The 57,671-nt window shown below is 63.4% G+C and carries 51 protein-coding genes and 2 pseudogenes (2 of these 53 only partly in view); 22 read left to right on the top strand and 31 right to left on the bottom strand.

What is annotated here, in order from left to right:
• From ASE96_RS14490 to ASE96_RS14480, 3 genes are all read right to left on the bottom strand, one after another.
• Positions 1-20, bottom strand: partial view of an SHOCT domain-containing protein gene (locus tag ASE96_RS14490; RefSeq protein WP_056431817.1) — the start only. Its footprint begins 367 nt before the window's first position; the window shows 20 of its 387 coding nt (coding positions 1-20); its start codon is at positions 18-20; its stop codon lies beyond the left edge, outside the window.
• A gap of 95 nt (positions 21-115) precedes the next feature.
• Positions 116-562, bottom strand: a complete 447-nt coding sequence (locus ASE96_RS14485) for a hypothetical protein (protein ID WP_082492761.1) — start codon at positions 560-562, stop codon at positions 116-118.
• A gap of 633 nt (positions 563-1,195) precedes the next feature.
• Positions 1,196-2,161 (bottom strand): response regulator, encoded by a 966-nt coding sequence (locus ASE96_RS14480; RefSeq protein ID WP_235500285.1) that lies wholly within the window; start codon positions 2,159-2,161, stop codon positions 1,196-1,198.
• Positions 2,162-2,461: 300 nt separating this feature from the next.
• On the opposite strand from ASE96_RS14480, the gene ASE96_RS14475 reads away from it, so the two are divergent.
• Positions 2,462-2,788: a hypothetical protein gene (locus tag ASE96_RS14475; protein ID WP_056431810.1), complete on the top strand. Its 327-nt coding sequence runs from the start codon at positions 2,462-2,464 to the stop codon at positions 2,786-2,788.
• Between the two features lie 63 nt (positions 2,789-2,851).
• Here the strand turns inward: ASE96_RS14475 and ASE96_RS14470 are convergent, their stop codons facing one another.
• On the bottom strand, positions 2,852-3,052 hold the full coding sequence (locus tag ASE96_RS14470; protein ID WP_056431807.1) for a hypothetical protein: 201 nt from the start codon (positions 3,050-3,052) through the stop codon (positions 2,852-2,854).
• Positions 3,053-3,714: 662 nt separating this feature from the next.
• Entirely contained in the window at positions 3,715-4,209 is a 495-nt protein-coding gene (locus ASE96_RS14465; protein ID WP_056431804.1) for a CYTH domain-containing protein, read from the bottom strand.
• 358 nt (positions 4,210-4,567) lie between these two features.
• Between ASE96_RS14465 and ASE96_RS14460 the strand changes: the two genes are divergently transcribed.
• The 6 genes from ASE96_RS14460 (at position 4,568) to ASE96_RS14435 (ending at position 10,436) form a co-directional block, all read left to right on the top strand.
• On the top strand, positions 4,568-5,116 hold the full coding sequence (locus ASE96_RS14460; protein WP_056431801.1) for a hypothetical protein: 549 nt from the start codon (positions 4,568-4,570) through the stop codon (positions 5,114-5,116).
• A gap of 5 nt (positions 5,117-5,121) precedes the next feature.
• On the top strand, positions 5,122-6,261 hold the full coding sequence (locus tag ASE96_RS14455; RefSeq protein ID WP_056431798.1) for a DUF4331 family protein: 1,140 nt from the start codon (positions 5,122-5,124) through the stop codon (positions 6,259-6,261).
• 2 nt (positions 6,262-6,263) lie between these two features.
• Positions 6,264-7,604, top strand: coding sequence for a Dyp-type peroxidase (locus ASE96_RS14450; RefSeq protein WP_056431795.1), 1,341 nt, complete (start codon positions 6,264-6,266; stop codon positions 7,602-7,604).
• A gap of 26 nt (positions 7,605-7,630) precedes the next feature.
• The gene (locus ASE96_RS14445) at positions 7,631-8,497 is read left to right on the top strand and encodes an enoyl-CoA hydratase/isomerase family protein (RefSeq protein WP_056431792.1); all 867 of its coding nucleotides are present in this window, start codon (positions 7,631-7,633) and stop codon (positions 8,495-8,497) included.
• A 24-nt stretch (positions 8,498-8,521) separates the two neighbouring features.
• Positions 8,522-9,601, top strand: a complete 1,080-nt coding sequence (locus ASE96_RS14440) for a sulfite oxidase (RefSeq protein WP_056431790.1) — start codon at positions 8,522-8,524, stop codon at positions 9,599-9,601.
• Between the two features lie 163 nt (positions 9,602-9,764).
• Positions 9,765-10,436, top strand: a complete 672-nt coding sequence (locus ASE96_RS14435; RefSeq protein ID WP_056431787.1) for a GAP family protein — start codon at positions 9,765-9,767, stop codon at positions 10,434-10,436.
• Between the two features lie 1,212 nt (positions 10,437-11,648).
• On the opposite strand, the pseudogene ASE96_RS18930 reads toward ASE96_RS14435, so the two are convergent.
• The 6 genes and pseudogenes from ASE96_RS18930 to ASE96_RS14415 form a co-directional block, all read right to left on the bottom strand.
• Positions 11,649-11,801: pseudogene (locus ASE96_RS18930) on the bottom strand (FCD domain-containing protein); the annotation flags it as partial.
• 43 nt (positions 11,802-11,844) lie between these two features.
• Positions 11,845-12,386 (bottom strand): annotated as a pseudogene (locus tag ASE96_RS18925) (hypothetical protein); the annotation flags it as partial.
• A gap of 246 nt (positions 12,387-12,632) precedes the next feature.
• Positions 12,633-12,785 carry a helix-turn-helix domain-containing protein gene (locus ASE96_RS18920; RefSeq protein ID WP_082492779.1) on the bottom strand — a complete coding sequence of 51 codons (153 nt, stop codon included), beginning with the start codon at positions 12,783-12,785 and terminating at the stop codon, positions 12,633-12,635.
• 85 nt (positions 12,786-12,870) lie between these two features.
• The gene (locus tag ASE96_RS14425; protein ID WP_056431781.1) at positions 12,871-14,109 is read right to left on the bottom strand and encodes an NAD(P)/FAD-dependent oxidoreductase; all 1,239 of its coding nucleotides are present in this window, start codon (positions 14,107-14,109) and stop codon (positions 12,871-12,873) included.
• 15 nt (positions 14,110-14,124) lie between these two features.
• Complete coding sequence (locus ASE96_RS14420) at positions 14,125-14,448, bottom strand: 2Fe-2S iron-sulfur cluster-binding protein (RefSeq protein WP_056431778.1); 324 nt, start codon at positions 14,446-14,448, stop codon at positions 14,125-14,127.
• Between the two features lie 27 nt (positions 14,449-14,475).
• Complete coding sequence (locus tag ASE96_RS14415) at positions 14,476-15,771, bottom strand: cytochrome P450 (RefSeq protein WP_156367615.1); 1,296 nt, start codon at positions 15,769-15,771, stop codon at positions 14,476-14,478.
• A 143-nt stretch (positions 15,772-15,914) separates the two neighbouring features.
• Here ASE96_RS14415 and ASE96_RS14410 point away from each other — a divergent pair, with 143 nt between their 5' ends.
• Positions 15,915-16,829, top strand: coding sequence for a LysR substrate-binding domain-containing protein (locus ASE96_RS14410; RefSeq protein WP_056432222.1), 915 nt, complete (start codon positions 15,915-15,917; stop codon positions 16,827-16,829).
• Positions 16,830-18,016: 1,187 nt separating this feature from the next.
• Here the strand turns inward: ASE96_RS14410 and hxlA are convergent.
• The 10 genes from hxlA to ASE96_RS14355 form a co-directional block, all read right to left on the bottom strand.
• Positions 18,017-18,640, bottom strand: coding sequence for a 3-hexulose-6-phosphate synthase (gene hxlA, locus ASE96_RS14400; protein ID WP_056431769.1), 624 nt, complete (start codon positions 18,638-18,640; stop codon positions 18,017-18,019).
• Positions 18,641-18,747: 107 nt separating this feature from the next.
• Positions 18,748-19,338, bottom strand: a complete 591-nt coding sequence (hxlB, locus tag ASE96_RS14395; RefSeq protein ID WP_056431766.1) for a 6-phospho-3-hexuloisomerase — start codon at positions 19,336-19,338, stop codon at positions 18,748-18,750.
• 141 nt (positions 19,339-19,479) lie between these two features.
• Positions 19,480-21,450 (bottom strand): acetoacetate--CoA ligase, encoded by a 1,971-nt coding sequence (locus tag ASE96_RS14390; protein ID WP_056431763.1) that lies wholly within the window; start codon positions 21,448-21,450, stop codon positions 19,480-19,482.
• A complete protein-coding gene (locus ASE96_RS14385; protein WP_056431760.1) occupies positions 21,447-22,055 on the bottom strand; it encodes a cupin domain-containing protein in 609 nt (202 codons plus the stop codon). Before ASE96_RS14385 ends, ASE96_RS14390 begins: the two co-directional genes overlap by 4 nt.
• The gene (locus ASE96_RS14380) at positions 22,055-23,071 is read right to left on the bottom strand and encodes a fumarylacetoacetate hydrolase family protein (RefSeq protein WP_056431756.1); all 1,017 of its coding nucleotides are present in this window, start codon (positions 23,069-23,071) and stop codon (positions 22,055-22,057) included. The genes ASE96_RS14385 and ASE96_RS14380 overlap by 1 nt, the downstream gene beginning before the upstream one ends.
• Before the next feature lie 87 nt (positions 23,072-23,158).
• Positions 23,159-23,977 (bottom strand): ABC transporter substrate-binding protein, encoded by an 819-nt coding sequence (locus ASE96_RS14375; protein ID WP_162238832.1) that lies wholly within the window; start codon positions 23,975-23,977, stop codon positions 23,159-23,161.
• Between the two features lie 29 nt (positions 23,978-24,006).
• On the bottom strand, positions 24,007-25,038 hold the full coding sequence (locus ASE96_RS14370) for a fumarylacetoacetate hydrolase family protein (protein WP_082492757.1): 1,032 nt from the start codon (positions 25,036-25,038) through the stop codon (positions 24,007-24,009).
• A 30-nt stretch (positions 25,039-25,068) separates the two neighbouring features.
• A complete protein-coding gene (locus tag ASE96_RS14365; protein WP_028276572.1) occupies positions 25,069-26,007 on the bottom strand; it encodes a VOC family protein in 939 nt (312 codons plus the stop codon).
• A gap of 41 nt (positions 26,008-26,048) precedes the next feature.
• Positions 26,049-27,554, bottom strand: coding sequence for a bifunctional 3-(3-hydroxy-phenyl)propionate/3-hydroxycinnamic acid hydroxylase (locus ASE96_RS14360; RefSeq protein WP_056431750.1), 1,506 nt, complete (start codon positions 27,552-27,554; stop codon positions 26,049-26,051).
• A gap of 105 nt (positions 27,555-27,659) precedes the next feature.
• Complete coding sequence (locus ASE96_RS14355; RefSeq protein WP_056431749.1) at positions 27,660-29,036, bottom strand: aldehyde dehydrogenase family protein; 1,377 nt, start codon at positions 29,034-29,036, stop codon at positions 27,660-27,662.
• Positions 29,037-29,181: 145 nt separating this feature from the next.
• Between ASE96_RS14355 and ASE96_RS14350 the strand changes: the two genes are divergently transcribed.
• Both ASE96_RS14350 and ASE96_RS14345 read left to right on the top strand, forming a co-directional pair.
• Complete coding sequence (locus ASE96_RS14350; protein WP_056431746.1) at positions 29,182-30,195, top strand: ornithine cyclodeaminase family protein; 1,014 nt, start codon at positions 29,182-29,184, stop codon at positions 30,193-30,195.
• 27 nt (positions 30,196-30,222) lie between these two features.
• The gene (locus ASE96_RS14345; protein WP_056431743.1) at positions 30,223-31,242 is read left to right on the top strand and encodes a dihydrodipicolinate synthase family protein; all 1,020 of its coding nucleotides are present in this window, start codon (positions 30,223-30,225) and stop codon (positions 31,240-31,242) included.
• Between the two features lie 507 nt (positions 31,243-31,749).
• Here the strand turns inward: ASE96_RS14345 and ASE96_RS14340 are convergent.
• Entirely contained in the window at positions 31,750-33,006 is a 1,257-nt protein-coding gene (locus ASE96_RS14340; RefSeq protein WP_056431740.1) for a substrate-binding domain-containing protein, read from the bottom strand.
• Between the two features lie 127 nt (positions 33,007-33,133).
• Between ASE96_RS14340 and ASE96_RS14335 the strand changes: the two genes are divergently transcribed.
• From ASE96_RS14335 to ASE96_RS19230, 5 genes are all read left to right on the top strand, one after another.
• Positions 33,134-34,642, top strand: coding sequence for a sugar ABC transporter ATP-binding protein (locus tag ASE96_RS14335; protein ID WP_056431737.1), 1,509 nt, complete (start codon positions 33,134-33,136; stop codon positions 34,640-34,642).
• Positions 34,639-35,598: an ABC transporter permease gene (locus ASE96_RS14330; RefSeq protein WP_056431735.1), complete on the top strand. Its 960-nt coding sequence runs from the start codon at positions 34,639-34,641 to the stop codon at positions 35,596-35,598. Before ASE96_RS14335 ends, ASE96_RS14330 begins: the two co-directional genes overlap by 4 nt.
• Positions 35,595-36,623 (top strand): ABC transporter permease, encoded by a 1,029-nt coding sequence (locus ASE96_RS14325; RefSeq protein WP_056431733.1) that lies wholly within the window; start codon positions 35,595-35,597, stop codon positions 36,621-36,623. The genes ASE96_RS14330 and ASE96_RS14325 overlap by 4 nt, the downstream gene beginning before the upstream one ends.
• A 157-nt stretch (positions 36,624-36,780) precedes the next feature.
• On the top strand, positions 36,781-38,061 hold the full coding sequence (locus tag ASE96_RS14320) for an FAD-dependent oxidoreductase (RefSeq protein WP_056431730.1): 1,281 nt from the start codon (positions 36,781-36,783) through the stop codon (positions 38,059-38,061).
• A 460-nt stretch (positions 38,062-38,521) separates the two neighbouring features.
• Positions 38,522-38,782 carry a hypothetical protein gene (locus ASE96_RS19230; protein WP_156367614.1) on the top strand — a complete coding sequence of 87 codons (261 nt, stop codon included), beginning with the start codon at positions 38,522-38,524 and terminating at the stop codon, positions 38,780-38,782.
• 325 nt (positions 38,783-39,107) lie between these two features.
• On the opposite strand, the gene ASE96_RS14315 is transcribed toward ASE96_RS19230, so the two are convergent.
• Positions 39,108-39,806, bottom strand: a complete 699-nt coding sequence (locus ASE96_RS14315; protein ID WP_156367613.1) for a DUF5677 domain-containing protein — start codon at positions 39,804-39,806, stop codon at positions 39,108-39,110.
• Between the two features lie 241 nt (positions 39,807-40,047).
• On the opposite strand from ASE96_RS14315, the gene ASE96_RS14310 reads away from it, so the two are divergent.
• Both ASE96_RS14310 and ASE96_RS14305 read left to right on the top strand, forming a co-directional pair.
• Positions 40,048-41,031, top strand: coding sequence for a hypothetical protein (locus ASE96_RS14310; RefSeq protein ID WP_235500259.1), 984 nt, complete (start codon positions 40,048-40,050; stop codon positions 41,029-41,031).
• Positions 41,032-41,685: 654 nt separating this feature from the next.
• Positions 41,686-42,774 (top strand): hypothetical protein, encoded by a 1,089-nt coding sequence (locus ASE96_RS14305; protein WP_156367612.1) that lies wholly within the window; start codon positions 41,686-41,688, stop codon positions 42,772-42,774.
• Between the two features lie 184 nt (positions 42,775-42,958).
• Here ASE96_RS14305 and ASE96_RS14300 read toward each other — a convergent pair whose 3' ends face one another.
• From ASE96_RS14300 to ASE96_RS14285, 4 genes are read right to left on the bottom strand one after another with little or no spacing between them, the layout of a single operon-like run.
• Positions 42,959-43,759: an ABC transporter ATP-binding protein gene (locus ASE96_RS14300; protein ID WP_056431716.1), complete on the bottom strand. Its 801-nt coding sequence runs from the start codon at positions 43,757-43,759 to the stop codon at positions 42,959-42,961.
• Positions 43,760-43,771: 12 nt separating this feature from the next.
• On the bottom strand, positions 43,772-44,563 hold the full coding sequence (locus ASE96_RS14295; RefSeq protein ID WP_082492755.1) for an ABC transporter permease: 792 nt from the start codon (positions 44,561-44,563) through the stop codon (positions 43,772-43,774).
• Positions 44,530-45,285 carry an ABC transporter permease gene (locus ASE96_RS14290; protein WP_056431709.1) on the bottom strand — a complete coding sequence of 252 codons (756 nt, stop codon included), beginning with the start codon at positions 45,283-45,285 and terminating at the stop codon, positions 44,530-44,532. The genes ASE96_RS14295 and ASE96_RS14290 overlap by 34 nt, the downstream gene beginning before the upstream one ends.
• Before the next feature lie 49 nt (positions 45,286-45,334).
• Positions 45,335-46,321, bottom strand: a complete 987-nt coding sequence (locus ASE96_RS14285) for an ABC transporter substrate-binding protein (RefSeq protein ID WP_082492753.1) — start codon at positions 46,319-46,321, stop codon at positions 45,335-45,337.
• A gap of 322 nt (positions 46,322-46,643) precedes the next feature.
• On the opposite strand from ASE96_RS14285, the gene ASE96_RS14280 reads away from it, so the two are divergent.
• On the top strand, positions 46,644-47,966 hold the full coding sequence (locus ASE96_RS14280; protein WP_056431703.1) for an NADH:flavin oxidoreductase: 1,323 nt from the start codon (positions 46,644-46,646) through the stop codon (positions 47,964-47,966).
• A 142-nt stretch (positions 47,967-48,108) separates the two neighbouring features.
• On the opposite strand, the gene ASE96_RS14275 is transcribed toward ASE96_RS14280, so the two are convergent.
• The 3 genes from ASE96_RS14275 to ASE96_RS14265 all read right to left on the bottom strand — a co-directional run bounded on the left by ASE96_RS14275 (position 48,109) and on the right by ASE96_RS14265 (position 50,672).
• Entirely contained in the window at positions 48,109-48,522 is a 414-nt protein-coding gene (locus tag ASE96_RS14275) for a hotdog fold thioesterase (protein WP_056431700.1), read from the bottom strand.
• Positions 48,519-49,739: an acetyl-CoA C-acyltransferase gene (locus tag ASE96_RS14270; RefSeq protein ID WP_235500258.1), complete on the bottom strand. Its 1,221-nt coding sequence runs from the start codon at positions 49,737-49,739 to the stop codon at positions 48,519-48,521. The genes ASE96_RS14275 and ASE96_RS14270 overlap by 4 nt, the downstream gene beginning before the upstream one ends.
• A 354-nt stretch (positions 49,740-50,093) precedes the next feature.
• Entirely contained in the window at positions 50,094-50,672 is a 579-nt protein-coding gene (locus ASE96_RS14265; RefSeq protein WP_082492751.1) for a TetR/AcrR family transcriptional regulator, read from the bottom strand.
• Positions 50,673-50,981: 309 nt separating this feature from the next.
• Here ASE96_RS14265 and ASE96_RS14260 point away from each other — a divergent pair, with 309 nt between their 5' ends.
• Positions 50,982-51,956, top strand: coding sequence for a helix-turn-helix domain-containing protein (locus ASE96_RS14260; protein ID WP_056431695.1), 975 nt, complete (start codon positions 50,982-50,984; stop codon positions 51,954-51,956).
• Positions 51,957-51,983: 27 nt separating this feature from the next.
• Here the strand turns inward: ASE96_RS14260 and ASE96_RS14255 are convergent, their stop codons facing one another.
• The gene (locus ASE96_RS14255; protein WP_056431692.1) at positions 51,984-53,600 is read right to left on the bottom strand and encodes an FAD-binding oxidoreductase; all 1,617 of its coding nucleotides are present in this window, start codon (positions 53,598-53,600) and stop codon (positions 51,984-51,986) included.
• Positions 53,601-53,813: 213 nt separating this feature from the next.
• Between ASE96_RS14255 and ASE96_RS14250 the strand changes: the two genes are divergently transcribed.
• The 3 genes from ASE96_RS14250 to ASE96_RS14240 form a co-directional block, all read left to right on the top strand.
• Entirely contained in the window at positions 53,814-54,590 is a 777-nt protein-coding gene (locus ASE96_RS14250) for an SDR family NAD(P)-dependent oxidoreductase (protein ID WP_082492750.1), read from the top strand.
• A gap of 1,437 nt (positions 54,591-56,027) precedes the next feature.
• Positions 56,028-56,747, top strand: coding sequence for a DUF6994 family protein (locus tag ASE96_RS14245; protein WP_056431686.1), 720 nt, complete (start codon positions 56,028-56,030; stop codon positions 56,745-56,747).
• A 229-nt stretch (positions 56,748-56,976) separates the two neighbouring features.
• On the top strand, positions 56,977-57,671 hold the 5' portion of the coding sequence (locus tag ASE96_RS14240; protein WP_056431683.1) for a competence protein CoiA. The gene runs 667 nt beyond the window's last position; the window shows 695 of its 1,362 coding nt (coding positions 1-695); the start codon lies at positions 56,977-56,979; its stop codon lies off the right edge, out of view.

The raw sequence follows: 57,671 nt of genomic DNA, 5'->3' as shown, positions 1-57,671 counted from the left end.
AAGTTTTCCCAGACACTCATGTTGACTTCCCTGCTTTCAGTTGGAACGGCATTTGGGGCTTGGGCAGCCGGATGCGCGGCATGGGGCTACTGCGGGTGAACAGAAATTGGAGAACCTAACACTTGGCCGCCGTACGGAGGTCGCTGACGGCGGCCTGGACGTTGGCTGCTTCGTCTCGCAGGGAACCGAACGCCTGTGTCAGGGTGGCATCGTCGGGAACGTCCTTGACAGCTCGATCGAAGTTCTTTTCGGCCGCTTGAACGGCGTCCACCTCGTCTTTCGCTACGTCCTGACTGGCCTTGATCAGATCGTCGTAGGTCTTCGCGACCTGGTCTCGCGCCGAGTTGACCTGCTCCACCGTGGCGCCGGGCTTTAGTGTCTGTTTGAAATTTGTCAGCGCTGCGGAATAGGCACTGGCAGCAGCGCACGCCTGCGAAACGTTCTCCTGCGCTCGGGCGCTGCTGACGCTCGTCCCGGGGCTGGAGGGGCTGCAGCCCGTGAGCAGCGCGACGGCTGCCACTAGTGCGATCGGTCCTGCAAGGATTGGGCGAGGTCTCGACATTGGAGGCTCCTTTCCAAAATGGATTGCCGCAGGTGGCCCTGCGACTGGCAAAGTACGACCATTCTCGGGCCGGACCGGTGGCGCGGACCTCATCCAGGGAAGATGATTCCCGGCGCTAATACCGAAGATTCGACGGCGGGCTGTCGCCCGGCGCTGCACCGTCCGGGTCTGCAGCGTCCAGCACCGGATACAACCCGGCGCGATGACTCAAGCTCTATTCCATGACGCGCCGCGGCCCTGGCCACGGCACATTCGGCTCGGCAGAGATCTCCGAGCTCGACGCAAGTGAGCTCGGCGAGGTGCGCGTGGCCGAGTCCGACCTGGCAATGGTGCTCTCTGAGCAGGACGTCATGGCCCCGGCCAAGACGACCGAGCCCGGCCACTCCGCCGTGGTCCTCGCCGGGGAGAACAAATGGGCGGCTTTCTTCAAGGCCGGAGGTCAGCTAGAGGGACACCGAGTGGGAGCGTCGCAGACGTGGGACGGGTCAGGGGTGGCCGGCCCCGCGACGGAGAGCACGGAAAGTTCACCGCCGGCCGGCCAGCGGACGCCTTATAAGCCGCGACAAAGTGAAACCCGCCAACGCTCCTGCGTACCGGACCGGGCAACGCCGTTGCCCGGCAGGGGCCCGGGTCCTATCCGGCCGGACTGGATAGCACCCGGGCATTTGGTCCTATCCGGCCGGTCCGGATCGCGGTAAGTGCGTCGGTAAGCCGACGGACATCCCGTGCCCGCTCTTCGTCTGTGGGCGGCGTGGTCCCGGACTCGGTGATGCAGTCCAGCAGTGCTGCCGTGACCTCCGCGATCAGGCCCGGGAACGGGCTTGACCGGTATGAAAGGTTTTCCGTGTGATTCAGCGCCTTGGTGATGAACACAGCCGCCTCTGCTCTGCGTGCCATGCCAAGTTTCCTCAGCACGGACGAGGTCAAGTTCTTCACGGTCTTTTCCGCCACAAACATCTCCTGGCTGATCTGGCGGTTGGTCAGCCCTTTCGCCAGCCCGATGGCGGCATTCGTTTCCTGTCTCGTGAGGGTCAGCAGTAGCTCATCCGGGCGTTGCGGCCCGCGTCGCGCCGAGGGGGCGACAAGCGCCGGCCGGAACCGGCCACTGCATGCCGTGTGCCCTGCCAGAGCCCTGCGGATAAGCCTGAGCAGTTCACCGTTGTCGTCCTGCTTGGACAGGCATCCCCATGCGCCGGCCAGAACGGAGTCGATCAGCACCCCCTCGTCGTTCTCCCCGGTCATCATCACGCATCGGATGCCCGGGTCCGCCGCCGCAATATCCCGGCACACCCCGGCCCCGGACCCATCCTTGAGATCATCATCAACAATGACCAGCTCGGGGCGAAGGGCACAAATCTGGCGCCGTGCTTTGCGCGCGGACCCTGACTCCCCGGCGATGCTAAGACCGTCGGACTCCAGCATCAGGCGCAGGCCCCGCCGCACGACCTCGTGGTCGTCAAGCAGATACACGCCCCGGCCGGTCAACGGGAGCTGCGGGTGGAACTCCAAATCAGGGGTCATTTCCAACACGTTCCTTCGTCTTGTGGCCGAAAGGCGTTGCTGAATGATCCCCCCGGTCATCCTCCAGCGTGCATTCATGCGCACGCTGGCCGTCCTGTGCACCCAAGGCTAAGCCCGGAAAAGCCTCCAGCCAACAGGCAGTACCCGAAGCAATGCCTCCAGTAGCCATTCTGACGTCTCCGTATCCGGCGATCGTGTCGCGTCCTTTTTCAGAACGCCCTTCCGGCCTGCCTCAAAGAAGTACTGGGCTCAGGGGCGATGTTGTAGCCGTATGCCGTCGCGTGCCGGATGACGACCGAGGTTCTGCGAGCGTCACAATTCATGTCTATCTTTAGTGCGGGCCGCAGCGTCCCGGCCCGCACTGAGGGTAGGGGCCTGATGAACGACAAGCTCAGCATTCTGGTTCCCCTGGACCTCGATGGCGCCACGGCCATGGTCGCGACTCCGGGCCACGTGACGACACAAAGCATCCAGGCACTCTATGTGGTCGCTAAACGCGCCAATGACCTGATGGCAGACGTGGCCCTGGAAATCGACGTGACGCGCGCCAAGGTCGACCAGGACGCGCTGGAGCAGCTGCGCGCCTGCGAACAGTCCCACCATTTGCCCGCGAAAATTGATCCGTTTCAGGCCGACTGCAGGCTCTGCATCCTGGCGCCCGTCGATGGCTTTCCCAATGCCGGGATGGTGGGTCTGGCAGCCTGACCGGACCCCGCCGCGCACCCGGCCAGCCGCCGGCCGCCGCTCGACGGGACCGTCTCGGGGCCCTCACCCTGGTCGGACGTCGGTGACATCGAGGCTCATTTCGGAGATGCGGGCGAGTAGTTGTGAGTGGAGTTCGGGCTGATCGCGCAACACCCGGATGGGAGTGGTCGTGTCTGATCCCATGGCCACCGCTTCCATTTCCGGGAAAGCCGCCGCGAGCGTATCGGAGCGCGGATACAGAAGCCGTCGCTCATAATGCTTCACCTGCTAATCCTTCCTATTCATCCACGACTTAATCGTGGATGCGAAAGTCAGATCCAGGCCTGTCAAACCGGGCCGATGTGTGTCGGCAGCGATTTGGAAGATGTGCGATGCCTACGCACCGTAAGGTGATGCCAACGGCCGGGACCGGTCCCGGCTGTGATGTCCCGGTGCACGGTCGGACGGGTCCTCATGCGGAGGGCATTCCGCTCCTGCCCCAGCGCCCTGCGTCCGGTGCGGTTCACACTCGTAAGCATCAGGACGGTAAAGGCAGCCCAGAGGAGCGCCGTCACCAGCACCAACGCGATCGATACCAGGGGATGCATGCGGCAAGTGTAGATGTGGCCCGGACGAACAGTAAGAGTCCTTGGGCACAATGGGGCTCCCGCAAGGGATACGGATTCTCCAACCTGACGCGCCTTGTCCGGGTGATCCTGTCGGCGATCCAAGTGACGAAGCTGTGATCCCAAAAGGAACTCCCAAGCGTCCCCTATGCCGCTCCCCCACCGCGACACATTCCGAGCATTGCCTGGCGCGAATAGTCACAGTCTGAACGAATACCGCTGGGACGGGCCGGTCTGTACTGGAGCGGGAACCTCATCCCGGGAAGGTGATCCGGCGTGGCAACATCCGGCCGCCGGCGGGCCAGAATAGGCACCACATATTCAGAGCGGGACGGAAGGGAATTTCTTCCATTCGCGGTGGAAGCGGGCTTCTGCCTCGAGTGCGGCGGATTGTTCCAGGGCGTGCAGCCGTCCGTAGCTGAATCCGTTCTCGCCCAGGACGAAGGCCTCGGCGCCGAGTCTGCGCAGAACCGGTACCAGCGCCCGGTCTCTGGTGTGCACACGGACCAGCCCGCGGAGGGTGTCCGGGATGCTGTCGGCCTGTTCTCCGAGCGGTTCACGGAATTCCGTCCGTTCGTCCGGTCCGGCGGGAAGCTTCAGGTGCCACCCGGCGTCCTCTCCGCCGGTCCTGCGGCGCAGGGTGATCTGCGCGGACGCCAGACGCAAGTCCTCGGTGTCGAAGTACTCGGCCTCCAGCCGGTGCTCCACGGGCCGGTCCACCCGGGCAACACCGGGCAGGTCCCGGGGCGAAGGAAGCAAGGCCTCCTCCTCGACATCAAACTTCCGTTCAATCTCAACTACGCGTGTAGCTGCCATACCGGGATTGTACGTCCGGCCCCCGACCCGACCGCACCGGTCGGAGGCGTCTACTTATTGCGTCAGTGCCGCGATCACCAGTGCCGCAGCGTGGGGTCCTGCACAAAACCCCGAGTTTCGCCAGCATGGACGAGACCATGTCATGTTGTTGTTGGTCGTTTCGCTAGGAACATCTCCTTGGCGTTCTGCCGGTTGGTCATCCCTTCCCCAGACCGCTCCGCTGCCCAAACCTGCATTGACGCCGCGAAGGTGACGCTGGCCGGGCCGACGCCGACCTCTTACCACCTCACCCCGTTTGGGTGAGGTGGTAGCCGGGCGGTCGTGCAACGCTCGAGGAACTTCAGCGAAGGAGCGTGGAATGGCGATATCGGGTGCACAGTCTTCCGGTCCGGGCGTCAGCGTCGGCCCGACGAGTGAGTTCAGTTTGTTCTTCCGGGTCAAGCCCGGCCAGAGCGAATCGTTGCGGGACGCGCTGAATGACCTGCAGCAGACCCCGGGGTACCGGCCAGGGGACTACGGAATGGCGATCACGACAATCCACGAGGCGCGTTTCGTACTTTTTGACGACGACACCCGGCTTGCGTTCATCACAAGTTTCGATGGGCCCTGGGATGCGTATATGGAGGATTTCTTCAACTCGGGACCGACGCTCGCGCTTTTCGATGTCATTTTCCGGCATGCGGAGGGCTACGACGGTCTGCCCGACCTCGCCGCCGAGAAGGCGTTTATTCTCGGTGCGCAACAGAGCGCTGCTGCGTACGCCCGTAACTACCCCGGCACCGTGAAGGAGATCCGCAAGGCGCAACGCGTGAACGCGGCATTCCAGCGCGTGCTCGACCACCCCGAGGCTGCAGCAGCGCTGCAGCACCCTGCACTGCAGCCGCTACTCGACGAAGCTGGGGACTGACGCCCATGTCGGATCACATTTCTGGCCCCCGGGCGCTGGCCAACGCAATCGCCGACATCACGGATGTCTTCGCGTTTCCGAGCCCGGACCGGGCGAATCATCTGGTCCTCGTGATGAATACCCTGCCGTTCGCAAAGGTTTCCAACGCGTTCTCGGAGGGTCTCATCTACCGGTTCCGGCTGCGACCGCTTACGGCTAATGCGCCCGGCGATCGGGCGCCGTTTTCTGCGGGTCCCGAAGTGGGCGCCGAGGAGTTCGTGTTCGACTGCGTGTTCTCCCCGCCGTCCAGCGCGGAAGGGCAACCGTTCGAGCAGGAGGGGACCTGCACCACGCCCTCCGGCGAGTCTGTCTCGTTCCGGGTCAATGATGAGGATGGGGGTTCCGGACACGGGGTGCGGGTGTTCGCCGGTGCGCGCTGGGATCCGTTTATCCTGGATGCTCCTGCGGCGCTGAAGACGGTCGCGACCGGCCAGCTTGCCTTCGCTGAGCTCGGGGCGATCTATATGGACGGCAAGAACGTCCTCGGGCTGGTTGTCGAGATCGACTGCTCACTGTTGGGGGGTCCGACACTCGTAGGCGTCGTCGCCGAGACGCTGACGCGTGGGACGTTCAACGTCCGTATCGAGCGCGTCGGGCGTCCCGAGGTGAAGAACCTGATGCTCGGGCCCAAGCAGTTCGATCCGGTCAATCAAGACCTTGAGATCCGCGACCTGTACAACATGGAGGATGCGTTCCACATCCAGCACGGCTATGAAGGTGCCTACCGGGCACGGCTTAACGCCAACCTCGCCTTCTGGGACGGTCTCGACGGGAGGACCGACTGGCCGACAAACGGCGAGGGCCATCCGCTGACCGAACTCGTGCTCGCCGATTACCTGGTCCTCGACGTCACCAAGCCCTACCAGGAGAAGGGCTCATTCCTCGAGATCGAACTCGCCGCCCGCCAGGGTCGGGCCCACGAGACCTGTGGCGGGCGGGCGATTAATGACGACGTCATGGACAAATTCTTCACGACGCTGATCAACGCCGGCAACGGTCCGGTCATCAGCGATGGAGTCGATAAGTCCTCCCGGCCAGCCTCACGCAGCTTTCCCTACCTCTCCCCTCCCAACCCCAACCCGCCCGAGAAGCCGGAACACCACTGACCATGCCCGGGAACGACTGGGTCACCCTCGAGCTCGACGACATTCAGAGCGGTGCACTGCACGAGCGCCCTTCACCGTACGTCGGCGTCTACCTGCTGCTGCGGATCGATGACCGTGCCGCCGGGCGCGAACTCGTCCGGCGGCTGCAGGCGGTCGTCGACACGGGTACACCCTCGCCCGATCCTGCGCACGACGCGTGGATGACCGTCGCGTTCACGTTTCACGGACTCAAAGCGCTCGGGGTGCCGCAGAGCTCGCTTGACAGCTTCGCACCCGAATTCCGCGAAGGGATGGCTGCGCGCGCGACGCACCTCGGAGACGTCGGCGAGAGCAGCCCGGAGCAGTGGGAGAAGCCACTCGGCACGGCCGACGTCCATGTCGCCATAGCGGTGCTCGCGCCCGACCTCGCCCGGCTTGAGGCCGTCGCCGAAAGGGCCCGCCGCGCCCATCAGGAGCTGGACGGCATCACGGTCCTCTGGCGCCAGGACTGCTACCAGCTCCCGACCGGGCGTACCTCGTTCGGCTTCAAGGACGGTATCGGGCAGCCAGGGGTCGAGGGCAGCGGCAGGCCGCCATCGAACCCGCACGACCGGCCACTCAAGGCGGGCGAGATCATCCTCGGATACCCGGACGAGACGGGCGAGTTGCCGCCGATGCCGACCCCTGACATCCTGGGCCGAAACGGCACCTATGTCATCTTCCGGAAGTTGCACACGAACGTTGCCGCATACCGGCAATACCTCCGCGCGAAGGCTGCGGACCGCGAGGAGGAAGCACTACTCGGCGCGAAGATGGTCGGGCGTTGGCAGGGAGGAGCCCCACTGGCGCTCTCCCCGGAGCGGGACGACCCTGATCTCGGCAGCGACCCGCGGCGGAACAACGACTTCCTCTACGGCGACGATCCCCGCGGCTTCAAGTGCCCCGTGGGCGCCCACGCACGACGAGCGAACCCGCGCGACGCCCTCGATACCGACGGCAGCGTGGACGTCCGCCTGCACCGCATGATCCGGCGCAGCACGAGCTACGGCCCGCCGCTTCCCGATGGAGTGCTGGAGGACGACGGCGCGGACCGCGGCATCATCTTCGTGTGCGTCGGCGCGCACATCAAGCGCCAGTTCGAGTTCGTCAAAACCCAATGGCTCAATGACGGGATCTTCATCGGCGCCCCGAGTGAAGCGGACCCCCTCGTGGGCTCGGGCGATGGCGCGACCAGCTTCACGATTCCCCGGCGGCCGATCCGGCGCCGGCTGCAGGACCTTCCCCCATTCGTGACCACGCGCGGGGGTGAGTACTGCTTCGCCCCGAGCCTGCCGGCGATGCGCTGGCTGGCGGAACTTCCGTGACCCGTCCCGACAAAGGAGAGCACGCCATGAGCACCACCCCCGCGGGCACCGACCGCTGGAAGAAGCTCGATTTCGCCCGGCCTTCCGCCGATGCCGTGGAACCTGAGTCCTCCGTCCTCGTGGACTATCGTAAGGACGACCAGATTGCGGTGATCACACTCAACCGGCCGCAGGCCGACAATGCGATCACGACCGAGATGGGCGCCCGCCTGACGGAGATCGTCGAAACGATCGCCGTCCGCACAGCCGTGCGGGTCGTCGTACTCACCGGCGCCGGTGAGCGGGCTTTCTCCGTCGGCAGCGACCTGCGGCAGCGCAACAAAATGACCAAAGAGGATTGGCTGCGCCAGCGGCAGGCTTTCGATCGCACGCTGTACACCGTGAGACAACTGCGCAAGCCGCTCTTCGCCGCCGTTAACGGGATCGCCTACGGGGGCGGGTGCGAACTCGCCCAGAGCTGCGACTTCATCATCGCCTCCGAAAACGCCACCTTCGGCCAGCCGGAGGCGATGATCGGCCTCTCGGCCGGCGGCGGCTCGCCGGTGTTCCTGCCGCGCCTCCTCGGAACCGGAAGGGCCATGCAAATGCTCATGACCGGGGACCCGCTCACCGCGGCCGAAGCGCACCGCCTCGGCATGGTCAACGAGATCCATCCCCAGCACGAGTTGGCGGACGCGGCGCAGCGCATTGCGGAGACGATCGCGGGCAACTCCCCGACAGCTGTCCAGGCCGTCAAACGGGCCGTGCAGCTCGGAGCGGGGCAGCCGGTGGAGCAGGCGATCGCGATCATGATGGAAGCGCACTGGCGCTCGGCCCTCCATCCCGACCGCATCGAAGGCATCGGCGCCTTCAACGAAGACCGCGAACCCGTCTTCCGCGACGCCGAGTACTGACCAAAACCCACGAGGAGATTAGCCATGGAAACGACCGACGAACTCCGTGCCGCGCGTTCCGCGCTGCAGATGATCAACCCCGCACCGTACAACGCCGAAGCGCCGCCCGCCGCCCTCGCCAGCGACATCACCCCCACCGAGCTCCACTACGTCCGCAGCAACTTCGCGCTGCCCGCCCACGACCGAACGCTCGAGATCGGCGGCGCGGTGGACCACCCCCTGACACTGACGCTCGACGAGCTACGGGCCATGCCAGCGCACGAACGGGCGGTCACGCTCGAATGCGCCGGGAACGGGCGGCTGGAAATGCGTCCGCTGCCCACCGGTGAGCCCTGGGGTGACTACGCCGTATCGACCGCCCGCTGGAAGGGCGCCTTCCTGCATGAAGTGCTGGCAAAGGCGCGTCCGGCCGCCAACGGCGTCGACGTGCGCTTCGAGGGCGCCGACCACGGCGCCTACCACCTCACCCCGGTGCTCGCCGACACCAACAAGGACGACCTGAGTTTCGTCCGCGCTCTGCCCCTGGCCCACGCCGCCGATCCGGCTGCAGAGATACTCATTGCGTACGAGATGAACGGCGAGCCCCTGGGCCAGGACCACGGGGCACCCTTCCGGCTCATCGTCCCGCACTGGTATGCCGTGGCCTCCGTGAAGTGGCTTAAGCGCATCGACGTTCTGACCGAGACGTTTGTAGGCGAGTTCCAGACCGGGCACTACATGTACGAATGGGCAGACCGTGCACCGGAACCCGTCGACCTCATGCGCGTACGGGCGCGCATCACCGCCCCGGCCGCCGGGTCGACCATCGCCGCCGGCACGCATACGGTGCGGGGCAAGGCCTGGTCCGGCACGGGCCCGGTGACAGGCGTCGACGTCAGCCTCACGGGCGCAGGCGAGTGGTACCCGGCCACCGTTCAGCCCCCGTCAGGCCCGTACCACTGGCAGGAATGGTCGTTCGACTGGGAGGCCCACGACATCGGACGCCACACCGTGCGCGTCAGGGCTACAGACGCGGCTGGAAACGTCCAACCCGAAGTCCCGCCGTGGAACCGGCTCGGCTATGGCAACAACGCCGTCGAGGTGGTCTACGTCGACGTCATCTAACTTCCAGGCGCCGGTGGTCCTGGGGCGGGGTCGGGGCAGATGATTGTGTGCAAAAGCGTCCGGTGCTACCCGAGCGGGACACCGGCTATGTCGTCCCTGGTCGCGGCTCGCCCTGGATTCGGGCTGTCACCGACTGTCGCCGACTGCGCGAAGGGAAGCTTTCATGGGAACGGTAATCGGGGAAATTCTCCCTTTGGCGCTCGGCATTGCGATCAGCCCCATCCCGATCATCGCCGCGATTCTCATGCTCCTGTCCCCGAAGGCGAAGGCGGTGAGCGTGGGCTTCCTCGTCGGCTGGGTCGTCGGCATCATCGCCGCCGTCGCAGTCTTCACCCTACTCAGTGGCCTCATTCCCGAGGAAGACCCAGAAGCCTCCAAACCGATCGCGGGGACCATCAAGATTCTCTTGGGCGCTGGGCTTCTCGTCCTCGCGGTACGGCAATGGCGCAGCCGCCCGATACCCGGCGAAAAGGCGGCACTTCCCAAGTGGATGGCCACCATCGATACCGTGACCACCGGGCGCGCAACCTTCCTCGGTTTCCTTCTGGCAGCGGCAAACCCAAAGAATCTTCTGATGGCCATCGCGGCCGGCCTCGTCATCGGCGCCGGTGGACTCACCCGCGCCGAAGAATCCCTGGCAATCGCCATTTTCGTGCTCATCGCGGCCAGTACTGTGGCAATCCCGGTGATCGCCTACCTCATTGCGTCGAAACGGATGACTGCGCCGCTCAAGTCGCTGCGTGACTGGCTCGTGCAGAATAACCCAACACTCATGACGGTCCTTCTGCTCGTGCTCGGCGTGGTGGTCATTGGTAATGGGATCGGAAGCCTCTGAAGCGAAGGCAAGCGACTACACGAGGCGCCCCGAATCCGGCCGAGGACTCGGGGTCTCCCGCATTGCTCTGCAACCCTGACAGCCACCTGTGGGCACGCAGACCTGGGACGAAAACGTACTTGTTACCTCGGTTGAGGACCAGACGGGGTATGTCTAAGAGCCGATGGCGGATGGGTTGATCCTGGCCGGTGAACGGCCCGTTGCCAAACGGTCGCTTCAGAGCCATAACCGGGCTCCTCATCGGATGCGCCCCACGTATCCGCAAACGACCACGACCTCGCCGCCCGGAAAAATGCCCCGGTTGCTCTTGGACCGTCATCGGAGAAGACGTTCACCGACCGGGTACTCCCCCGTGCCGACCGGGCACGCCGCGGGCTCAAGGAAGCGCTAGCCGCCTGACCGTCAACAAGACGCACCAAGTCATGCACTTACCCGGCAGCGGCGCCATGAACAGTCATGACATCAAGAAATGCAGACCAGCAAAGGCAACGACGTTCGCCCAGCCAGCGTCCAGTCATACAGTTAGCGGCGCTCCCGACCATGAACAAGTAAGCAGCGCCATCGCTGCCCGAAACCAAGGAAAGGAGCCGCCGGCCACAGCACCGGCCCACCAACAAAAAAGGCCCCCAAAGGGGCCCACAAGTGAACAGTTTGTGCACACTCAGAGGCCCACAAGCCCCTGAACAGGGAAAACACGTGCCCGAGGTGGGACTCGAACCGGGTTCCAGCCCTTGAATACAAGCCACTCCCCCGCAAACCTCCGCAATCCGGCCCAGTCCGGCACCAGTACGACCCAGTCCGAGACCCAAAGTGTGGACACTGTCCACACCCCATTACTCCCCACCAAGACCGCACCCCGCATTGACAGGGTGCGGCATTTCTCTGTCTCGACAAAGTTGAACAAGCCGTAGGATTCCACGTGCGGCAGCAACCTGGTCATTCCCTCGCTCATAGCGGACTCTTGGGCAGACCGCGCAGGGCTGTCGGTCGCTAGGCTTCTCATAACGATTCCACCTCCGTTCATCCCCTTCATGGTCAGCAGTGTCCAGAGCCGCATGACCGGGCGGTGCCCCTCAGACCCCCTCCCCGCGTACTAGCCAGATGACGAAAGACCCGATATCGGCGTTGGAAGACACTACCAAGTGGTTCTTTGCTCGCGGCGCGTGATGTGACTCTGCGCTTGGCTTCCAGTTCGGCCTTGGCAATCGAGTGTTAAGCCACGAGATTCGCGGCAGCGGTGTCCATGTGCTCCCGGCTCGTCGTCCGGGCAAGGGACGCGTCACCGGTCTCGATCGCCGCAACGATGTCATAGTGCCGGTCAACGCTCATGTTTTTCACGCCCTTGTCCTGGCCCGCGAACATGATGATTGGGGTGTCGGCCACCCCCGCGTTCCAGAGCTCAGTTCTCCTAGATCCGCACCGGGACCGATGGTGCGGTGGCTGGATGTACGGTAGATACGCCAAACGCGGTTGAGGAAGGACTCAGGAGGGGTGCAAAGAACGCGCCCAACTCTGCCGTTGCCGGGAGGGGTAGAACGTTTGCCACGTGCTGGTCCGGGCGCACGTTCACGACTGCGCCGCGGCGGTCCAGACCGCGCAAGTCGGAAATGTCGGCTGACGGGTCGGTGCCGTAGACCTTTTCGTAGCCGGTGAGTTGAACGGGCCGACTTGTGGCTTGAATACTGCCGGTACGGCGCCGATGTCGATGTTGTGGCGCTCTTGTCGGTAGATGACTTTGACGTCGAACCAAGCATCAGGATCAGCGCCTGCCGGCGTGACGGCCAGCGGGGATTCGGGAGATTTCATCATCCACTCGGCGAGCAGTTCAGTGGCCGAGTGAGCGCCTTGGCCTGTCCCCTGCCGTCCCTGCTGAGGTACACCGGAGTCGGCGAAAACGTAAATTCTCCAGCGGCCGTCCGCCGTGGCATGGTGCCCCAGCTGAACGGGACTTACTATCGCTTCCTATGCTGCTTCATTTCTCGTCAGCATTGCCGCTTCGACACGGACTCTCCAGGGTCACAGAGCACCGCGAGGCAGAGTTGGACTTGCCCAAACTCCGATATCTTATTCCGCGAGAACTCGTCGCTTATCTGGCTAACCGACGACAGCCTTGTCTGAATATCGGGCTGTCAAACACTACGCAAGCTGTGTCAGGCGGAAACAGAAGAAGATCAACGCATTCAACCCCGAGCCTCGTCAGTAGCACAATGCCGCGTCCGGAGAGCGTGCGGAATCGGCTGCTCGGTGGACGCGGTCACGGGTTTCTTGTGGAATTCCGTTTCCCGGTCCGCCGTTTAGGACAAAGGAAACCGTCGTCCGAGAGACTCCGACATGCTCATGGTTCTCCAGTTGGTGTGAGCGCTTTACCCCGAGGGGAAACCCTGGGGCATCGAACTGTGCTGCCGGTTTGTTGGGCGGTGACGGGTAATCCGTGTCAGGCGACTACTGGGACTAACGGGGTGCTGGCAGCTGCCTTCAGGGTGAACCCCTCGGTTTCTGCCTGGTCGCGGGTGATGCCCGTGCCGGCGGCGAGTAGTTTGCGGGCCGCCATATGGTCCGCGGGCGCGTTGACCGATTCCACAGCCGTGAGGACGCCGTCCCTGAAGCAGAGGACGGAGAACTTAGCTGCCGCCTGATCACCCAGGACCAGCGTGTCGTCATCGGGTCGTGCGAGCCCTGCCATCTGCAGCCGGTATGGGCCCTGCGTGGACCAGAACCAAGGCAGCTCCGTGTACGGGTGGTTAGCCCCTAGGACCGTGCGTGCGGCATGACGGGCCTGATCGGTGGCATTCTGGACTGACTCCAGACGCAGACGGACCTGGGCGTGTGCGCTGGGGAAACTGGCACAGTCGCCGATCGCCAGAACGGCAGGGTCCGCTGTGCGCAGCGTTTCATCGACAACTACGCCGTTGCTGGTTTCGAGGCCGGCGTCCGAGGCCAGGGTGTCGTTGGGCTGCACGCCGATGCCCACGAGGACCAGATCAGCAGGATAGGAAGCCCCTGTGGTGGACACTGCGGCTCCGACGCGGCCATCCGCGCCGGGCTCGAAGCGGTCAATGCCTTCGCCGAGGCGCAGGTCGACGCCTTGTGAGCGGTGGGCAGCCGCGAACCACTCACCCATGACGGGGGTCAGTGCACGTCCCATCGGGCGAGGCGCGAATTCCAGTACGGTCACGTCGCAACCGTGGGCCAGGGCGGCGGCGGCGAATTCCAGTCCGATGAATCCGGCGCCGATGATGACGATATTGCGGGCGGTGGGCAGCGCCGTGTGCAGCGCTTCTGCATCTGTCAGGGTTTTCAGTCCATGGATGCCGGCCAGGGACGCGCCCGGGCAGTTCAGCACCCTGTTTCGGGCGCCGGTCGCGAAGACGAGGTGGTCGTAGCCGAGCGAACCGTCAGTGAGCCTCACCTTCCGTTCCGCCCGGTCGATGGCGAGTGCCTGGGCGCCTTCATGGAGTGTGATGTTCTTGTCCACGAAAAAGGAAGCGCCGCGCAGCGGCAAGGGAGCCGGCGCCCGGCCCGGGGCCAGGTAGTCCTTGGACAGCGGCGGGCGCTGGTAGGGCAGTCCGGATTCCTCGGCGATCACATGGATCTCGCCCCCGTACCCCTCGGTCCTCAACGTATCGGCGACCTGTAGGCCGGCCTGTCCGCCGCCAATGATGACAACGCTCATGTCGTTGCCCCGCTTTTAGAGTTGGCCGGCAGGGATGTCGACGACAATCCCTGACAGTTCTGCGTCGATTTTGATCTGGCAGCCCAGCCGTGAGCTGTCCATCCGCTCCGCGGTGGCGCAGTCGAGCATTTCGTCTTCGTCGTCACTGATCTCGGGCAGCGCCTGTGCATATTGCGGCCGCACGTAGACGTGGCATGTGGCGCACATGGCCTGCCCTCCGCATTCGCCGATGATGCCGTCAATGCCGTTGCTGACGGCGGCGCGCATCAGTGTTGTGCCTTCCTCGACCTGGAGGGTTTGCTGGGTGCCGTTTGGCTGGGTGTAGGTGACGGTGGGCATCGTTGCTCCTTGTATTCGGGGGTGCACTTAGTTCCAGGTGACGGGAAGGCTGGTCAGGCCGCGGAAGACCCAGCCGTCCCAGCTTTCATTCCGCCGTTCGTCTACACGAAGCCCTGGGAAGCGCTTGTAGGCCATCGGTGCGGCAATCTGACCGATGGAGGTCTTTGCGGCCCAGTGCCCGGCGCAGAGGTGGACGCCGCTGCCGAAAGCGAGGTGGGGGCGCTTTGGCCGGTGGATATCAAAGTCTGCTGCAGAGGCGCCGAAGTGGGCGGCGTCGTGGTTGGCGGATGCAACCACAACGCCTATCCCGGCGCCGGCGGGGATCCGGACCCCTTCCAGGACGGTTTCCCGGGTCGTTTGGCGCGGGTACATGCCGATCGGTGATTGCCACCTGACGGCCTCGTCAAACACCGACGCCCACAACGAGGGGTCGGCGAGGACCTGCGCCCGCTGTTCGTCGTGGTTGCTGAGGGACCAGACCATGTTGGTGACCATGTGCTGGGGCTCATTCATTCCGCCGGAGATGGTCAGCTTGACATTCGCTGCAACGTTGGATGTTGGCAGCCCGCTGTTTGCGAACGCGGACACCATCGAGGCATCCGGATTCTGCCTGTAGTAGGGGATCAGTTCCCTGAGTAAAGCATCGGCCTCCGCGGTCGAAGCGTCACACCGGTCCCAGATCGACTGATCGTCCAGGACGTTGCCCATGCCCGCGATGAAGTCGTGGGACCAGCGGCGGACCTGCTCCACTGATACATCCTTGAGCCCCAGCAGGTCGATGAGGTTCTGCGAGGCCACAGGGGCGGCATAGTCCCGGTTCAGGTCCGCCTCCTCTGGGCCAAGCTCGGCGACATTCTCAAGGTAGGTTTCGGCGTTGCGCTCAAAAACCGGGCCCCAGACTTCCTTGATGGACTTGGGACGAAGAAGAGGATTCACCGGTGCCCGGTCTACTGAATGCTCCGGATCATCCTTGCGCAGCATCGGCTGGGCACCGATGGCCCGGGTCATCGTTGCGCCGGAAACGTTGGCGCTGAAGATCTCCTGATCCTGTTCCACCGTGTGGCAGCCGCCGTAGCTGGTGACGAGGAACTTGTTAAGCTGCGGAACCCAGGCGACCGGCGACTCTGCCCGCAGCCGGGCATAGGTCGGGTAGGGATTCGATGCAAGTGCAGCCACGTCAACCCAGTCAGCCACGGGGTAGTCGGCGGCGTCCTGCGAAGCGGTGGTTCGAGCTTGATCGCTACGACCGCGCACCGAGGCCGCGTCATCGCTTCGGGTCTCCGAGTTCCCGTGGAAGGGGCACTGTGCGGCTTGTGTCGTCATTGTTGTCTTACTCCTACTGGCACGTCGTTGTGTAGCCGGTCCTGCTGGCACTTCCTTGTGTAATCAGTGTCACAGGCAAACTTTCTCTAGTAAACTGCGAATATCAGCAGAAGTATTTCGATTCTTTAGGAGAAGTGATATTCGTGCCGAAATTCACGTTTCGTCAGCTCGAACTCTTCGCCGCACTGCCGGAACACACCACCCTGGGATCCGCGGCGCAACAGCTCCACATCTCCGAATCCGCGCTCTCGCATGCCATCAGCGAGCTGGAGGCAGCGTTGGGGGAACAACTGTGCATCCGGAGGAAGGCCCGGGGCATGCACCTGACGCCGACTGGGCGCCACTTTGCGAAGCGGGCCAGGGAACTGCTTCGAGAGGCCAGTGCACTGGCAGACGGATTGGGTGAGATCCGCGGCGAGCTGAAGGGGCCGATGTCGCTGGGCTGCTATACGGGCCTGGCAAGCAACGTCCTGCCCGCCGTGCTTGAGGGCATGGCAAGCCTCCACCCCAAGGTCGAAATCAGCATCACGGTAGGAGACCACGCCAACCTTTTGCCGGCACTTGAAGATGGAACGCTGGACACGGCCATCGTCTACGACATTGGCTTGCCAGCGGACGTTGAGCGCAGGGTCATCTACAAGACCGAAGTCATGGCCGTTCTGGGGGCCAACGATTCACTTGCTGAAGAAGACGACGTGGATCTCGCTGCTCTGTCGACCAAGCCACTCATCATGCTCAACACGGCCCCCAGTACGGAATATACGCAGTTGATGTTCGCTCAGCGTGGGCTCAAGCCAAACGTGGGTGCAATAGTCCCGCAAATCGATCTTGTCCGGGCCATGGTCGGACGGGGGCTCGGCTATAGCCTCCTAATGTCGCGGCCCAACCAGATCCCGGTTTCCAGCGAGGGCAAGGGACTCGTGACCCGGCACCTTCGCCCCCGCGCCGGCCAGACCTCCGTGGTTGCGGTCTGGCCAAAAGAAACGATGCTGACTGCCCGGGCACTGGCTGTCATCCAGTATGCAGTCGAGGTCCTCGACGCCATTGAACCCGAATAGCGACCGCCGGGCGCCAGAAGAATCAAGACCGAGGGTCGGCGCCCACCCCATTCCTGGACGGACTCAACAGTGAGAACCCCTGCGCGGGCTCGAGCCACGCGAAGTCTTTGGAGACGTCCAAACCATCAGCAAGTCAGTCAGCTGACCTCCCAAGGGTAATTACCGACATCGATTCGAGACCTTCTCGAAGGGCGTGCGTCCATTGGGTGGCTTGATGGCCTGGTGGCCCAGTCCTCCCGTTTGCGCGCTATCGCAGCGATGTCCTCAAACGCCCCGCCCGCCGAGAGGACGAATTCCACGCCTCGGCGGGCGCATAACGATCGATGATTTCGAAAGCAATTCCTGATCCTGTCTGGGCGGGCGTGGGTGTCGGTGGCCCGCCCGTTGCCTGCCGGCCGATCTGCTCCCCCGCGCTGCGTCAAGGGCGCCGAGGTTCTGGCTGGCGGCTATCAGCCCGAAGGTGCGGTTTCTTCTACGCCCCAGCAGTGCTCGCCGGTCTGCTCCTGGGATCAGGCTGCGTTGCGTGCTGGCTCTCGAGTGGACGCCTGGCTAATGACCACGTGGTTCCGGAAGCAGGAACGCTCTCTTACCAGGCGGACCGCTCCCGGGATTCCCCGAACGGCACTTCTTCACTGAGTTCTAGGACGTACAGGCCTGCGTGATGGCGGGTGACCAAAATGCAGGCGGGCCGGCGGTTCAGGGCCACTTCGACGAGCGACGACTCAGCCTCGTTCAGTAACTTGTCGACAAGATTTGGGTCAGCCGTGGACACCTCGCGCCACTCTTCCGAATATTCCAGGAGGGAAGGGCTTTGATCGTGTACCGCGGATCTGGTCGGAGTCGGGTTGGGAAGTACCGTCAGATGGGACATAGTGTGACGCCATCCCCGCGCAGGAACAGCCGGCGGCCAGCCGTTCCGTTCTCGATCACCCAAATCAGATGCCCGCGGTCTCCGACCGCGTCTACCCATCCGGCGTACTGGAGATCCCCCAGACACACCTCGACGCCGTCGCCTGGGCTCAGGTATTCCCATTGGTGGTTGGGACGCTGGGTGGGCCGTGGCTGAAGCGTGGCACCAGCATTCATCGCATACTCACTATTTGTCCCTCCGGTTCCTTGTGAGTGGGTTGGATGCGGCGGCCGCATGTTTTGCACGTGCGGCCGCCGCAGGTGATGGAAAGGAAGCGTCAGATAATGGCGGCCTTCAGTTCTTTGGCGGCCAGGCTGGGATCCGCGGCTCCGTAGATTGAGCCGCCTGCTACGGCCACGTCCGCCCCCGCCCGCTGGACAGCGTTGATCGTCGAGAGGTTTACTCCTCCGGCTACTGAGAAGGGGACGCGCGCTTCTTCGCCGGCGGCCAGGAGCCCCTTGAGGTCATAGCCGGGCTGTGACTGCTCATCAAGGCCGGCGTGGAATTCCACGAACTTGGCGCCAAGGGCACGCGCTTCCTTGGCGCGGGAGACTTTATTGGATACCCCAATGAGGTCCACGACGATGCCTTTGCCGTGCGCACGGGCGGCTTTAACGGCGCCGGCGATGGTCGAGTCGTCTGCACTGCCCAAGACCGATACCAGGTCGGCGCCGGCTTTGAAGGCGATGTCGGCCTCCAATTCTCCGGCGTCCATGGTCTTCATGTCAGCGAAAACGATTTTGTCGGGGTGGGCATTCTTGATGGCGGTGACAGCGGAGAGGCCTGCAGCCTTTATCAGGGGTGTTCCGAGTTCGATGATGTCCACGTATTCGGCTACTTTGGCGGCCAATTCGAGGGCGTCTTCGACGGTGAGGAGGTCCATTGCAACTTGGAGTTTCATGATCGGCTCTTTCTTTAGGAATTGTGGGGCAAAAGGAATTCGGGGGTTGTTGCCGGGTGTTTCCGCTGCATCAGTCGTCGCCTCCGTCGTCGCCATCCTGAGTCCTGCTACTCGAGATTGGCGTGCCGGGTCCAGAGCTGTTCGGCAGAAATGCTGGTTTCCTCCCAGAGGGCTTGGAACACCGCTTCGGTGGCGAGGAATAGCACTTGTTCGAAGAGGCTTCCGGAATATTGCCGGGACGCACCCGATTGGTGGTCGGTTTTCTGCGCGGCCGGGATAACCACGAGCATGTCGGATACTGCAGCCAGTGGGGATTTTGTGTTGGCAGTGAATGCGGCCACCTTTGCACCGACCTTTGCCGCAGTTTCTGCCGCCTTCACCACGGTTGACGTTGTTCCGGATCCAGAGGCCACCACCAGCAGATCCCCGGCGCGGATTGCAGGAGTGGTGGTGTCCCCTGCGATGTGGACCGTGAGGCCGAGATGCATTAGCCGCATAGCGGCCATCCTGAGAACCAGGCCACTGCGGCCTGCCCCTGCGACGAACACCCGGTTACCGGTGGTGAGATGGGTGGCCAGGTGAGCAAGTTCCTGTTCATTGATGCAGTCTGCCGTCTCTCCAACCTCGCCCCGGATCAGAGTGAAGCTGTGGCCGATGGCGCCCGCGGTTTTTTGACTGACAGGTGTTGCTGTTGGCATGGTTCCCAATGTCTCTCCTTTGACGGGGTGAGCCGTATTTAGCCAGCCGTTGAGTCGCTGGATGTTTTATCCTCGATACTTCCCGGCGCACATCACCCATTGCGGCGGGCCGAACCTGTCCGAAGCCGGTAGCGGTGCCGCTTAGGGTGATACCGCGTGCCGTTCAAGGGCAAACCGGGCATATTCTTCCAACAGCACGGGATCATCCACCGACCCGAGATCTGCAACCGTTTCCAGCCGCGCTCCTTGCAGAAGCCGCTTGATGGGGACTTCCAGCTTCTTTCCGGTGCGGGTATGCGGAATTCCGGGCATGAAGACAATCTCGTCGGGCAGGTATCGGACGGAGAGGTTCTCGCGGATGGATCTGGTGATCGCCTCTTGGGTCACGTCCGGCTTGGCGCCGTCGGCCAGGTGGACGAACAGCGGCATGTAGTAGTCAGTGCCGAGTTCCGCGCCGACAACCAGTGCCTCGGCGACTTCCGGCAGCGATTCGACCACCATGTAGATGTCTGCCGAACCGAGCCGGAGCCCGTTTCGGTTGAGGGTCGAGTCGGAGCGGCCGTGGATGAGGATGCCCCGGTGCGTGAACTCGATGTAGTCCCCGTGCCGCCACACTCCCGGATACATGCCGAAGTAGCTCTCGTGGTAACGGGTGCCGTCGTCTCCCCAGAAGCTCAGCGGCATTGAGGGCATTGCCTTGGTTACCACCAGTTCGCCCTTGCCCCGGGTGGGATTGCCGGCTTCATCCCACGACTCCACACGCACTCCGAGGGCTGGAGCCTGGATGTAGCCGACATGCACCGGCAGTGTCGGGGATCCTCCTACGAAGATGGAGGCGATGTCGGTTCCACCGCTCATCGAACTCAACCAGATGTCACCCACATTGCCGTAGACCCAGCGGTAGCCGTCGGCCGAGAGCGGCGATCCGGTGACCTGAAGGGATTTCAGGGCACCCAGGTCGTGTTCGCGCATCGGCACCAGGGCGGCCTTCGCGCAGGAATGGACAAATCCGGCACCCACACCGAGGACTGCGACCTGCTCGGCGGCGGCAATCTGCCACACCCGGTCGATCGACGGGAAGGTGGGGTTTCCGTCGACGAGCACCGCCGTCGCCCCCACGCCCAGTGCGGAGACGAGTGCGTTCCACAGCACCCAGCTTGTCGAGGCCACATTGAGGTAGCGGTCCCCGGGCCGCAGGTCGGAGTGGATGAGGAGCATTTTCATTTCCTCAAGCAGCGCTCCGCCATGGCCATGCACGATGCCCTTGGGGATGCCCGTTGTCCCGGAGGAGAACAGGACCCACAGGGGGTGGCTGAACTCGACGTCTTCGAAGACGAGCTCCGCCGGTTCGGCCACGGCCTGTGCCCAGTCCACGGCCGGAACCTGGGTTGGGATGCTCGGGATGGAAGTGTGCCGCCCCACCCAGATCACGTGCTCGAGGGTGGGGAGCTGGGTGAAGATTTCCTCCAGCTCCGCCCGGCGGTCCCGGTCCTTCCCGCCGAGCATGTAGCCCGGGGCGGCGATGACAATCTTTGGGCCGAGCTGGGCGAAGCGCGAAACGATGGCGCCCGGGCCGAACTCGGGGGCGCAAACGGACCAGATCGCGCCGATCGAGGCAGCGGCGAGCAGCCCGACGACGGCCTCGGCAACATTCGGGAGGATCCCGACGACCCGGTCCCCGTGGCCGACACCGCGGGCACGGAGGTGCGCGGCGAGGGAGGCCACCTCGCGCCTCAGCGCATTCCAGGTGACCTCCTCGCGCGTCCCGTCCTCGGCGATGCCGATGAGTGCGGTCCCCTCGTGGCCCTGCAGCAGGTGCCGGGCGAAATTGAGGGTGCGCCCCGGAAACCAGCGCGTGTTCGGCATGGCGTCGGTGGAGTAGACAGGCCCTGCCGCCCCGCCGAACTCGACTCCCGCAAATCGCGCAAAGAGTTCCCAGAACTGCTCCGGCTCATCCACCGACCACTGCCAGAGCTCGTCGTAGCCGGTACCGACGTCGATGCCCTGCCCGCCGAGGAAGTCGGCGAAACGTCCGACACCTGTCTCCGCGCCGCCCTCCGGTTCGGGTTGCCAGATCACCTCGCCGTCAGCGGCATGGGCGTCGGTGATCATGCGGTCTCCAAGGGCTGGGAGGCCAGCTGGCGCTGCTCGGCGATCTGGGCTGCAGTGACGGGCTCGGTTCCGATCAGCACGAACAGTACCCGGGCCGTGGTGTCGGTGCGGTTGGACCACGCATGGCTGGTGGCGCGCTGCACCGCCACGTCGCCGGCGCGCATGGTCGCCTCACCTTCGTCGACCAGCAGGGTGATCTCGCCCTCGAGAACGACGGCGTAGTCCAGCGAGTGGGTGCGGTGGAACCAGAAGTGCTTGGATCCGCTGTGCTCGGCGCCTGCCTCAGCCTCGTCATGCCCGTCGAGCTCGCTGAAGATCACCGAGCCCGCCTCATCCGGATAGACGGAGTCCGGCGGGAAGTCGGCAATTCGCAGGATCGTCTCGCCGGCGGCGGGAAAGCTGGGAATCTCGGCGTCGGCCGTGGCCGGGTCGGCGTCAGTGACGTGGTCGATGGGTCCGGCTGCGGTCAGCCATGGCACGGTGGCACCGAAACCCGGAATCACTTCCGAGGACCAGTGGTTGGGCGCGGCCCCGTCCGAGAGGATGATGGCGCGCCCCTGGTCGTCGTGCCCGGTGACGATGCGACGGACTGGGGGCCGGGTCATCAGACCACCCATTCTTCGTGGGGGTAGGTGCGGGGCTCGGGCCACCAGGGGGCCTTTTGGCGTTCGGTGGAGATCGGGGTGCGCAGCGTGCCGACGCCCTCGAGCTCCAACTCAATGACGTCGCCTGGCTTCAGGAATTTGCCGATCTCAACGCCGGCGCCGAAGCCCATGGTGCCGGAACCGATGAGGTCGCCCGGCTGCAGCCGGTCGGAGATCGAGACGTAGGCCAGCAACTCGGCGGGGGTGTAGACGAAGTCCTCGACCTTGGTATCGGAGAGCACCTCGCCGTTGACGCGGACCTGGCCGCGCAACCCCTCGATGGAGTCAATTTCGTCCATCGTGGTGACCCAGGGGCCGATGCCGTAGCCGAAGTCCTTGCACTTCTGCGGGCCCATGCCGATCGCCATTTCCGCGCCTTGGATATCGCGTGCGCTGAAGTCGTTGAAGACGGTGATGCCAAAGAGGTGGTCCAGCGCCGTGTCCGGGGTCAGGTCACTTCCGGACTTGCCCACGACGTAGCCGACCTCGAGTTCCCAGTCGAGGGCCTCGGTGAAGTCGGGGTAGGGCAGTTCCTGATTGTGGCCGTAGGACATGGCAGTGGTGCCCTTGAAATAGCCCGGACGCTCGTAGATGGAGCGTGCCGGCTGGGCCTTGGCAACGATGCGGTGGAAGTTCTGGATGTGCTGCTCGAAGGTCAGACCGTCGCGGATGACCGGCGAGTCCACCGCCGCGCGCCATGAAACGTCGTCGATGGCGTACGAAGCGTCGTCTGCTGCGGCAAGCGCCTCGTGGGCAGAGTCCAGGAAGATGGAGCCTCCGCCGATTCCCGCTGCCAGGCTTCCGGGAAGCACCGCCAGGGCAAGTGCCCGGGCGCGATCCGGCTCGGCGCCCTTGCGTTGCAGCGTCAGGGCATAGGCGCGGGCAAGGTCAATAACCCGGCCCTGCTCCGGCTGGGCCGCGACGAGTCGAATCTGTTCGCCGTCGGGCGTTGGCACTGTTATACGTCCCAGTTTCATGGTTGCTCCTCAAAGTCTCTCATACGATACGTACAGTATCGCATCGGGTTTACGGAGTTGCAATAGACAACTTCGTGCGGGTGAAGCTCAGTTACCGATAGTGCCGGAAAGGGTGGCCCTCAGGAGTGGTTCGCCGTCGCAGAGCTCCTCCAGACCAATGTCCGGCGGGAGCATGCCCAGGCTTCGGCGAATCTCGGTCAGCAACTCCAGTCCGCAGCGATCCACCGTGAGCGTAAGGGCGCGCGTGCCCCAGGCCGCCGCGGCCGCCGCTTGGTAACCGCGGCGTTCAAGCAACTCGATGCCCTGCGCCTCGGCCATGGACTGTCCGGCCTCTACCCCGCACACCAGTGCGCGCAGGTAGCCTTCCAGTTCCTCGGATTCGAGAAGCTCGGCGCGGACCACCAGACCTTGGCCAGGCAATTCCGGCAGCAGGGCATTGACATCCACCACGCGCCGCATCCCGGCCTGTTCGGCCAGTTTGTCGAACGGTGGCCCGAGCAGGGCCGCGTCGACTTGGCCGCCGAGCAGCGCGTCCAGTCGTTCGCGCACGCCTCCGACCACCACGTAGTTGACCTCGACGCCGGCGTCGAGCAGCAGGCGCTTGGCGATGAGCGCGAAACCGTTGTCGGGGGCGTCCACCGCGAACCGGCACCCGGCCAGGTCCGCGAGGGAATCCGCGTCGCCGCGGGCATGGAGGCCCAGCGGCGTGGTCGCCTCGATCTGGGCAACCAGGCGCAGGTCGGCCCCTGCCCGGGTCCATTCGAACAGGTTGTCGATCGCCGTGACTACCATGTCCTGCTCCCCGGCAAGCAAGGCCCTCAGCTGTTCGGCGCTCGAGGTGGTCCGGGTGGGCAGCACCTCTGATCCTCGCAGGAATCCCAGCTCGTCCGCCAGCAGATAGGACACCGGCGGGACGAAATGGCTTTGGCGCAGGATCACGGGGCGGCCCCGCCGGCCGCGGCGACCGCGTCCGGGCGATCCACATACCAGGGCGGCAACTGCCCGCTGGGCCCACGGACCGTTGAACGCTGGGTACCGAGTTCGCTGATTTCCGCCTCCATCACGTCGCCGTCCCTCAGGAAACGGCCCCAATGCGAACCGTTTCCCGCCGGCGAACCGGTGATGAGGACATCCCCGGGCAGCAGCACGGCCATCGAGGAGGCGTAGGCGATCAGGCTCGGGATGTCGAAGAGCAGGTCATCGGCCAGGGCGTCCTGCATCGGCGTGCCATTGAGGCTCAAGCGGATCCGCAGCTTCGCCGGGTCCGGGATGAACCGCTTGGGCACCACGTAGGGGCCGGTGGGAAAGAAGGTCGGCTGGTTCTTCGCCCGGAACCAGTCGGTGCCCATCATCGCGATGTCGTTGCGCGGTACGAGCGTGCGCGCCGTGATGTCGTTGACGATCGTATACCCGGCCACGTAGTCGAAAGCGTCGTCGGCCGAGACCCGGTGCGCCCTGCGGCCGATGACAACGCCGAGTTCCAGTTCCCAGTCGACGTTGCCGCCGACATCCGGCAACTGCACGTCATCGTAGGCGCCGCAGACCGCCGAGGGGATCCCGGTCCAGACGTAGGGGTCGCCCGAGCGGCCGCGCTCATCGATTTCGGCTGCCGCGTCAGCGGCCAGTTGCGTCGCATCGGCCCCTTCCTTGCCGAGCTTGTGGGCCACGCTCATCTGCAGGACGTGCTCACGGTAGTTCGCCCCCGCGGCGATGATGGTGCCCACCGGCTGCACCGGCGGCAGCACTTTCAGCTCCTCGACTGGGCGTGCGCCCGCCGCTGCCGGGTCGATGGACTCGAGCGTATCCAGGTGCGCGTCCCACTCGGCGAACAGGTCCCCGATCCGATTAATGCCCGGCACCACCGTGCGCAGGTCAACGACGGTGTTACCGAAGACGGCCCCGGGAAATTGTTCCCCGCAGTCCTCGAAAGTGCCCAGCATGAATCCGTTCACGCGCGCTTCTTCCATGAATCCTCCATTTGTCATCGTCTGGTGCAGCTATACCGGAGGCGGGACGAACAGGCCCTTGTCGCGGTCGTTGAACATTTCACGGGCGATAAATTCGTCCATGTCGCCGCCGGTTCCCCATTGGTCGGAGGTCTCGGGGTCGCGCGTGTCAAAGATGCTTGGATGCCACGTATCCTCATCCACCGAATCCAGCTCGGTGGTGTACTCCATGGTGTTCCCGTTGGGATCGTGGAAATAGGTGAAGGTGTTGTCCCCTGCCTTATGGCGGCCAGGGCCCCAGATCTTCTTGAACCCCGAACGCAGCAGCTTGCCGCTGCCGCGCATGTACTCGTCGATGCCGCGCAGCTCGAAGGACGCGTGCTGCAACGAGGCATGCGGGCCGCGGGAGATCGCTATGGAGTGGTGCTGCGCATTGCAGCGCATGAAGTAGAAGAGGTCGCCCATGTGCGGGTGGTTCAGGGTGTCGGAGAGACGGAAGCCCAGGTGCTGCTCGTACCAGGCGCGCATCTTTTCCGGTTCCGGGGAGTTGAGGACCACGTGGGAGAGCCGCACCGGGATGGCCTCGCGTTCCTCGATCTTGCGGTGCTTGCGCACCTCGACGTCGGAGGAGACCTCGATGGTGCGTCCCTCCAGGTCGAAGAAGCGGAAGCCGTATCCCCCGCCGAGGGTCTGGACGTCATCGGGTTCCCCAATGAGTTTCACGCCCTTGGCAATGAGGTCCGAGGCGAGTTGGTCTACCGAGGCCTTGTCCGCCGCGCCGAACGCGACCATGTCAAGGCGCTTCTCCTCGGCCTTGCGCACGCGGACCGAATACTGTTCAGGGGAGCCCTCGGCGGCGAAGTAGGTCACGCCGCCGTCGTTCTCCATTTCGGTGAGTCCCCAGTGGTTCTTGTAGAACTCGACCTGCTTCTGGTAGTCGGGCACCGCGATGTCGAAATGCCTCAGGTGTGTGATCGGGCTGAATGCCATGATGGTCTCCTGTGTTCTGTCTGTTAGACGCGGATGTGGGTTTAGATGGGTGCCGGCACGTTGCGGCCGACCTGCGGAATGCTGCCGATGAGGCGTTCCAGGGCCTCGGGGGTGTCGCCGAGGCCCAGGATGTAGCGATCCGGACGAACGACGACCAACCGGGCACCGGCGGCCTCAAGTATCTGGCCGACCTTGGCCGGATCGAAGAGCACCACAACGTCGTCGTTTTCCTCCAACTGGTTGCGCAGCGGGGCCGGGAGCCCGGCGTAGAGCTCGGGGGTGGTTGCCACCAGGAAGCGGGAATCCACCATGTCATCCAGGCGCACCCCGTCGGCGAGGATCGGCTGAATGCTCAGGCGTCCGGCACGTTCGTCGGTGCCACCCTCGTGGAGGCCCGGTCCCAGCGGGGGTGCAACGGGTGCCGACGCCGCCGGGTTCGCCCTGATGAAGGCATCACGCTGCTTGGCGACCTCGGCGTCGGTGGTCTGCAGGAAGCTGGCCGCGTTGACCGCCTGCTCGACCCAGAACCGAGCGTGCGGCAGGCGCTCGGATTCATAGGTGTCAAGGAGAGAATCATCGGCCGCGCCGCGCTTGACGGCGTCGAGCTTCCACACCAGGTTGGCAACATCGCGCAATCCGGCGCACAGGCCCTGCCCAAAGAGCGGAGGGGCCTGGTGTGCGGCGTCGCCTGCCAAGAAGATGTTCCCGGCACGCCACTGTCGGGAAATGCGTCCCCGGAACGTGTAGGTCGCCAGCCTGTCCGCGGTGAACTTGTCTGCCGGCAGCACGCCGTGGCTGATCCGCTCAACGCCCGCGGGGGTCGCAATTACCTCAGGCTCGTCCCCCGGCATCAACATGAACTCCATCCGCACCCGCTTGCCGGGGAGGCGGATCCACAGGGCGGGCCGTGTGTGGTGGCCCAGGAAGATCATGTCGGACGACAGGCCCGGGCTGTCTTCAAGGATCCCGTCCGCGACCAGCCACTGCGCATCCTCGCCCAGTTTTTCGGTCTCGATGTTCAGTGCCTTGCGGCTCTGCGAGCGGGCGCCGTCCGCGGCGATGGCCCAACGGGCGCGAATAAGGGACTCCGCACCGTCCGCGTCACGCACCGCAACCTCGACGCCCTCTTCGGCGTTGCGTACCGAGAGCACGGTCATGCCGCGGCGCAGCTCGACACCGGGCAGTTCCTCGACGACCTCCTGCAGCAGGACCTCGATGTCCGGCTGGTGGAAGGTGAGGTCATCGTGCCAACCCTGGGTGCCGAGCTGACCGGTCGGCACCGACACCAGGACTTCGCGCTCCTCGTTCTCGATGTGGAACGAGGCCATCGGCAACGTGGCCTCGGCAAAGCGCTCGGCCACGCCCAGCGACTGGAGCGTGCGGAAGGTCTCGCCATCGAAGTGCACGGCACGCGCGGTGGGCCATGCCTGGACCTCGCGTTCGACGCCTACGGCGCTCAGGCCGGCGCGGCCCAGCAACGCCAGGGCAGTGACCCCCACGGGTCCTCCCCCGACCACCACCACGTCAACATTGACGACGTTTGCCATCTCGCTCCTTCAGGTTCAGTACGTATCGTTTCGAATAGAATGTAACACGCGTCACTCGCGCACACAAGGGCCCGGGTGGGCTTGGGTTCGCGTCGAGCCCTTCCCTCAGGCCTTCCAAACAGTCTTGAGGTTGCAGAATTCCCGGATGCCGTCAGCGGCGAGCTCACGCCCGAATCCGGAGCGCTTGATCCCGCCGAACGGCAGCTCCTGGTAAGAGACCGTCATGCCGTTGATGAACACCGCGCCGGCGTCAAGGTTGCCCGTGAACCATTCCTCCTCATGGGCGTCGTTGGTCCAGACCGCACTGGAAAGACCGAAGGTGGTCTGGTTGGCGATCCGCAGGGCGTCCTCACGATCCTGGGCACGGTAAAGCGATGCGACGGGCCCGAAGGTCTCCTCCTGGATGATTCGCATCCCTTCACTGAGGCGCGCGAGCACCGTGGGGGCATAGAAGAAGCCGGGGCCCTCGGGAATCGTCCCGCCGGTCAACACCTGGGCGCCCAGGGCGCGGGCGTCCTCCACCAGCTCGGCCAGCTCGTCGCGTCCGGACAGGGTGGCCAGCGGCCCCACCTGGGTCGCGGGATCCAGCGGATCCCCGACCGAAAGCTCCGACATCAGCTGCACGAATTCGGCGGCGAACGCGTCATAGACCTCGGTGTGGACGATGAAGCGCTTGCCGGCGATGCAGGACTGGCCGTTGTTGCTGATCCGCGCACGAACAGCGGTCGCCGCCGCGGCGGAGACGTCCGCCGATGGCATGACAATAAAAGGGTCCGACCCGCCCAGTTCCAGCACGGACTTCTTCACGTGGTCCGCGGCAATGGAGGCTACGGAGCGCCCCGCCGGCTCGGAACCCGTCAAGGTCACCGCCTTGACCCTCTCATCGGCCAGGACTGCGGCCACCTCGGAGCCGCCGATCAGCAGGGTGCGGAACGAGCCGAGCGGGAACCCTGCCCGCTCAAAGAGCGTGTCGAGGAAGAGTGCGGCCTGGGGCACGTTCGATGCATGCTTGAGCAGGCCGGAGTTGCCCGCCATGAGCGCCGGGGCAGCAAACCGGATGACCTGCCAGAGCGGGTAGTTCCAAGGCATGACCGCCAAGACGGTGCCCAGCGGCTCGTAGCGCGTCCACGCACGGCTCGCACCGACCACCGACGGGTCCTTGAGCGGGGCATCGGCCAGGAACTCCTCGGCATGCCCGGCATAGAATCGCATGGCCTTGACGCACTTGTGCACCTCGGCGACTGATTGCGCAATCGGCTTGCCCATCTCGACGGTGATTAATGCGCCCAAGCCCTCCGCTTGGTCCTCCAGGGCGTCCGCCGCAGCGAGCATCCACTGCGCTCGCTCGTCAAAGGTTGTGCCGCGCAGCAGCCGCGCCGCTTCGGTGGCTTCCGCGATGCGCTCCTGGACTTCCTCGGCCGTATGCGGCTCAATGATCATTTCGGTCGAACCGGTGGTCGGGTTGACGGTTGCGATTGCCATGGGTGGGGTCCTCTTCCTTGAGACGTGTTCTCGATCACGACTATATAGGATACGATTCGTATCGGATACTATTTGAGTTCCCATTATGGATCCACCCACGCCCGCAGCCCGTGGACCGGCTGCCCGACATCCAAGGAGTGCCCACGTGAGCACCAATGGCGAGTTGCCTGTCAATCTTCCACTCTTTCTCACCGACGCCGATGTGGCCAGCCTTTCGGACTGGCCGAGGGCGATCGAGGCCATCCGTGCCGCCTACAAGGCCCCCGAAGACGAAGCGAGCACCCCGGGAAGAATCTTCGCCCAGACACCTCGCGAATGGTTGCGGATCATGCCATCGGTGCCGCCCAGCGGCAGTCTGTTCGGCGCGAAGTCAATCGCCGGGTCCTTCGCGGATGGCCTGCGCGTCAGCTATTTGATTTCGCTCTTCAACAAAGACACCGCGGACCTGGTGGCGCTGGTGGACGGAAACCGCGTCACCGGCCTGCGCACCGCCGCTACCACTGCGGTGGGCACCTCCACGATCGTGCCGCAACGGCCGCTGATCGTCGGTGTGATCGGCTCCGGCTTTGAGGCGCGTTCGCACCTGACCGCCTTTTCCCACCTGCTTGAGTTCGCCGACATCCGTGTGTTCAGCCCGACCCCAGCCAACCGCGAGGCCTTTGCCCGCGAGTTCGACGGCACGTTCGGCGCGCCCGCACGAGCTGTCAGCTCGGCCCGCGAGGCCGCGGAAGGCGCGGATCTCATCCTGTGCGCGGCGCGCTCCCGCGACGAGTCCCCGACGCTGCTGGCCGAATGGGTCGGCCCGAACTCCGCGGTGGTTTCCATCGGTTCCACGACCCCCGCCCAGCGCGAGCTGCCGGCGGAGCTTATCGCCCGCGCCGCAGTCGTCGTGGTGGATACCCGCGACGAGGTCGTCCACGGCAGCGGGGACATGATCGCGGCCCGGGCACTCGGAGTAGATGTCGATCCGCTCGTTGTCACACTCAATGCCGTCCTGTCCGGCGAAACCGCCATCGACGCGGAGCACGGGATCCGGATCTACAAGTCGACCGGTTCCGGCCTGCAGGACATCGTTGTTGCCGAGATGCTCGTCACCCGCGCCCGTGCCGAGGGCATCGGCACCGTCCTGCCCGTCGGCATCGTCACCAGCCGCAAATAGACCCCTCACAGACAAAAGGAGAACAACATGGTGGAATACACCAAATCCGAGGCCCGCTCCTGGGCCCGGGAGAACTTCGTAGGCACCGTCGCAGTGACGCACCCATCCTTCACCCCGGATTTCTCCGGCATCAACGAAAATGCGATCCGCCACGACATCCTCCTGCTCAAGGAGCGCGGATACAAGGGTTCGCTGCTGATCGCCGAAGCGAACATCACCCCGGAGGAGAACGCCCGAATCACCGAGGTGGCCCGCGAGGCGGCCGGAGAGGACTTCGGACTCTTTTTCCATGCCATCTTCGGCACCTTGGAGGAGAACATCCACGCGGCAAACCTGGCCACTAAGGCCGGCGCCGACCGAGCCCTGCTGGCATACCCCTCATCGTTCTGGCCGACCTCCTACGACGAGGTGTTCGACTACACGAAGCGGTTCACCGACGAAACCGACCTGGCCACCATGCTGTTCCCCCTGCCGGCCTGGGGCTTCGAGCGAATCCACCCTGCAGGTATGAGCGTTGACTTCGTGCGCCGCGTCCTTGACGCGATGCCGAGCATCGTCGCCATCAAGGCCGAACAGGGCTACCCGGGCATCCCGGGGGTCATGGAGATGTACCACCACTTCCGCGATGAAGTAGTGATCTCCTGCCCCATCGAGGCCGAAATAATCCCCCTCATGTCGGTCTTGGACGTCCAGTTCTCCGGCACCGCGAACACGAACTGGATGGGCGACTACTACCCCAAGGCCTTCGAGCTGGCGCGCACCGGCAAGTGGGAGGAGGCTATGGAGCGCTACTGGGAGGTCCAGCCGGCCCGGGCCGCCAATATGGCTGTATCGTCCACTTCCACCCCGGGCACCAGCTCCATCAACCGCACCCAGTGGAAGTACCAGGAGTGGCTCTCCGGCTTCAACGGCGGCGCCCTGCGCCCGCCGGCAGTCAGACTTCCCGACCGCTTCATGAAGCAGCTGCGCGCAAGCCTGCAAGCCTCGGGACTGCCCGTCACCGATTCCCCGGACTCCGAATTCTTACGCGGACGCGTCAGCGCCTAAGCCTTGCCCGGCCGCGTGCCGGCATCGGAAAGCCCCTTGGAAACCTGAATCTACATGCTGGGTCGGTGTTCCAAGGGGCTTTTTTGCGTGTGACAGACGGTGCCGGAGAAGATGCTGCTCCCGAACCGCAGTCGGAACCACGGCAGCGGCTTGCCTGACTGGCAGCACAAAGCATCTGGGGGCTTGTTCCGGCCTCCTGCGGCGGGCAACTCTTGGCCGGCCGATCAATCGCGCCCGGACCTTGGGATCGCGATCCGGCGAGGGCAGGCGCGGTGCAGAGCAAGGGAAGGGCCCCTTCCACAGTGGATGTCATTCGACATCCACCCGGTGGAAGGGGCCCTTAGTTCCAGTTCGAGCCCGGTGACGGTTGCGCACTCGCTTTCGCGTCAGGCGCCGGGAGGCTCCGAAGAACGCATTGAACCGCTCACGGCCCGTCGTTCGTCCCGGCACCCCCATCGACAGACCCGTCGGAGGATCCATCTCTCGAGTTTGTGGCTCGCGCCATCCCTATGCGCCGGGCTGTGAGAAGAACTGATTGAGGCGATCGGTGGGCAGGTAGTCCTCCGGGGCGCCGGCCAAGTCGGTCAGGTCATTGTGGTCCCACGAGCGGTCCGCGACCTTAGCAAGGTTCTCCCGGGAGACGACCACCGAGGGTTCAACAATCTGGTTGATCTTCGGGCCCTCGCCCTTCAGGATGCGCAGCGCCACGTCGACCACTGCCTCACCGGTGCGCACAGACGGGGTCGTGGTGCCGAAGAACGGGTAGTCCGGGTTAGCCAGCGCCCAGGAGGAGAAGCCGTGGCTCGATCCGTCGTCCGCGATCGGCGGCACGTCCATGCCTGATTCCTCAAAGGCGTTGCGGATGCCTACGCCCATCGTTCCGGCCTGGAGAACGGCGTCAACCCCGGCAGGGTTGGTCGCCAGGAACTTCTGGACCTCCGCCTGGGCCTTTGCCGGCTGAAAGAAGCCCGTGACCGACCCGGTGACCTTGACGTCCGGGCAGTTGTCCAGGACAGCATCGATGCCCAGGTTCGCGAAGGTCGAGGCAGGGATCCCCGGGATGCCCTCGACGCGCAGGACGGTCCCCTTGCCCCCGAGTGCTCCCACTGTCCCGGCGGTGACCTGGGCGACGGCCAGCGGGGTGTTCCTCGTGACGCTGACGGCGTATTCGGAATCGATCGGAATCTGGGCGGCGACCAGCGGGATGCCAGCGTCATGGGCGGCCTTGGCCAGGTCCACGGAAGGCTCCGGTGCGATGGCGGTGTAGATGATCACGTCCGGCTTGAGCGAGAGCGCTTCGTTGAACTGCTGGAGCTGCAGGGGCACGTTCGACGGGTCATCCGGGGCGAAGTCGCCGACAATCTTGACACCATTGGCCTTGAGGCTCGAGCGGATCGCCTCCGACATGGAGGCTATGAACGGGCTGGCAGGTGGCATGCCCACAATCGCGGCCGTGAAACCGTCAGTCTTCTTCGACTTGTAGTCGGCCCATGCCGACTTCCGGATCTCGTAGGGGTAGAGGTTGTAGCCCGCGGCGATCTCCTTGGGTAAACCGGCCAGCAGACCGTTCGGATCGTTCGCCGTACCCGTCGGCAGCGACCCGCAGGTCCCGGCGGCCGCCGACGACGCCGGACCGGGTGTGGCCCCTCCGGCGGAGCCCGGGGTCGCTGGCGCCGACGCCGAACAGCCAGTCAGAACGAGGGTTCCGGCCCCCAGAATCGCGGCGCCAACAGTCGTAAAACGGGGGAAAGAGGTCTTCGTCATTGATTGATCTCCTTGCAAAATGAACGATTCGTATCGTATGGCATAAGAGTAGATGCATACGGTACGATTCGTCTAGTTTCGAATATGACCTGCACCACATTTTTCGGCCATTCAAAGGAGATCCGCCGTGAACAACCAACCATCCGGACTGGTGCTCGCCGGGGTGAGCAAGCGCTTCGGTGCCACCCGCGCCCTCATCGACGGCGACCTCCACCTCCGGCCGGGCGAGATCCACACGCTTCTGGGCGAAAACGGGTCCGGGAAGAGTACCCTCGTCAAGATCATGGGAGGCGTCCACCGCCCGGATTCCGGCACCGTCACATTGGACGGCGTCCCCGTAACTAGCCGATCGCCCCGAGCGGCCATGGACCTAGGGATTGCGACGGTGTTCCAGGAAGTCCTCACCGCAGGGAGCCAATCAGTCCTCGAGAATGTCTGGCTCGGGTCCCACGGAACGTTTCGTCGCCGGCTGGGCCGCGCCGCGCAGCGATCAATCGCGCAGGACGTCCTGACGCGCATTGCCGGCGCGATTCCGCTGGATCTTCCGGCCGGGCAGCTCTCGCTCTCCGAGCGGCAGGCCCTCTGCATTGCCCGCGCACTCGTGCGCAAGCCCAAGGTTCTCATCCTCGACGAGTCGACAGCCTCCCTGGATGTCAGCTCCCGCGATCGGCTCTTCGTCGAGATGCGCCGGCTCGCAGCCGAGGGGACCGCCATCCTGTTCATCTCGCACCGCATGGACGAGGTCTCGGAGATCTCGGACCGGGTCACCGTCCTGCGGTCCGGGCGCAGCGTCTCCACCATGGAGAGGTCGGATCTGTCCATCAACCGGCTGATCGCGGACATGACCGGAAGCTCCGGCCACGCCGAGACACGGCGGCAACCGCATGATGCCGGGGACACCATCCTTCAGGGAGCGGCCGTCCGCCTTGCGCCCGCCTCGACACCCATCGACTTCGAGCTGCGCGCTGGCGAGATTGTAGGCCTCGCGGGGCTCGAGGGCCACGGACAGGACCAGTTCATCAAGCGCCTGGCCGGTGTGGCCGGTGGGCCCGGCAGCGTCGTCCGCCTCCTCCCCGAGGGCGCCGCGGAGCTTACCGAGCGCAACGGGGATGCCCTGGGGGTCGCCTACCTGCCGCGCGAACGACGCGGCGAGTCGCTGTTCGAGTCCATGTCGATCCGCGAAAACTTCGCGCTGCCGACCCTGGGCAAGGACCGTCGCGGCGGGCTGCTGGACACCCGCAGCATGGCCCGCCGGTTCGATGCCTTCGCCCGCTCCCTGTCCCTGCGCTTCGGCGCCGCGCACGACGCCATTTCCACCCTGTCCGGCGGTAACCAGCAGAAGGTGCTGCTGGCGCGCTGGCTTGCCACTGACCCCAAGGTCCTGCTGCTTAATGACCCCACCAGAGGGGTCGACATCGGGACCAAGCGGGAGATCTACGCAATCCTGCACCTGCTTAGCGCCGAAGGCATGAGCGTCGTGATCCTCTCCAGCGAGGTCGACGAGCTCGTCGACCTCGCTGACCGCGTCCTGATCTTCCGCGACCAATCCGTGTTTGCCCAGATCCCCCATTTCGAGCTCTCCACCGAGTCCATCGTCGCCGCATACTTCGGCCAGAAATCAGAGGTGCACACATGAACCGCGTCCTGACCATGTTCCAGCGCTGGCCTTTCGCCTTTGCCTTCCTGCTCGCACTGATGCTGCTGGTGCTGAACCTGATCGTCTCACCGTCCTTCCTCTCCCCCGCTCGCCTCCCCGGCACTCTGGCCACCCTGGCGCCCTTCGTGCTGGTGGGATTCGCCTCCACGCCCTCGATCCTGGCGGGTGGCATCGACATTTCGGTCGGCCCACTGGCCACGTTCATCAACTGCCTGTTCGTCGCAATCCTCATTCCCGCTGGGCTGGGAGACTGGCACCTCGCGGCACCCATCATCCTGGCGGTGGCCGCCGGGATCGGAGCCCTGAACGGAATCCTGGTCGCCGTCGTCCGCCTGCACCCGGTTGTCGCGACCACCGGGATGCTGTTCCTGCTCGTTGGCCTGTCGCTGACCATCGCCCAGAACCCGGTGGCCGCCCCTGACAACTGGACGGAGGTCTTCGCCGGGGGCATCGGCATCGTCCCTGGTGCCCTCATCACGATTGGCGTCGCCGGGCTGACCTGGTTCGCGCTGCGCCGCACGGCCTTTGTCAGCAACCTCCTGGCCACCGGCGAGAGCGATGTCTCCGCCTACGGTTCCGGTGTGAACATCAAGGCGATCCGGATCCTGGCCTACACCCTCGGCGGCCTGTTTGCCGGGATCGCCGGAATTGCGCTGACCGCACTCGTGCAGTCATCGCAGTCTTCGCTAGCCTCCACCTATGCACTACTGGGGCTCGCCGCCGCAGTCCTGGGCGGAACCAGCCTGGCCGGAGGCCGCGGTGGCCTGTTGGGCGCACTCTTCGGAGCGGTCTCCATTTATCTCCTGCAGCAATTGCTCACCGCCTCGGGCGTGGCCCCCAGCCTCATCCAATTCGCCTACGGCGCCGTCCTCGTCGTCGGCGTCGTGCTGGGCGCGACGCTGCTGGCCCCCCGTTTGAAGAGGAACCCATCATGACCAGTGACACCCTGTCCCCCGCGGAAGCATCCCACGCACCAACCGCCCGGCAGGAGGCCTGGACCAGGTTCAGGGCCTGGGTCTTCGAGGTACCGGCGTTGCAGGTCCTCGTCGTCCTGGCCCTGGCGGCCTGGCTGGTGGTCACCATACCGGCCATCGCAAACCCCAGGTCCGTCACCTCGATACTGGTCATTACGTCCTTGCTGGCCCTGGCAGCAATGGGCCAGACGCTCGTGGTGATCCTGGGAGGACTGGACCTGGCTGCGCCGGGTTACATCCTCTTCGGCGCCTTTATGGCGGCGAACGTCGCGGGCAAGCTCGCGGTGCCGGCGGTTGTCGCCGCGCTGATCACGGTCCTGGTCTGCGGCGGCATCGGTGCCCTGATCGGCTGGATCTGCCACCGCTTCGCGGTCCAGCCACTGGTCGTCACGTTGGGCACCGGTGCGGCACTGACGGGCGCGACGCTCTTCCTCGCCGACGGCGACTATTCCTCAGCCCCGCCGCAGGCGCTCCGTTCTTTGGCGAGTTTGCGGGGAACCACCTTCGGCATGCCATTCCCGCCGATCATCCTGATCGTGCTCCTCTGCGGGGTGGGCATGTGGATTTTCCTCAACCGCACCGCGGCCGGACGTCGCTTCCATGCCACGGGAGTCAATTTCCGGGCCGCCCGGCTGACGAGGATTCGCACCTCCGCTGTGTGGACCCTGGTTTTTGCCGCCTCGGGCGCCCTGGCCGGGATCGCAGGCATCTTCATTGCTTCCTACGGCTCGGGATGGTCGCAAACCATCGGGGAGCCGTATCTGTTCTCGGGCCTGGCCGCCGTCCTGGTTGGAGGCACCATCTTTGGCTCGATCCGCGGCAGCTACACGCGGACGCTGCTCGGCGCACTCACCCTCACCCTTTTGTCCACGATCATCGTGAGCAACGGACTCTCCGAGGCACAGAGCCGCATCATTTTCGGAATCATCATCCTTGCAGTGGTTTCGCTGTACGGGCGGGAACGCCACGTCCGCGACAGGTTCTGAGTTCCGGCGCTCATCCACTTCCCGGGCAGCCTGCCACACTGCAGCTCCCTAATTCCGCTTCGAGCCCTGACGCAACAACGGCGGCCCAAATAACCTCTTACCACAACTCAGCAAGCTGGTTTCATCTAACCCCAGCGCCGAAAATATACGACTTGGAATGGAGAAGACGCTCATGACATCGACGAACAAGAAGCCCACGGCGGCTATCGTCGGGGCAGGTCCAGCCGGACTTGCAGCTGCTCTCGGACTGCATCAGCGCGGATGGGACGTTCGCCTCTACGAGCGCTATCCAGAAGTGAAGGCTGCTGGAAATATCCTGAATCTCTGGCCGACACCGCAGAAAGCATTGCGCGCGCTTGGAGTCGATACAGCCGACCTGGGTGCACCAGCATTCACCCAGTTGCGCCGCTACGACGGCCGCATTCGTGCTGAGTTCCGTATGCCTGAGGATGTCGCCAAGGAATACAACGGCGGATTTATCGGGCTCATCCGATGGGGGCTGTACAAACGGATGATTGATGCCCTCCCAGAGGGAGTCCTCCAGCTTTCACACAAATTCAAGGGATTCACCGACAACGGCGACTCCGTTCAGGTGAAATTCGATGGCCATGACGCCGTTACCGTTGATCTGCTTGTGGGCGCCGATGGCATCGACTCCACGGTTCGGAAAGAGTTGTGGGGGGACTCACCGAAGCGCTACCACGGACTCCACCTTATGGGTGGATGGTTCCTCACTGATGAGTCAATCGGCACGAGAGGTGTCTTTGCACACGATCGAACCGTGCAGGGCTCGTACACTCCCATTCGACACGAAGGTCGTAACGGATATGAGTGGTGGGTCTTGGAGAAATGGGTCCCCCAAACGCCGTTCATCGAGCGTGATATTCGTGCTTACGCGCTGGAACGGGCAGGGCATTTCGATGAGCCGTTGCCGTCATTTATCAAGCGCACGGCACCAGAAGACACTCACCGGTGGGAGATCGTCGACCGGGTCCCCATGAAACAGTGGTCGAAAGGGCGCGTGACACTGGTCGGTGATGCGGCGCATCCTACTTCCCCTTACGCTGCCTACGGCGCTGGGATGTCCATCGAAGACGGCTACTTGCTTGGACGATTCCTGGCCGACGTCAATGGGACAAACACTGCGGCGCTCTCATCAGCGCTGCAGGCCTTTGAAGAGAATCGGAAACCGCATACTTCAAAGGTGAGCCAGCAGGCCTACTTCACCGGCAAGATCTTTCATCATGCGCCCGCGTTCGTCCGCCCAATTCGTGATTTCATCTTTGACCACACTAGGTTTCTCCAAAAGAGTCAAGGCGACGCTGTCCCACAGCACATCATCAAACAGTTGCCGTCTATTGAGGACGCTCCGCCTACAGCCGTCAACAAGCGGCCCCTATCTGGGCAAGACTCAGTTGAACGATCGCCCCGCTCATGACACGCGTCGAGGTCGATTTATGTTAGAAGGCATATGGGCGTAGATATCAGCTGATCCGAGCAGCAGCCCATCCCGGTTGAAGGTTAGAGTCCGACCTGCCATGTATGAGGATTCCATGCAGGTAATTCGATGTAGTCTCCATGCCGTCAGAATCCCCCTGGCCGATGTAGCGCTCCTCATGTAGCGGGTGATGCGGTCCGCTTCCCTGTCGAGGCCGGCCCGATGGTACCCACGGGCCGGTCGCACACCGCGACAAAGATGAGCGAGAACTTATGCATGCCTGTGAATGGCCCAGCGCGACGGAATTCATGTTCCACGAGGGCTCGTGAATGTCCCGTTAGAAAGCTTCATCGAGACACGTGTCCGCACATACCTGCGGTTATCGGCACGCCGTCATTGGCGCCAAGGCACTTGGCGGGAACCCTTGCCTTCAAGTCCCTACCCCCGCAAACAACGATCCATGACAAACCACATCCATAAAATCGCTCTTAAAGCTCCTGCAGGAACCGGCTGGAATACTCTCCAGGACCAGTTGGACACCGCCCACGAAGCCATCAAATCCCTGGCCATATCCGGCCGACGACACGGAGTGCTCATTACCCGACACAGCCACGATACGTATACCGTCACCGTCAGTCCTGAGGTTCCGTACGGCATGACCTATGAACGGGAAGAACCGGAAACGCTCCAAGGAAAAGCGCCCTACCCCACAGTTCATTGAGACCTGGCGGCGCTTGGAACAGCGTCGTCGGAGACGGATGCCTCCGCCAAAGGCAGTATCGGCGCTGTCCCCCCTGCCGGTGTTGCCCCAGCATCCGTTTCGCCGGTTACTACCGGCAGCCGGTGCCGGATCCGGACCTGATCCCCCTGTCGGTCCGGATCCGGCACTGGCCAAAGCATTGCTCTCAAGGAAGTCCGGGGGCCCTGCAAGGAACACTCTCGCGCATGCACGCACAATACTGGCTTTGGAGGCTGTAAGTAGAGATCTAAGATGACGAGCAGTGAGCATCAGTAGATGTCTTCCCTCACCGCACCCCTTGACACCATCAATGCCCAGGAAACAATCTGGTGATCAAGGCCGGATGCGACTGTTGCAGCAGAATCGGCGGATTTTCCCAATAGTCAATGAGGCGATCCGCTGCGAACAGCAGGTACATGGCGGTCACGCGGTAGCTGTCCCGGACATCCGAATCAGGAAGTTGCAGCCTTGTACCGTCGTGCTTGACGTAAAGCCTCCCCGTAGACCAGCCGGCATGGCTAAACGCCGTTTCCTGCAGCCACGCTGCATAGGTGGCCTGCGCCTCTTCTGCGTCCGTCAGTGCCTTGAACGATAGGAGATTGTTTTCATCGTTTGGCGGCATCTCGGCCTCGACCATGGCCCGGAGTAGGTCGTAGTTGATGTCCCACTTACCTGCGGTGGCCATTTCGATCTTCCGGAGCGTTTGTTGATAGGCCTTGAACAAGCTGTTCACGGTTTTCTCAGGTGAGCGAGTCAGCCAAAACATGGCCGTGCAGTGTTCCATCAGCGATCGTCGAAGAGGCGCAATTTCAGTATCAAAATCGGCATCGGCCAATGTCAAGATGGCCTCCGACGTTCTCAGCATGTGCTTGAACCAGCTGTAGGCTATCTCGCTCGAAATATCGCTGCCCGCGCTGGCCCGGATGCGAATTTGCGTTAGGTCAGCTGCTTTATAGGCGGCCAGGGCATCCACCAGAATTGCCCGGCTATCCTGCTTTCGTTCCACAAGTGCTCCCGCCACTTTTCGTTGCCGTCGGCGACCGTAGTTCGGACGGCTCTTCAGCGTACCGGAGCATTTCAGATACGTGTGCGGAGGGGAAACGGTCGTTTTTGACCGTTTGCGAATAGGGCACCTTCACCGACCAACGTGCGTTCATGGACGGATCCACTGCGGTCGTTGCCCACTGGTGCACCAAAGGTACGCAGTGCCACGTCCGGTCGGTGGTGGCAACTGTCATCATTACAAGGTGACTAACCCCAGCCCCACCCTCCAGCAAGTCCTTGAGCAAGCACGAAATGCTGCATATCAATTCATGGTCAAAGGTGAGACTTCCGGTTTGGGCTGGGATGAAGAGACCATCACCAACACCATGCTCGTCGAGGTCCCCCCGTTGGTGAAGGTCGTTCCTTTCACCAGGCCTCAAGAGGGGGGCGATAAGCGATTGAAAGAGCACGGAGCGGGTATGGGTGCTGACTGGTTGTGGTGGTGGGTTGGCGACGACGGCGCATCCTTCGGCATGCTCGTGCAAGCCAAGCGACTGAAGAAGGACAAGAACGAGGAATGGCTCATCGACTTTGGATATAAGTCGGGGAAGCAGTGGCAAGATCTACATGCAACGGCAGATGTCCTCCAGGTAGCGCCGAGCTACGCGCTTTATCTTGGTTCTCCGAACTACAGGAAGCCCGTTGGATGCGGTGTGAAGAACCATCCTTCCGACTATGAGCAGTGTGACCGTTGCATCCGTAAATCGGTTTCGTTCTACCCGTCCGTACTGGCCGACGGTATAGGAACAGACCCGAAGGTTGCCTATGAGCAATCGATCCCAATGGAGAGTCTCGCGGATCCACAAGCGGACACTGAAACGCCTCGTGCACAGAAATGGACTTACGGACTTACACCGGAGTTGAAGGAATTCATGACCTCCGAAGCGGCCGGTGTCCCCCAGGCGGTGGCAAAACAGCTCGTGTCCAAGGCGAGGGAAAGGCGATCTTTGCAATTCGATCTTATGGAAGAGAACCTGACTGATCAGATCAGTGAGGATTTTGTGTTCGAGTCGCTACCACTCGACCGGGGACATCTCTCCGCCCCTTACTTTCTTCAAATACTGCGGGGGCTGCGTCGAACTCCGCCGGGATACGTCCTCAACGTTCTCAACGGGGATTCACCTGTTGGACTCGACACAACCAAGTTGGCCGGCTTAGTAGTCGTCAGCGCTGGTTCCTTCAACTGACACACTCATCCCGGCCGTGCTCGTCTTTCTTGACCATCAGCTGCCGAGGTAGTGCATGATCGCCGGCCCACGGTGGCGACGTGCCGGGTGGTGACCTGGCGATAGTCTCTGCATATCTATCTCAACACGAATTCTGAATGGGGCGGCTTGGCGCGAGATATAGGCATTCAGATGATGCTGGCCGAATGGCTGTTCGTTGAGACCATTGCCGATGTCCGACAGCGGAGTAACGGACCGAGCACGCGGAGCCGTTACGAGCTGCTCGGCATCGCCCCGCTGATTCGCAAACTGCTCCTTGATGGAACGTCCCTAGTGAACACCGTTCAAACAGCCCGCCCCGAGGTTCCCGTCGAGTTCAGAATCAGGCCGTGGAATGTTCCGGCCGCAGACGACCACGCAGAGACATTGCCGGGGCGATGGACCCTTCGGCTCGGTGGCCCCGAGCTCGTTGGCGGTCCGGATGACCACGCGCTGACATCTGTCCAGGAGTTCGGGGTTCTACGACAACCACTGGACAGCGGATCATTTCGGACAGCGATGATCGGGCTGCTGGCCGTATCAAACGTCCTGGACCGTCAGCGCTGGCTCACCAGACAACCGTCCTTTTCGACTGTCTCTCCGGGAGACAGCCACAGTGTCGGGTAGCTTGGCTTCATGACGCTGAACAACCCCTTGAACATTCATCAGATTGAGGCAGAGGCACCGCCAGCGACTTCTAGGGCAGTAGAGGACGCTCTAAACGACCACTATTACCGTGTAGATCCTGCAGAATACTTCGAACGCCGGCTCTGGGGAATTATTGCCATGGCCGACCTCAACCCAGATTCGGTCAAATGGGACCGTGATGATGAGGCATCTCTCTTCGGGCAATTTCAAGCCGTTCTGACAAATAAGAAGATCGCTCTGGACGTGCCGCCAGGCACGACTCTCAACAGCAGAACAATGGCCTCAGTTGAGTCGTATGCGTTGATGCAGCACGTAATCGAGACTGCACTCCGCCTCTTCGTGGCAGGCCAGGAAAGAGTGGCCGGGAAAAGCCCGATGACTACGCTCATCAACATGCGCCAGTCTGCGGATCTTCGTGAGCCGATCAAATCGTTGCTGAGCCCGGCGGCGAGGCATGCCGTGGCAGGCGTGATGATTCCGAGCGGGCTTCAACAAGATAAATCTGAACAGTCGAAGCGAGACTCGCGGAGGCACATCGACTTCCTGACCGCATGGTTGGCGTTCTTCGCCCGGTTCTACTCAGAAACACACTTCAACGGGGCCCAAGGCAACAACCAGCTTAAGCACGGCGCCACCCTCGCTCCTCGGGATGACCTCAACACTGCACTGCATCTGGCCGACCAGCAACGTAAAGATCTCAACCCGGCCGAGAGGAGCGCGGTTGCGGCAACAATTAACGCAGAATCAGTCACTTACGTGCTGCAAGAGCGGGGCGCGAAGGGGACGGTGCCTGGCTTGATTTTGCGGACGGATAATTCTGATCCGGCCACCAACCTCGGCATCAGCCAAGTGGGTATTAGCATCGTGCGATCACTCTGGCAGATGTCGCAGGTCGTGGCATACCCAAACACAGAAACAAGCTACGACTATGACTACTCGCCGATGCCAAGTGAACTTTTCGCCAGCACAGGCAAACCGCCGCGGTCTGTAGTGCAGACACTCCTTCACCCTGCTCCGACGGTGCCTACCTCAGCCGTGGCGCCCAACGGTAAATCTCCTCGCAAGCGCAAGCGCTGATACGCCTCTAGCTGTTCCTGCCACTGACTGTTTTGGAAAGGACGACGCTCATTGGGACTTGTCTCTCCGGGCGTGGAATTGCGAGAGAGCCTTTGTCAGTTCCCCGAATCGCCCGGGCCTTCGACAACCTGTCGGCTCCAAGTGCCCATACCTTTTCAAGGAGAACCAGGCAGCGCCATGGAGGTCACCGGGGCGCCCTTTGGGGCGCCACGGTGTCGGACTTCCTCATGATCATCCGGTGGATCTCGGCCCGAAGCTCAAGGTACGCCGGACGGGACTTGGTCTCGATCTGGTCGCGGCCGGTGCCCAGCGGGATTTCGACCGAGGCGGCCACGGAGGCCGGCCGGCCCGATAAGACAATGACCTTGTCTCCGAGATACACCGCTTCCTCGATGTCGTGTGTCACCAGGACGATCGAGACTCCTAGACGGTCGCGGATATCGAGCATCAGGTCCTCGAGGTCCGCCCGGGTCTGTGCATCAACGGAGGCGAACGGCTCGTCCATGATCAGGATCTCGGGGCGATAGGCCAGGGACCGGGCAATCGCCGCGCGCTGTTGCATGCCGCCTGACATTTGCCACGGATACAGCTCCTCGGCATGTCCAAGGTCCACATCGCGCAGCGCCTGTTCCACACGTTTCCGGCGTTCCTCGCGCGAGAGTCCGAGCCGCCGCAGCGGCAGCTCGACATTCTTGCCCACCTTCATCCAGGGCATGAGGGACCTGCTGTAGTCCTGGAACACGACCGCAAGTTCCGCAGGTGGCTGCACAACTACGCGCCCGTTGACCCTCACTTCTCCGCTGTTCGCGGGCCCCAGCCCCGACAAGGCGCGCAGCAGCGTGGTCTTTCCCGTGCCTGAGGGACCCACGATGCAGACGAATTGACCTTTCGCCACTGAGAAGGTGACGTCGGACAAGACCTGGTTGTCACCGAAGGACTTGCCGATCCCGTCAGCTTCCAGAATGGGCGTCGATATGGATTGCATGTGGACCTGCTTTCAGCTTCGCGATTCGCGGTGCCAGTCGAGCGCAAACCGCTCGACGAGCAAGAGGATGACATTGAGTAAATAGCCGATGACGCCGAGCAGGATCATGCCTGACCACATCTCGGGCAACGAGAACTGGCGCTGGGTCTCCAAGATGAAATAGCCGATCCCCTGCGAGGCCCCCATCAATTCGCTGGCGAACATTAGGATGACCGAAACCGCGAGGCTCGCCCGGATCCCTGCGAAAATCTGCGGGGAGGCACTGGGAACGACCACCCGAACGACCCAGTCGATTGGGCGAAGCCGGTTGGACTTTGCGACATCCACCAGCGCGGGGTGTACGCCCCTGACCCCGTCGACGGTGTTGAGCAGCACCGGCCACAGGGCCCCCAGCACCACTATCAGCACGCGCATGTCGGGACCGATGCCCATCAGCTGGATGGCCAGTGGCAACATTGCCACCGCGGGCAAGTAGCGCATGAACTGGAGCAGTGGTCCCACGGCCGTGGCGATGGCGTCGTTCAGCCCGAGCACGATGCCCAGACCTACTCCGAGCACGATGGAAATACCGAGGCCGATCAGTACCGAGTTGAGACTGGACACCACGTGCTCGCCAACGAGGTCGAAGATCCACAGCTCGTGGAACCTCTGCCAAATCTTGGCGAGCGGAGGAAAGAAGATCGATGTGCTCCCGGCGCTTGCCATCCACCACAGTGCAACGAGCAGCGCCGGGACGATCGCCGGCAGGAGGAACCGTGTGATCCTTTGCGTCATGAGCTGACCTTTCGATGCGACGGATGCCATGCCAGAACGCTGCGTTCGAACCAGCGGAACGTTGAGTCGATGGCCATGCCCAGCACCCCGCACAGCACGATGTAGGCAAACATCTCCGGGAGCGCACCACTGAGTTGGTGGACCACGATCTGTTCCCCGAATCCGCCCGCGGGGATGACGATCTGCGCACTGATCGAAATCAGCAGGCAGATCGCTGCAGCCAGCCGGACCCCCGTGGCCATATACGGCAGTGCCGTCGGGAGCAGAAGCCGGGTCACCGTGTCCCAGCGGCGGACGCCGAAGGAGCGGAAAGTGTCCCGGGCCACGGGGTCCAGGTCGCGCGCGCCGTAGATGGTTTGCATGACCATTGCCCACACTGCTCCGAAGAAGGCCAGCAGTATCGTGCTCTGCAGTCCCGCACCGTAGAGCAGGACAACCAGCGGGACAAAGACCAATGCGGGGATGGTCCGCAGGAAATCGAGAGTGACCACCGACATCCGGTAAGTCACTCGGCTCACGCCGAGTGGAAACCCGATGATCACGCCGATGACCACCGCCAGCAACAGGCTGATGAACCAGCTGGCCAGAGTCTCGGCAAGGGGTCCCCAACCAGAGCCGTCCAGGACAAGTCCCAGCACCGCGCCGGCCACAACCAGCGGCGTGGGCACGGCACCGAGCTGCCCGGTGGCCGCGGCCACCTGCCATGCCCCGAGCACCAGCACGATGACGCCCAGCTGGGACAGCCGGTTCATGGTCCCCCACCGTAACGCGGGTTTCCGCGGCCGAGGCTTGCTCGGAGCCTCAGCTGCCTGCAGGGGTCCAGATGAGCTTTGCCGGGTCGTAGCCGTCATTAATGAATCCTTCCTTGGCCATCAGGTCAGCAAAGGCCTGGATGTCTTCCACGCCGAGCTTTGTGTCGTAGGTGGGAATCACGGACTTCTCAATGGCCTCCGGGGACAACGAGGTGAATTCCGGGAGGACCTTGCGCACTGCCTCGGGATGCTCATTCGCATACTCCCCGGCACGCTTCATGGCCTTGGTGAATCGCTGGACGGCGTCCGGGTTGGACTTCGTGAACGCATCGCTGGCCACCCACTCCAACGCGCTCATCCCGCCGATCCCGTCGGTGAACGGTCGCCCGATCACCTGTAGGCCCGCGGCGCGCGCCTTGGAAAGGAACGGATCGACGACGAACGCTGCGTCCACCCGCTTGGACTGAAGTGCCGGAACCATGTCCGGGTAGGCAATCTCGACGACTTTCACCTGCTCGGGGTCGACGCCGGAGTCCTTCAGGAGCACTCGCAGGGCTAACTCGGGTGCCGATTTGAGGCCGACCACGGCCACCGTCTTTCCGGAGAGATCTTTCATCGAACCGACGCCGCTGCCCGGTGCCGCGACCAGCGCGGTCGTGTCATGCTTCGGATCCAGGGGATAGCGGTCGCTGCCGGAAACGACCCTGATCGGCAGCCCCTTCGAGGCAGCCGTCACGATGGGGACGGATGTCATGAGCGCCATTTGAAGCTCATTGTTGAGCAGGGAGGGAATCGCGGTGGCCGCGGTCTGAATCGTCGTGGCGGTGACATCCAGATTCTCGTCCTCGAAGAACCCCTGCTGCTCTGCGATGTAGACGTGGGCAGCATTGGCAATCGGCGTCACGCCGACGGCCAATGCCACGGGGGCTCCGGCCGATTCCTGCGGTCCTGGGCCGCTGGCCGAGCACCCGGCCAGAAGCAATGCACCGGCCGAAAGCGCGGAGATCGCGGTGAGGTTTAGGGAAAGTCTGGGCATTGGCACTCCTAGGTGATAAGCGCAACATTCGAAACGAATCGGTTCGTATAGCACCGTATGTGACGCGCGTCATGAAGTCAATCGTCATTTCAAGCGTTACGAGCGGCCCGAAAATCGCTGCAACAACCACCGTCGCGGCAATTCCGGGAGGTGACACCGAGACGATCTAGCCAAGGGAAGGTGTGCACAGGTATCGCGAACCAAGCCCTTTCGGGTCATCCATATGAAATACGGCACAAGCGCGATACGATACGACACGACTCGAACGTGATAAAGGATGAATGACTTCATCCAGATTCCATTGACAATCCAAGGAGAACAAATGTCCGCCGAGACCTCCACCGTCGCCGAGGTGCTTTCCAGCCCCTGGAAAATCGACGGCCTGACCATCAAGAACCGCTATGTGCTCAGCCCCATGGCGGTGCTGCAGCCGACGAAGGACGGCCATCCCAGCGACCAGACGATTGCGTTCCTCACCACTCGGGCGCGCGGCGGCGCAGGGCTACTGATCATCGGTGGCGGCGTGGCCACAGAGCGCGGGAACCAGGAGGCACCATTCCAGCCCCTGATGCGCTTCGACGGCGACGAATTCATTCCGGGCCTGAAGCGCATGGTCGATGCCGTGCACGAGCACAACGTACCCATATTCGCCCAGATCTTCCCCAGTTTCGGCGCCATGGGCGTGCCCGGCGAGGGACGGCCCACGCGGGCTGCGAGCCCGAAGCCCGTCCGCATGGCCGCACCCCGCCTGCCGCACGGTTTCTACATTCCAGGCGGCAGAACGAACCCGACGCCGGAGGAGATCACGAAAGAGGAAATCCTTGAGGTCCAGGAGCAAACCGTCGCCGCGGTGCGGCGTGCCAAGGCGGCCGGCTTCGACGGCATCGAGCTGGGCGCACACATGCGCTACCTCTATTCCTCCTTCCTCTCACCCCGCACCAACTGGAGGACTGATGAATACGGCGGCAGCGCCGCGAACCGCGCCCGCATCCTCGTCGACACGATTCGGGCAATTCGCGCCGAGGTCGGAACCGAATACCCGGTGGGCTTGAGGATGAGCACAAACGACCACCTTCCCGATGGCCAGGGGCCCGAAGGCTTCGCGGAGGTCGCCGCGATCATCGAGAAGGAAGGGGTTGGATATATCGCCCTGAGCGATGCGAACTACGAGTCGATGGACAACAACGTCACCTCCGAATCGGGCGCAATCCTGGAGCACGGAGAGCCACAGGCATTCCGCGCGGCCATGCCCGAGGTTCCGTTGCTTCTCAGTAGCACATATGACCCACAACAGTGTGCAGACGCCATCACCGCCGGGTTCGCGGACGGAATCATGCTGGCCCGGCAGATGCTGGCCGATCCGGAATTCCCCAACAAGGTCCTCCAGGGACGACAGGATGAGATTGTGTGGTGTGATCACGACAACTCTTGCCTGCGCCGCCTGATCTTCAACGTGCCGGTGCGGTGCCACAAGAACCCGGCAATGGGACGCGAAGCGGTTCTCGCGGGGGCAAAGGAACCCGTATCGATTATGCTCAAGCGTCCGGTGGAGAGCCTGCTGATCGCCGCGACCGGTTCCCCGGTCCTCATGGGCATCGCCGACAAGCTGGCGACCGCCGGCGCGGCGAAGGCTTCCAAGAGCTGACACCTCCTCTGCGCCGGGCCCCACCCGCCATCGGGGGGCCGGCGCGGCAATCTTTCGTACAAACATGTGTGTGCCCGGACTCCAAGTCGGAGTCCGGGCACACATGCATTTTGACCTATGTAACGGCAGCTTTTCAGAAACCTCAGTCCGCCGCGCGCAGGGCCCTGCCGGTTCCGCGGTAGATGGCCACGGTCCGCTCCCCCGCCCGCACCCTGACATCCACAATCATCCGGCGGCCCTCGTGAAAGGTCACTTCGGCGGACGCAACCAACTCCTCGGCGATGCGGGCCGGGGAAATGTAGGAGATGGAAGCCTCGGCGGTCGCGATTCCGGTGCCGAACGTGTTCGCGGCCATGGCGAACGCCGTGTCTGCCAGCGCGAAGACCAATCCACCGTGGGCAATTCCGTGCCCGTTGGCCATCTCTGGCGTGACCGTCAGGACTGCCGTGGCGCGGCCCTCGCTGGCACGCAACACCTGGATGCCGAGGCCTTCCAGGCTCCGGTCCGCGGCCAGCATCGAGCGTGCCGGGTCGGCAATGAGCGTTGACTGGTTCATGAGAGCCTCTCCACTACCATCGCCATGCCTTGGCCACCGCCCACGCAGAGCGTGGCCAGGCCGAGCGATCCATCCCTTGTTTGCAGTCCATTGATGAGGGTTCCGACCAGCCGCGCGCCGGTCGCCCCGAACGGGTGGCCCAGGGCGATCGCACCGCCAAACGGGTTGACCCGCTCCGGATCCGCGCCCAGCTTCCGGACCACGGGAACCACCTGGGCAGCGAAGGCCTCGTTCAACTCCACGATGTCAATGTCACCAATCGAGAGGCCCAGGCGATCAAGAAGGCGGTTGGATGCGTCCACCGGGCCCAGTCCCATGATCTCCGGTGAAAGGCCGCTGGCGGCACTGCCCAAGACGCGGGCCAGCGGCTTCAATCCGAGTTCACCGGCACGCCTGGCGCTCATGACAACCAAGGCAGATGCGCCGTCGTTGAGCGGGCTGGCGTTTCCTGCCGTGACTGTTCCGGATTCGTGGAACACGGGCTTGAGGCCGGAGAGTGCCTCCCAGGTTGTTCCCGGCCGCGGGCCGTCGTCGGCAGTCACCACGGTGCCGGCAGCCGTGGTCACCGGCGCGATCTCGCGCGCGAAGTACCCGGAGCCGATCGCCCGTTCAGCGCGGAGCTGGGACTCCAGAGCCCATTCGTCCTGGTCGCGACGCGTGGTGCCGGTTTGGCGTGACACGAACTCGGCGGTTTTGCCCATGGAGAGGTACACGTCGGGCAGCTGCCCGTGCTCGCGGGGGTCGACCCACGGCTGACCGGATTCAAAGACGTCGTCGGCCCGCCGTGCCGCGTCCGCGAAGTCGGGGTGCGGATTTTCCACCACGGGAGGAGTCGAGCTGGTCGATTCGACGCCCGCCACCAGAAACGCTTCCCCGTCGCCGGCCCGCACGGCCTGGGCCGCCATCGCGGTGGCCTGCAACGAGGAGGCGCAGAAGCGGTTCACGGTGACCGCCGGGACGCTATCCATTCCCGCAAGCACCATGACCCGGCGTCCGATATTGTCGCCCTGTGCGCCCTGCGGGACCGCGCAACCCACGTAGGCATCGGCAAACTCGGCGGAGTCCATCTGCGGAATCGCCGCGAGCGCTCCCCGGATGGCTGCGAGCACGAGGTCTTCGGGTCGCTCCCCGGCCAGCGAGCCCTTGCGGGCCCGGCCAATCGGTGTCCTGCGGTAGGCGACGACAACCGCGTCATTTGGAGCAATGGCGGTGTTCAAGATGATGTTCCCTTCTTTGTGGCCCGCATGCACGCCCGCCGGGCCCTAAGAGCCGGGAAGTGCGACATAGACCGGGACGCATTATCCACGTTCGCAACGGGCGCGGACCAAGCTGGTGTATCCAGCATCCACCGAATATATACGATCCGTATCGTATAGCACAAGGTCCACATCTCTCCTGGAACTTGCCGAGACGTGGACCAGATGGACCGAAGTGCGCCCTACAGGTTGCGAATTTGCTAGATGGAGGCCCGAGGAGTCCTTGCGACCCGAAAGGTTGACCGGTCGGCTCTTCGGCCACAGAGATCATCAGGGCCCATGGGCCCGGACGGAGCTATGGAAGCCTTGAGGCCGCTATCGTGCGGCGAGCCCTTCAAGGGCCGCCTGCATGATGGAGTCGGTGGCCTTGGCGTCAAGGGGGCCCGATTGGAACAACAGTCGGAAGTAGATGGGGGCATATAGCAGCTCCGTGACGACCGGGGCATCGAGATCTTTGCGCATCGACCCCTCGCTTATGGCTCGCTCGACCAGCGACGTAACGACCAGCGCGCGCGGCGTCCAGAAATGTTTTTTGAATTCAGCCATCGCCACCTCGTCCTGCTGGCACTCCCCGATGAGTTGCGCCACGAGCCGCCCCTCATTGCCCGCGTAGACCTCTGCAAGGGAGGCCATATGCTCCCGAAGTGCGTCGATCGCGGGAACGTCCTGGCGCACCGGAGTCCGCGCGACGTGGTTGTCCAAGAAAGTATCGATAACCACGGCAACTTTGCTCGACCACCACCTGTAGATGGTGGTCTTGCTGACGCCGGCCTCGCGGGCAATGCGCTCGATCGAGAGCTTTTGCACCGTAAATCCGTTGGGCCCTGAATCTTCGAGCAACTTCATGGTTGCTTCCAAAATCGAGCGACGACTTTCTTCACTTCTGACTGCCATGGGTCAACCATACGTGCAATGTTATTCAATACGAAACGTACACGATCAAATTCGTCCGAATTAAACGCTCCGGCAGCGTGCCACAGGTGCGATTGGCTGCACGCTAGAGGGTGACCTGCGCCCGCCTGCAAGATGAAGCGGCCTCATTGCATTGCATTGTGACCCACCTTACAATCAGTACGAAACGGATCGAATCTTCTAAGGAGATGCCATGACTGCATCTTTTGCCGGCGACGGCCGCCCTTCCCTACTCGGCATGTGCTTGCCTGCACCGCAGATCTGTCACGGAACCTCATCCGAGGTGGACCGATGACTTCCGTATTGGACACCCGGTCGGTTCCTCCGGCCGAGCGGCGCGACTACTGGTCGGCGGGAATCGCCGAACGCTTCTTCCCCATGCACGTTGAATCGGTCGGGGCGCCCTCCTTCGAGGCCCGCTTGGCCAGTGGCCAGGTCGGGCCGGTCAGGGTCCAGTCCATCCAAGGGCTTGCGCACCGGGTGGCACGCACGCAGCGGATGATCGCCGCCGCCGATCCGGAGTGCATCTTGCTGTATCTAATGACCAGAGGCACTATCCATATCGAACAGGACGATCGCAACTGCGCTCTTCGCCCCGGTGACATTGCGTGCCAGGATACGTCGCGGCCTTCCACTTTTGAGGGCCGCGATGGTTTCGAGGTGCTCGTATTCAGCATTCCCAAATGGTTCATAGGGTCGCAGGCCGAGGGCATCGCCCGGCGTTCCGCGACGCGGGTGGACTCGGGCCAGGGACGGCTCACTGGGCCGGCAACCCCGTTCCTCGCACAGCTCGCACGAACCACAACGAGCGGCGGCGGACTCTCGAGCCGTGATGGGGAAGGCGCTGCACAGATGCTACTCCCCTTGCTTCGCAGCATGTACGGCCCGCAGGAGATTTCCGACCGGCGCTCCCGCCCGGAGGCACTGCTCGCCCGGATGCAGCGGTATGTGATGGACCACCTGCACGACCCGGAACTCGGACCAGAGCGGATTGCGCAGGCCCACTACGTGTCCACGCGCTACGTCCACAAGATCTTTGCAGCCTCCGGCACCGGAGTGTCGGCCTGGATCCGCGAACGCCGCTTCGAGGGTGCCGTTGGCGAGTTGAGGCGCTCCCCGGAAACGACGATCGCGACGGTCGCGACCAGGTGGGGATACCGCCATCCGGCAAGCTTCAGCAGAGCCTTCCGCGAGGTCCACGGCTGTGCCCCACGGGACGCCAGGCACCTGCCGGAGCCGGTGGGGAAGACCCCGCCCGTTTGTTAGGGCGGGGGCTCCCCCGAAGATGCGCCATCACGCCTGGGGGAAACCGGCCTCCCGCAGGCGGGTGCCCCAGATCCCCGACTTGCCCGGGGCGATGATCCCGTTCGGGTCAAGGGTGTCCTTGATCGTCTCGTTGAAACGCCGCAGCGCGTGGTCGTTGAAACCGAACTGGTCGGCCGCGAGATCCATAAAGGACAGGTGCGCCCGGTATTCGCCGTAGCCGCGCTTGCCGGCCTCGGCGACCATCCGCTTGGCCAGGGCATACGCCTTGGCGACCTGCTCAGGGTTCTTCGTGTCGAAGGGGATCACGTTGATGAACGTGGTCGACCTGGCGTTGATCGGGAGCATGCCACCGAGGAAATCAAGGCCCACCTCGGCGCACATCTCGGCCATCAGCTTCTGCGCGGCGATCGCGTGCTGGGCCGTGAGCGGGATGACCGGCGAGAAGTCGACGTGGCCGCCCTCCTCGCCGCCTGACCAACCGGCCATCTTGTAGAGATCCTGACTCGGCACCCCAATCTGCACCCGCTCGTGCGGGTTGGGCAGCGTCTCCCAGGCGTCTGCCCCGTGCTTCTGGCCCATGATATCCACGCTCGGAATCTGCAGGAAGCGCGCCTTGAGCTTCTCGAAGTTGTGGTCGACCACCGGATCGTCGCCGTAGAGGGCGAAGCGCATCATCCAGCGGCCCAGTCCCATCTCCTTGGCGATCTTGTCGATGATCTCCTCCGGCATCGGGCCCTCACCGGTGTACCACTCGGCGCGTGTGGTGAGCATCGAAGCCATGCACAGGGTGTTCGACAGCTGCGGGCGCATGTCGATGGTGCCGGCCAGCATGAGCTCGCGCAGCGCATCGACAACGGCGGGCATCTGCGCCTCATCCCAGACGCGCAGCCACAGCGGCATGTATACCTCTGGCTTCGGCATCAGCCAGTAGCCCATCTTCGTGACAATGCCGTAGTTCGACTGCATGAACATCTCGGTCGACGTCGGACCGAGGCCGCGCTTGTACAGCGGCCAGGTCGGGTTGTTATCCATTGCACCCGAGCCGGTGCGCATGAGGTCGCCGTTCGGGAGCACCACCTCGAAGCCGCAATGTGAGGCTTGGTCGATCGAGTACGGCATGTAGGTGAGCCCGTGCTCGAGCGTGTTCGAGACGACGCCTCCCCAGCCGATGTCCACAATGGAGGCGACGAGGTTGTGTCCGCCGGCCCTAATCGCTTCGTGCAGGTCGTACCAGCTCACGCCAGGCTCCACTATCGCGTAGCCGAGCTCCTCGTTGATCTCCAGGACGCGGTTCATGTTCCGGAACGAGAGCATCACCGAGCCGCGCACCTGGGGCGCGGCTCCCCCGTAGCCGTTGTTCTTGCCGCGGCTGATGGGCCACAAAGGGATGCGATACTCGTTGGCGATCCGAACGACTGCCTGGACGTCCTCGGTACTCGTTGGGCTGACGACTGCGGACGGGAGATTCGTGGCGGAGCCGGGAACCTGGAAGGGATCCTGGAAATCTTCCAGCGACTCGGCGTCGCTTGCGACCTTGTCTTCGCCAATCGCGGCGGCGAACGCCGCGAGTGCCTTTTCGAGGTCGAACTCGGTGACGCCGGGTGGAAGCGGGCGCGTCGACGTATCGGGGGTGATACTCATCATTCATCATCTCCTTTGATGCGGTGTGTCGTGCGTAACACGTGCTGCTCATCCTGCGCCACCTGATGCCGGGGTGGGGAGATTTCGGACCCATGGTGCAGTCCGTGCACAGAAGTGTGCACGAACTGCACCATCACACCGCTCCGGCCTCCGGTCCCCTGCGCGCTGTGGTTCCATGGGCTCACTACATCGGACGAGATGAATGGAGAAGGAACCATGGCTGGTGGTCGTCTGGAAGGAAAAGTCGTTCTGCTGACAGGCATCGGGGGCGGAATGGGCCGGGTTACCGCCCGGCTATTCGCCCGCGAGGGCGCCACGGTCGTCGGTTGCGACCTCCATGCCGACGGAGCCGCAGAGACGGTCCGCCTGGTGGAAGCCGACGGAGGCGCGATCGAATCAAGCGCACCGATGGACCTGGGCAACCGGGAAAACATCGATCGCTGGGTCGGCGGCGCAATCGAACGCCATGGCCGCATCGACGTCCTCTACAACAACGCCAGCATGCCGAAATTCGCGCCGTTCGCACAGATGAGCGACGAGGATTACCGGTTCACCATCCAGAACGAGCTGGACCTGGTGTGGCATGCCAGCCAAAGCGCCTGGCCGCACCTTGCCGCCGTCGGCGGTGCGATCGTGAACATCGGTTCTGGAGCCGGGATCCAGGGTGCCCGGGCCCTGCCGCAGGCCGCCCATGCTGCCGCGAAAGGGGCCGTCATCGCTCTCACTCGGCAGCTCGCGGCCGAGGGTGTCGCCGTCGGCGTTCGCGTCAATTGCGTAAGTCCTGGTGTCATGGCGACGCCGCCGGTACTCGCGATGTTCGAGGAATTCGGCGAGAACGCACCGGTCGCCCCGATCATAGAGCGCACGATTGACGGCAAGCCCGGGGACCCACTCGCCGTCGCGTATGCAGGCCTCTACCTCGCCTCCGAGGAAGCGAAATGGGTCACGGGATCCCACCTGGTGGTAGACGGCGGAGCCAGCGCGATGATGTAGATCCAAGCGGGGCCGAAAGGGTCGTCATCGGCCAATCCGCGTTGCTTGCTCGATTCCGGAGGCAGTTTTGCGTGCCCGGCGGCGCCGGAAACAACGGTAGGAATGGCAATTTTGCCCCGAAGCTCCTCGAGCTCACGTCTCAGCGCCCTGTCTGCCGCATCGGAGGGGCGGGCACGAAGTTTGACCCGGAGTGGCATTGTGGCGGCACAGTCCACCGGGCCGTAACCTGCAGACAGTCATCGGACTCAGTTGGTAGTGCCGAATGGACGAGCCAACTGTGCACGTCCGCTACTTGAGAAGAGTCATGTAGCCGCAGCCTCACCCTGCCATGAAAAGTCAAGAACACAGATCCATCAGCCGACCCAAGGGAGGAGCCACCGGCCACAGCAACGGCCACCAACAAAAATAGGCCCCGGCAGGGGCCCATCAGTGAACATTTTGTGCACACTCAGAGGCCCACAAGCCACTGAACAGGGAAAACACGTGCCCGAGGTGGGACTCGAACCGGACTCCAGCCCCTGAATACTCGCCACTCCCCCGAAATCCTCCGCAATCCGGCCCAGTTCGGCACCAGTACGACCCGATCCGAAGCCCAGGGTGTGCACATTGTGCACACCCTCTCTTTGCCTGCTTTCGGCGACCCCAACCAGGCTGCTTATACGGCCGTCCGGGCGGGGCAGCTGTGACTTGCGCGCAATTTCGCAACGGTCTGAAGGGAAAGCCTCGGGAACCGAACCAGCCCCGAACAAGTGCTGCACGGTGGGGCTGTCCTCATGCTGGACGTCGACGAACATCATGGCGGCGGGTTCCTCCTTTCCGAACATCTCATGGAGAAGCGAACCACCACCTGCATGACCGCCCGACAGTCCGGCCCTCCACTAAGTGAGTACGGACCATCAACGATGCAGCCGTTCCCGTCACCCCAAGCGAACACAACTCGCATTGCGGAACGTCGCCCCACAAGCCGTCGGCCTGGTCAACATCCTTCAACGAGTACTCGTTCGCTGCGTCAAGGAGTCAACGAAACCCCGGGCAGCCCCCCAAAGGATACGGCTGTATATCCAAGCCATCGTGCCAGCGCCTGATGTGCCGCTTGCCCAAGGAGCCGCCACAAGGCTGTTGGACTCGTTTCGGTTCGGGACCAGGCGTCCTTTCCAGAAGTCTTCCGCGCCACTTCATGAGACACTCACAGGCCTTCAGTGCCCGGATTTCAGGGGTTTTGGCTTCGTCCAACCAAGCTAGAGTTCCTGAGACGCCAGCAATGAACCGTCAGCGCCGACACCCACGCCGTGTCGCGTCCCGAAACCACCGGCATCCCAGCAGCAAAGAGATAATCAAAGCGATGCAGGAACGGGGTGTCCGGCCACCAGCCACGCTAGCTTGGCCCCGCTCCTGTTATGTCGTGACCGCGGAGCCAGACGAGCAAGGGGACACCTGATGGACCATGAGAAGCCGAAATGCATTGACACGACCTTTAACGTCAACTCCGATGCTCAAGGGAAAGACCCGGACAAGTACAGCCCGACCCTGAAGGACTACCACCGAATGCTGTGGAGCAAGAAGCTGCCCTGCGCAAACGGGCGTTTCGATCTGGCTCCGGAACTCAAGGCGTACCTTGTGCACAGGTCCTCGAATGGTGTCTTTTTTATGGCCAGCGACGCCATCGCAACCAGACTTCAGAAGCGGGCGGGACGGATCATCAGGAACATCCCTCCGGAGGACCTACCAGCGTGGCCTGGCTACACGATTGGAAGCTCCATCGTGTTCCCGGGTAACAAAGTCGACGGGAAGATGACCATCAACGGGGCCCGCGGCTTCAACGGCAAGATCGCTGACCGTTTCGACCTGACCCTGGAATGCATTCGCCGCTACTACGACGGCCGCCAGGAGTGGAGTCCCCTTGAAGACGTCCTGCTCAGGTACGAAAAATTCTTCGACCTGTTCTGCGACTTCAACGGGTACGTCGACTTTTTCCTGCTGCAGGACCTTTTGAACGATGACGGGACCATCGACTACTTCCACGACTTCGACGACTTCAACACTCCCGCCGTTCCGCAGGACGAGGCCGAATACCTGAAGTACCTGGCCAAGAGCAACAGTTTCATCAGCGCACGCAACGCCAGGATCGCCGCAGAACCCTGCATGGCTCCCAGCTGAAATGCAGTAAGCGCTGAAGTTGCTTACCCGGCAGCGGGGTGAGGCCAGCTAATTCGACGTCAACAGACGGGGTCTGCAGGCCCTTCACCTCAGGCCGAGCTATGCGCTGTTAAGGACGTGGTTCCTGGGAGTCGGCTGCGCCCTGCAAATTGTCCATTGACATACAGGCGGGGCCCTGTGGTCGAATCACTCCCAAAGCCGGAGGCCGGCGCATAACTACGGGGGAACAATGCTGCTGACCGCGATGCTCGACGGGAGTCGGGTCGACGCCACGACGTACCGCAAGGAGGCTTGGTCTGAGCTGCAGGAGTCTGAGGACCGGAAGCGCATGGTCATGCCTGTATGTGGCGTGCGTGCCGTGGCTAAGACCCGGGGTGGAACCACCAAGTTCTTCGCGCACCTCCGGAAAGCTGGCTGCAAGGTCGATCACGGCGGCGAGACACCGCAGCATCTGGCCATGAAGGAAGCCCTGAAGCTGTGCATCGACCAGGTGCCTGGCTGGCATGCCATCGTTGAGCACCCGCACCGCTCCCGGGAATGGATCATCGATGTCCTGGCCGAGTCGGACGACCTCACGAGGAAGGTCGCCTTTGAGGTGCAACTGTCATCGCAGACCCCGGACAAATACTTTGCCCGTTCCCAGCGTTACTTCGACAGCAGCATCTTCCCCGTCTGGCTGGTGCCGCGCCGGCTGGAGTACCACGAGACCAAGGTGCCAGTCTTGGTGACCGGCTTCGGTAAATCGTCCACTCTCCCAGAGAGCGTCACCGACTTGCTGGCGCTCCCGGCCGACCAGGACTTCGTCCAGGCCAAGAACAACCTCGGAAACTTTGTGGCCGCCCTGCTTCGGCAAGGCCCGCGCTGGAGGGCTGGCTCACCAAAGCACCAGGCTGCCCTGCAGAAAGCCGCGGCCGACAGGGAAGC

Origin of the sequence: Arthrobacter sp. Leaf69 (assembly GCF_001422645.1) — a bacterium.
Lineage (GTDB): Bacteria > Actinomycetota > Actinomycetes > Actinomycetales > Micrococcaceae > Arthrobacter.
Note: the sequence above shows the minus strand (reverse complement) of the source record. Positions and strands in the feature narration are given on the sequence as shown.

Coding starts and splice junctions, on each gene's coding strand:
- ASE96_RS14475 (WP_056431810.1), top strand. CDS start 2,462: ATGAACGACAAGCTCAGCATTCTGGTTCCCCTGGACCTCGATGGCGCC.
- ASE96_RS14440 (WP_056431790.1), top strand. CDS start 8,522: ATGGAAACGACCGACGAACTCCGTGCCGCGCGTTCCGCGCTGCAGATG.
- ASE96_RS14465 (WP_056431804.1), bottom strand. CDS start 4,209: ATGGCAGCTACACGCGTAGTTGAGATTGAACGGAAGTTTGATGTCGAG.
- ASE96_RS14460 (WP_056431801.1), top strand. CDS start 4,568: ATGGCGATATCGGGTGCACAGTCTTCCGGTCCGGGCGTCAGCGTCGGC.
- hxlB (WP_056431766.1), bottom strand. CDS start 19,338: ATGCCAACAGCAACACCTGTCAGTCAAAAAACCGCGGGCGCCATCGGC.
- ASE96_RS14285 (WP_082492753.1), bottom strand. CDS start 46,321: ATGCCCAGACTTTCCCTAAACCTCACCGCGATCTCCGCGCTTTCGGCC.
- ASE96_RS14445 (WP_056431792.1), top strand. CDS start 7,631: ATGAGCACCACCCCCGCGGGCACCGACCGCTGGAAGAAGCTCGATTTC.
- ASE96_RS14390 (WP_056431763.1), bottom strand. CDS start 21,450: ATGATCACCGACGCCCATGCCGCTGACGGCGAGGTGATCTGGCAACCC.
- ASE96_RS14365 (WP_028276572.1), bottom strand. CDS start 26,007: ATGGCATTCAGCCCGATCACACACCTGAGGCATTTCGACATCGCGGTG.
- ASE96_RS14250 (WP_082492750.1), top strand. CDS start 53,814: ATGGCTGGTGGTCGTCTGGAAGGAAAAGTCGTTCTGCTGACAGGCATC.
- ASE96_RS14290 (WP_056431709.1), bottom strand. CDS start 45,285: ATGAACCGGCTGTCCCAGCTGGGCGTCATCGTGCTGGTGCTCGGGGCA.
- ASE96_RS14340 (WP_056431740.1), bottom strand. CDS start 33,006: ATGACGAAGACCTCTTTCCCCCGTTTTACGACTGTTGGCGCCGCGATT.
- ASE96_RS14305 (WP_156367612.1), top strand. CDS start 41,686: ATGACGCTGAACAACCCCTTGAACATTCATCAGATTGAGGCAGAGGCA.
- ASE96_RS14325 (WP_056431733.1), top strand. CDS start 35,595: ATGACCAGTGACACCCTGTCCCCCGCGGAAGCATCCCACGCACCAACC.
- ASE96_RS14370 (WP_082492757.1), bottom strand. CDS start 25,038: ATGGAAGAAGCGCGCGTGAACGGATTCATGCTGGGCACTTTCGAGGAC.
- ASE96_RS14280 (WP_056431703.1), top strand. CDS start 46,644: ATGTCCGCCGAGACCTCCACCGTCGCCGAGGTGCTTTCCAGCCCCTGG.
- ASE96_RS14485 (WP_082492761.1), bottom strand. CDS start 562: ATGTCGAGACCTCGCCCAATCCTTGCAGGACCGATCGCACTAGTGGCA.
- ASE96_RS14415 (WP_156367615.1), bottom strand. CDS start 15,771: ATGACGACACAAGCCGCACAGTGCCCCTTCCACGGGAACTCGGAGACC.
- ASE96_RS14420 (WP_056431778.1), bottom strand. CDS start 14,448: ATGCCCACCGTCACCTACACCCAGCCAAACGGCACCCAGCAAACCCTC.
- ASE96_RS14265 (WP_082492751.1), bottom strand. CDS start 50,672: ATGGCAGTCAGAAGTGAAGAAAGTCGTCGCTCGATTTTGGAAGCAACC.
- ASE96_RS14435 (WP_056431787.1), top strand. CDS start 9,765: ATGGGAACGGTAATCGGGGAAATTCTCCCTTTGGCGCTCGGCATTGCG.
- ASE96_RS14260 (WP_056431695.1), top strand. CDS start 50,982: ATGACTTCCGTATTGGACACCCGGTCGGTTCCTCCGGCCGAGCGGCGC.
- ASE96_RS19230 (WP_156367614.1), top strand. CDS start 38,522: ATGACAAACCACATCCATAAAATCGCTCTTAAAGCTCCTGCAGGAACC.
- ASE96_RS14295 (WP_082492755.1), bottom strand. CDS start 44,563: ATGGCATCCGTCGCATCGAAAGGTCAGCTCATGACGCAAAGGATCACA.
- ASE96_RS14330 (WP_056431735.1), top strand. CDS start 34,639: ATGAACCGCGTCCTGACCATGTTCCAGCGCTGGCCTTTCGCCTTTGCC.
- ASE96_RS14245 (WP_056431686.1), top strand. CDS start 56,028: ATGGACCATGAGAAGCCGAAATGCATTGACACGACCTTTAACGTCAAC.
- ASE96_RS14300 (WP_056431716.1), bottom strand. CDS start 43,759: ATGCAATCCATATCGACGCCCATTCTGGAAGCTGACGGGATCGGCAAG.
- ASE96_RS14480 (WP_235500285.1), bottom strand. CDS start 2,161: ATGAATGCACGCTGGAGGATGACCGGGGGGATCATTCAGCAACGCCTT.
- ASE96_RS14275 (WP_056431700.1), bottom strand. CDS start 48,522: ATGAACCAGTCAACGCTCATTGCCGACCCGGCACGCTCGATGCTGGCC.
- ASE96_RS14355 (WP_056431749.1), bottom strand. CDS start 29,036: ATGGCAATCGCAACCGTCAACCCGACCACCGGTTCGACCGAAATGATC.
- ASE96_RS14425 (WP_056431781.1), bottom strand. CDS start 14,109: ATGAGCGTTGTCATCATTGGCGGCGGACAGGCCGGCCTACAGGTCGCC.
- ASE96_RS14255 (WP_056431692.1), bottom strand. CDS start 53,600: ATGATGAGTATCACCCCCGATACGTCGACGCGCCCGCTTCCACCCGGC.
- ASE96_RS14455 (WP_056431798.1), top strand. CDS start 5,122: ATGTCGGATCACATTTCTGGCCCCCGGGCGCTGGCCAACGCAATCGCC.
- hxlA (WP_056431769.1), bottom strand. CDS start 18,640: ATGAAACTCCAAGTTGCAATGGACCTCCTCACCGTCGAAGACGCCCTC.
- ASE96_RS14345 (WP_056431743.1), top strand. CDS start 30,223: ATGGTGGAATACACCAAATCCGAGGCCCGCTCCTGGGCCCGGGAGAAC.
- ASE96_RS14320 (WP_056431730.1), top strand. CDS start 36,781: ATGGAGAAGACGCTCATGACATCGACGAACAAGAAGCCCACGGCGGCT.
- ASE96_RS14385 (WP_056431760.1), bottom strand. CDS start 22,055: ATGACCCGGCCCCCAGTCCGTCGCATCGTCACCGGGCACGACGACCAG.
- ASE96_RS14380 (WP_056431756.1), bottom strand. CDS start 23,071: ATGAAACTGGGACGTATAACAGTGCCAACGCCCGACGGCGAACAGATT.
- ASE96_RS14450 (WP_056431795.1), top strand. CDS start 6,264: ATGCCCGGGAACGACTGGGTCACCCTCGAGCTCGACGACATTCAGAGC.
- ASE96_RS14360 (WP_056431750.1), bottom strand. CDS start 27,554: ATGGCAAACGTCGTCAATGTTGACGTGGTGGTGGTCGGGGGAGGACCC.